General features: G+C 47.9%; 50 protein-coding genes and 1 tRNA gene. 32 read left to right on the top strand and 19 right to left on the bottom strand.

The features are described 5' to 3' along the window. Positions 1 to 160: 160 nt before the first annotated feature. Positions 161 to 1228 carry an outer membrane protein assembly factor BamC gene (gene bamC / locus TW77_RS20140; RefSeq protein WP_046006763.1) on the top strand — a complete coding sequence of 356 codons (1068 nt, stop codon included), beginning with the start codon at positions 161 to 163 and terminating at the stop codon, positions 1226 to 1228. 98 nt (positions 1229 to 1326) lie between these two features. After that, entirely contained in the window at positions 1327 to 2697 is a 1371-nt protein-coding gene (locus tag TW77_RS20135) for a YjiH family protein (RefSeq protein WP_046006794.1), read from the top strand. A gap of 32 nt (positions 2698 to 2729) precedes the next feature. Here TW77_RS20135 and TW77_RS24895 read toward each other — a convergent pair whose 3' ends face one another. After that, on the bottom strand, positions 2730 to 2906 hold the full coding sequence (locus TW77_RS24895) for a DUF2897 family protein (protein WP_082078991.1): 177 nt from the start codon (positions 2904 to 2906) through the stop codon (positions 2730 to 2732). A 380-nt stretch (positions 2907 to 3286) separates the two neighbouring features. Here TW77_RS24895 and TW77_RS20130 point away from each other — a divergent pair, with 380 nt between their 5' ends. Continuing rightward, the gene (locus TW77_RS20130; protein WP_046006762.1) at positions 3287 to 4624 is read left to right on the top strand and encodes an ankyrin repeat domain-containing protein; all 1338 of its coding nucleotides are present in this window, start codon (positions 3287 to 3289) and stop codon (positions 4622 to 4624) included. Positions 4625 to 4669: 45 nt separating this feature from the next. Here the strand turns inward: TW77_RS20130 and TW77_RS20125 are convergent, their stop codons facing one another. Continuing rightward, positions 4670 to 5029 (bottom strand): outer membrane protein assembly factor BamE, encoded by a 360-nt coding sequence (locus TW77_RS20125; protein ID WP_046006761.1) that lies wholly within the window; start codon positions 5027 to 5029, stop codon positions 4670 to 4672. 130 nt (positions 5030 to 5159) lie between these two features. Here TW77_RS20125 and TW77_RS24890 point away from each other — a divergent pair, with 130 nt between their 5' ends. Continuing rightward, positions 5160 to 5468 (top strand): GIY-YIG nuclease family protein, encoded by a 309-nt coding sequence (locus TW77_RS24890; RefSeq protein ID WP_082078990.1) that lies wholly within the window; start codon positions 5160 to 5162, stop codon positions 5466 to 5468. Here the strand turns inward: TW77_RS24890 and TW77_RS20120 are convergent. The 4 genes from TW77_RS20120 to ilvC all read right to left on the bottom strand — a co-directional run bounded on the left by TW77_RS20120 (position 5408) and on the right by ilvC (position 11284). After that, entirely contained in the window at positions 5408 to 6337 is a 930-nt protein-coding gene (locus TW77_RS20120) for a M20/M25/M40 family metallo-hydrolase (protein WP_082078989.1), read from the bottom strand. The genes TW77_RS24890 and TW77_RS20120 overlap by 61 nt on opposite strands. Beyond that, positions 6279 to 7484: a tetratricopeptide repeat protein gene (locus TW77_RS20115; protein WP_052713284.1), complete on the bottom strand. Its 1206-nt coding sequence runs from the start codon at positions 7482 to 7484 to the stop codon at positions 6279 to 6281. The genes TW77_RS20120 and TW77_RS20115 overlap by 59 nt, the downstream gene beginning before the upstream one ends. A 200-nt stretch (positions 7485 to 7684) precedes the next feature. After that, positions 7685 to 9592, bottom strand: coding sequence for a methyl-accepting chemotaxis protein (locus TW77_RS20110; protein ID WP_046006760.1), 1908 nt, complete (start codon positions 9590 to 9592; stop codon positions 7685 to 7687). Positions 9593 to 9811: 219 nt separating this feature from the next. Beyond that, positions 9812 to 11284, bottom strand: a complete 1473-nt coding sequence (gene ilvC, locus TW77_RS20105; protein WP_046006759.1) for a ketol-acid reductoisomerase — start codon at positions 11282 to 11284, stop codon at positions 9812 to 9814. Positions 11285 to 11411: 127 nt separating this feature from the next. On the opposite strand from ilvC, the gene ilvY reads away from it, so the two are divergent. From ilvY to TW77_RS20075, 6 genes are all read left to right on the top strand, one after another. Further along, complete coding sequence (gene ilvY, locus TW77_RS20100) at positions 11412 to 12302, top strand: HTH-type transcriptional activator IlvY (protein WP_046006758.1); 891 nt, start codon at positions 11412 to 11414, stop codon at positions 12300 to 12302. A 61-nt stretch (positions 12303 to 12363) separates the two neighbouring features. Then, positions 12364 to 13074 carry a winged helix-turn-helix domain-containing protein gene (locus TW77_RS20095; protein WP_046006757.1) on the top strand — a complete coding sequence of 237 codons (711 nt, stop codon included), beginning with the start codon at positions 12364 to 12366 and terminating at the stop codon, positions 13072 to 13074. Between the two features lie 321 nt (positions 13075 to 13395). Beyond that, positions 13396 to 15225 carry a DUF4856 domain-containing protein gene (locus TW77_RS20090; RefSeq protein WP_046006756.1) on the top strand — a complete coding sequence of 610 codons (1830 nt, stop codon included), beginning with the start codon at positions 13396 to 13398 and terminating at the stop codon, positions 15223 to 15225. Positions 15226 to 15309: 84 nt separating this feature from the next. After that, the gene (locus tag TW77_RS20085) at positions 15310 to 16584 is read left to right on the top strand and encodes an imelysin family protein (protein ID WP_046006755.1); all 1275 of its coding nucleotides are present in this window, start codon (positions 15310 to 15312) and stop codon (positions 16582 to 16584) included. A 10-nt stretch (positions 16585 to 16594) separates the two neighbouring features. After that, a complete protein-coding gene (locus TW77_RS20080) occupies positions 16595 to 18823 on the top strand; it encodes a TonB-dependent receptor family protein (RefSeq protein WP_240479524.1) in 2229 nt (742 codons plus the stop codon). 108 nt (positions 18824 to 18931) lie between these two features. After that, positions 18932 to 19909: a sterol desaturase family protein gene (locus tag TW77_RS20075; RefSeq protein WP_046006753.1), complete on the top strand. Its 978-nt coding sequence runs from the start codon at positions 18932 to 18934 to the stop codon at positions 19907 to 19909. A gap of 56 nt (positions 19910 to 19965) precedes the next feature. On the opposite strand, the gene TW77_RS20070 is transcribed toward TW77_RS20075, so the two are convergent. Together TW77_RS20070 and TW77_RS20065 are read right to left on the bottom strand one after the other, a co-directional pair. Beyond that, positions 19966 to 20250 carry a hypothetical protein gene (locus TW77_RS20070; protein ID WP_046006752.1) on the bottom strand — a complete coding sequence of 95 codons (285 nt, stop codon included), beginning with the start codon at positions 20248 to 20250 and terminating at the stop codon, positions 19966 to 19968. 284 nt (positions 20251 to 20534) lie between these two features. Next, on the bottom strand, positions 20535 to 22106 hold the full coding sequence (locus TW77_RS20065) for a cation:proton antiporter family protein (RefSeq protein ID WP_046006751.1): 1572 nt from the start codon (positions 22104 to 22106) through the stop codon (positions 20535 to 20537). Positions 22107 to 22320: 214 nt separating this feature from the next. Here TW77_RS20065 and TW77_RS20060 point away from each other — a divergent pair, with 214 nt between their 5' ends. Beyond that, a complete protein-coding gene (locus TW77_RS20060) occupies positions 22321 to 23064 on the top strand; it encodes a sporulation protein (RefSeq protein WP_046006750.1) in 744 nt (247 codons plus the stop codon). Between the two features lie 51 nt (positions 23065 to 23115). Then, positions 23116 to 23550 (top strand): GNAT family N-acetyltransferase, encoded by a 435-nt coding sequence (locus TW77_RS20055; protein ID WP_046006749.1) that lies wholly within the window; start codon positions 23116 to 23118, stop codon positions 23548 to 23550. A 47-nt stretch (positions 23551 to 23597) separates the two neighbouring features. On the opposite strand, the gene tpx is transcribed toward TW77_RS20055, so the two are convergent. Beyond that, the gene (gene tpx / locus TW77_RS20050) at positions 23598 to 24185 is read right to left on the bottom strand and encodes a thiol peroxidase (RefSeq protein WP_046006748.1); all 588 of its coding nucleotides are present in this window, start codon (positions 24183 to 24185) and stop codon (positions 23598 to 23600) included. A gap of 203 nt (positions 24186 to 24388) precedes the next feature. Here tpx and TW77_RS20045 point away from each other — a divergent pair, with 203 nt between their 5' ends. Further along, positions 24389 to 25393 (top strand): response regulator, encoded by a 1005-nt coding sequence (locus tag TW77_RS20045; protein ID WP_046006747.1) that lies wholly within the window; start codon positions 24389 to 24391, stop codon positions 25391 to 25393. 4 nt (positions 25394 to 25397) lie between these two features. Then, a complete protein-coding gene (locus TW77_RS20040; RefSeq protein WP_046006746.1) occupies positions 25398 to 26369 on the top strand; it encodes a sensor domain-containing diguanylate cyclase in 972 nt (323 codons plus the stop codon). A gap of 57 nt (positions 26370 to 26426) precedes the next feature. Here TW77_RS20040 and TW77_RS20035 read toward each other — a convergent pair whose 3' ends face one another. The 4 genes from TW77_RS20035 to TW77_RS20020 all read right to left on the bottom strand — a co-directional run bounded on the left by TW77_RS20035 (position 26427) and on the right by TW77_RS20020 (position 32210). Then, on the bottom strand, positions 26427 to 27938 hold the full coding sequence (locus TW77_RS20035) for a SpoVR family protein (protein ID WP_046006745.1): 1512 nt from the start codon (positions 27936 to 27938) through the stop codon (positions 26427 to 26429). Between the two features lie 14 nt (positions 27939 to 27952). Further along, on the bottom strand, positions 27953 to 29233 hold the full coding sequence (locus TW77_RS20030; protein ID WP_046006744.1) for a YeaH/YhbH family protein: 1281 nt from the start codon (positions 29231 to 29233) through the stop codon (positions 27953 to 27955). 24 nt (positions 29234 to 29257) lie between these two features. After that, the gene (locus TW77_RS20025; RefSeq protein ID WP_046006743.1) at positions 29258 to 31180 is read right to left on the bottom strand and encodes a PrkA family serine protein kinase; all 1923 of its coding nucleotides are present in this window, start codon (positions 31178 to 31180) and stop codon (positions 29258 to 29260) included. Between the two features lie 448 nt (positions 31181 to 31628). Continuing rightward, entirely contained in the window at positions 31629 to 32210 is a 582-nt protein-coding gene (locus TW77_RS20020) for a Fe-Mn family superoxide dismutase (RefSeq protein WP_046006742.1), read from the bottom strand. A 273-nt stretch (positions 32211 to 32483) separates the two neighbouring features. Here TW77_RS20020 and TW77_RS20015 point away from each other — a divergent pair, with 273 nt between their 5' ends. The 3 genes from TW77_RS20015 to TW77_RS20005 all read left to right on the top strand — a co-directional run bounded on the left by TW77_RS20015 (position 32484) and on the right by TW77_RS20005 (position 39243). Next, a complete protein-coding gene (locus TW77_RS20015) occupies positions 32484 to 32831 on the top strand; it encodes a Grx4 family monothiol glutaredoxin (protein WP_046006741.1) in 348 nt (115 codons plus the stop codon). Positions 32832 to 33358: 527 nt separating this feature from the next. Next, entirely contained in the window at positions 33359 to 37819 is a 4461-nt protein-coding gene (gene gltB, locus TW77_RS20010; RefSeq protein WP_046006740.1) for a glutamate synthase large subunit, read from the top strand. An 8-nt stretch (positions 37820 to 37827) separates the two neighbouring features. After that, positions 37828 to 39243 (top strand): FAD-dependent oxidoreductase, encoded by a 1416-nt coding sequence (locus TW77_RS20005; protein WP_046006739.1) that lies wholly within the window; start codon positions 37828 to 37830, stop codon positions 39241 to 39243. 112 nt (positions 39244 to 39355) lie between these two features. Here TW77_RS20005 and recN read toward each other — a convergent pair whose 3' ends face one another. The 3 genes from recN to nadK all read right to left on the bottom strand — a co-directional run bounded on the left by recN (position 39356) and on the right by nadK (position 42646). Beyond that, positions 39356 to 41032 carry a DNA repair protein RecN gene (gene recN / locus TW77_RS20000; protein ID WP_046006738.1) on the bottom strand — a complete coding sequence of 559 codons (1677 nt, stop codon included), beginning with the start codon at positions 41030 to 41032 and terminating at the stop codon, positions 39356 to 39358. A 91-nt stretch (positions 41033 to 41123) separates the two neighbouring features. Continuing rightward, positions 41124 to 41699 (bottom strand): hypothetical protein, encoded by a 576-nt coding sequence (locus TW77_RS19995; protein ID WP_046006737.1) that lies wholly within the window; start codon positions 41697 to 41699, stop codon positions 41124 to 41126. Positions 41700 to 41761: 62 nt separating this feature from the next. Then, on the bottom strand, positions 41762 to 42646 hold the full coding sequence (gene nadK / locus TW77_RS19990) for an NAD(+) kinase (protein ID WP_046006736.1): 885 nt from the start codon (positions 42644 to 42646) through the stop codon (positions 41762 to 41764). A gap of 92 nt (positions 42647 to 42738) precedes the next feature. Between nadK and TW77_RS19985 the strand changes: the two genes are divergently transcribed. From TW77_RS19985 to TW77_RS19975, 3 genes are all read left to right on the top strand, one after another. Then, complete coding sequence (locus TW77_RS19985; protein WP_235411461.1) at positions 42739 to 43683, top strand: HrcA family transcriptional regulator; 945 nt, start codon at positions 42739 to 42741, stop codon at positions 43681 to 43683. A gap of 58 nt (positions 43684 to 43741) precedes the next feature. Then, positions 43742 to 44353, top strand: coding sequence for a nucleotide exchange factor GrpE (grpE, locus tag TW77_RS19980; RefSeq protein WP_046006735.1), 612 nt, complete (start codon positions 43742 to 43744; stop codon positions 44351 to 44353). Between the two features lie 121 nt (positions 44354 to 44474). Next, complete coding sequence (locus TW77_RS19975; protein ID WP_046006734.1) at positions 44475 to 45272, top strand: M48 family metallopeptidase; 798 nt, start codon at positions 44475 to 44477, stop codon at positions 45270 to 45272. Between the two features lie 4 nt (positions 45273 to 45276). Here TW77_RS19975 and TW77_RS19970 read toward each other — a convergent pair whose 3' ends face one another. Then, positions 45277 to 45798 (bottom strand): M48 metallopeptidase family protein, encoded by a 522-nt coding sequence (locus tag TW77_RS19970; protein WP_046006733.1) that lies wholly within the window; start codon positions 45796 to 45798, stop codon positions 45277 to 45279. Between the two features lie 70 nt (positions 45799 to 45868). Between TW77_RS19970 and TW77_RS19965 the strand changes: the two genes are divergently transcribed. Further along, on the top strand, positions 45869 to 46276 hold the full coding sequence (locus tag TW77_RS19965) for a GFA family protein (protein ID WP_046006732.1): 408 nt from the start codon (positions 45869 to 45871) through the stop codon (positions 46274 to 46276). A 35-nt stretch (positions 46277 to 46311) separates the two neighbouring features. Here the strand turns inward: TW77_RS19965 and TW77_RS25275 are convergent, their stop codons facing one another. Both TW77_RS25275 and TW77_RS19960 read right to left on the bottom strand, forming a co-directional pair. Beyond that, positions 46312 to 46476 carry a hypothetical protein gene (locus TW77_RS25275; protein ID WP_156158719.1) on the bottom strand — a complete coding sequence of 55 codons (165 nt, stop codon included), beginning with the start codon at positions 46474 to 46476 and terminating at the stop codon, positions 46312 to 46314. A 67-nt stretch (positions 46477 to 46543) separates the two neighbouring features. Then, positions 46544 to 47392 carry a DUF72 domain-containing protein gene (locus TW77_RS19960; protein WP_046006731.1) on the bottom strand — a complete coding sequence of 283 codons (849 nt, stop codon included), beginning with the start codon at positions 47390 to 47392 and terminating at the stop codon, positions 46544 to 46546. Between the two features lie 178 nt (positions 47393 to 47570). Here TW77_RS19960 and aspS point away from each other — a divergent pair, with 178 nt between their 5' ends. From aspS to TW77_RS19905, 11 genes are all read left to right on the top strand, one after another. After that, positions 47571 to 49346 (top strand): aspartate--tRNA ligase, encoded by a 1776-nt coding sequence (gene aspS, locus TW77_RS19955; RefSeq protein ID WP_046006730.1) that lies wholly within the window; start codon positions 47571 to 47573, stop codon positions 49344 to 49346. A 124-nt stretch (positions 49347 to 49470) separates the two neighbouring features. Continuing rightward, positions 49471 to 49992, top strand: a complete 522-nt coding sequence (gene ruvC, locus TW77_RS19950; protein ID WP_046006729.1) for a crossover junction endodeoxyribonuclease RuvC — start codon at positions 49471 to 49473, stop codon at positions 49990 to 49992. A 2-nt stretch (positions 49993 to 49994) separates the two neighbouring features. Further along, positions 49995 to 50612, top strand: coding sequence for a Holliday junction branch migration protein RuvA (ruvA, locus tag TW77_RS19945; protein ID WP_046006728.1), 618 nt, complete (start codon positions 49995 to 49997; stop codon positions 50610 to 50612). 20 nt (positions 50613 to 50632) lie between these two features. Next, entirely contained in the window at positions 50633 to 51640 is a 1008-nt protein-coding gene (ruvB, locus tag TW77_RS19940) for a Holliday junction branch migration DNA helicase RuvB (protein WP_046006727.1), read from the top strand. A gap of 970 nt (positions 51641 to 52610) precedes the next feature. After that, a complete protein-coding gene (tolQ, locus tag TW77_RS19935) occupies positions 52611 to 53315 on the top strand; it encodes a protein TolQ (RefSeq protein WP_046006726.1) in 705 nt (234 codons plus the stop codon). Next, complete coding sequence (gene tolR, locus TW77_RS19930; RefSeq protein WP_046006725.1) at positions 53302 to 53730, top strand: protein TolR; 429 nt, start codon at positions 53302 to 53304, stop codon at positions 53728 to 53730. Before tolQ ends, tolR begins: the two co-directional genes overlap by 14 nt. Then, on the top strand, positions 53730 to 54671 hold the full coding sequence (gene tolA / locus TW77_RS19925; protein ID WP_046006724.1) for a cell envelope integrity protein TolA: 942 nt from the start codon (positions 53730 to 53732) through the stop codon (positions 54669 to 54671). Before tolR ends, tolA begins: the two co-directional genes overlap by 1 nt. Before the next feature lie 9 nt (positions 54672 to 54680). After that, on the top strand, positions 54681 to 56039 hold the full coding sequence (gene tolB / locus TW77_RS19920) for a Tol-Pal system beta propeller repeat protein TolB (protein ID WP_046006723.1): 1359 nt from the start codon (positions 54681 to 54683) through the stop codon (positions 56037 to 56039). A gap of 41 nt (positions 56040 to 56080) precedes the next feature. Next, the gene (pal, locus tag TW77_RS19915) at positions 56081 to 56614 is read left to right on the top strand and encodes a peptidoglycan-associated lipoprotein Pal (protein ID WP_046006722.1); all 534 of its coding nucleotides are present in this window, start codon (positions 56081 to 56083) and stop codon (positions 56612 to 56614) included. Between the two features lie 15 nt (positions 56615 to 56629). Beyond that, positions 56630 to 57385 carry a tol-pal system protein YbgF gene (gene ybgF, locus TW77_RS19910; protein ID WP_046006721.1) on the top strand — a complete coding sequence of 252 codons (756 nt, stop codon included), beginning with the start codon at positions 56630 to 56632 and terminating at the stop codon, positions 57383 to 57385. Between the two features lie 158 nt (positions 57386 to 57543). Then, a tRNA-Lys gene (locus tag TW77_RS19905) sits at positions 57544 to 57619 on the top strand. Positions 57620 to 57671 lie beyond the last annotated feature (52 nt).

Below are 57671 nucleotides of genomic sequence, written 5' to 3'. Positions count from 1 at the left end.
GGCAAGTAACATAGGGCAAATTTTGCAAGTTGTTTAGGCTCGCCGGACGAAGATAAAAAGTTGTTCCGGCAGTGAACCAAATCGGCAATCCCCACTCATATAATGACGATATTCGTTTACCGTAAATAAATATAACAGGGTTTGCTAAGGAGTTTTATTCGTGCAGTATTGGGTTCCAAAAGCACTGACTTTAGGTGTTTTACTTGGTTTAACGGGATGTAGTGTATTTCCAAATGATGCACATAACAGCAAAAACTACCGCGTTAATGAAGGTATTAACGTGCCTGACGGACTTGAGCAGCCATATCAGGATCCGCAGTATAAGATGACGGTTGCTGTTTATGACAACAACTCGGATAGTGATGCTAAGCTGTACCGACCACCTCAGCAAGTACTGACCCTGGCACAGGGCAGCTGGGCTGAAAGCAAAGACAAAATCGCCAAAGTTTATTTTGATAAAAACGATGGCATCGAAGATTTATCTGCCTTTATCTGGGACTCTCTGGATGGCGTGCTGGTTAATCACAACACGGGGGTTGTTAAGGATGCCCGTCAGCAAGGGACCATAGAAACCGACTGGTACTCATTGATCAGAAAAGATGAGGGCTGGCTGTGGGAAGATATCGTTGAGGTTTCACGTCAACGTTTCGCCTTTACGGTGGAGCAAAAAGAACACCAACGTACCGCGTCTTTGAGTGCCAAGCTGCTAGACTATCAAAGCGATGAACAACCGCTGACAGACACACTGAAACAGCAGTTAGAAGTACGTGCGCTGAATGAAGTGATCGCAGAATTTGACTATCGCTACAGACTACTGGCCGTTGAGCTGCGTAAGCAACAGGGACTATTGTCTTTGCAAGGTGGCTTTGATCAGGATGGAAATGCTGCCATGCTGACGCTGGTCGAAAAGAGCGCTGTGATGGATCGCCTGTCGAACTTTTTGGAGCGGGTCAACTTTACCGTTATTCGCCTGGACAGAGAGCTCGACCAAGTGAAAATACGTTATGAAGCACCGGATCAAAGTGTCTGGGATTCTATCTGGGGCGAGGAAGCCACAGTGTTGCCAGTAGCAGACGGTGATTATATCGTCAAAGTATCTACAACGGACGATGGTCAAACGGCATTGACCTGGTTGGACAGTGAGGAACAGGTGCTGGATGCACAGACTATGGAGCTGTTGTTGCAATCTCTGTTAGAGGTGCTTCGCAGTCGAGGTCTGCAAATATAATATTTTAAATAAATCAAAATATTAAAATAAAAACAATGAGTTGAAGTAACATGAAAAAGAGCCTTACGCTCTTTTTCTTTTTAGTGGGTAATCATATGATGTCAGAATCTACGGGTTCAGCGTCGCCAAACTGGCGCACGCTATTTGCGTTTCTCGTGCCTTCCCTGATCGGGGTGTTTTTATTTATGACGCCTGTGGCAATCGGTGAAGCAATGACCATTCCTATCGCAGTAATGGCCAAAACACTACAGAGCTGGATAGCCCCCTATGCACACGGCATGATAGTAAGCATTGTGTGCATCACCGGGGTGATGAGTGCGTTTGTCGCGCTGACTAAACCCAGACAATTACTGAAGAATCACCTGTTCCGGCACTTATTTGCCGTGAGTCCCATCTGGCTGGTGACTCGCCTGGCAGGTATGCTGTTTATTCTGATGACTTACTTTAAAGTCGGGCCCGAAATGATCCATTCTGCGGATACGGGCACACTGGTGCTGCATGATCTGCTGCCTGTGTTGTTTTCAGTGTTTGTCTTAGCCGGTCTGTTACTACCTTTGCTGCTTAACTTTGGCTTGCTGGAGCTGGTTGGTACCTTGCTGACCAAAGTGATGCGGCCTTTGTTTGGTGTACCTGGTCGAAGTGCCGTGAATTGCGTTGCGTCATGGCTTGGAGACGGAAGCGTGGGGATTCTGATGACCTCTCGCCAGTACGAAGACAAACACTACACACAAAGAGAAGCGGCCATCATTGGCACGACCTTCTCGGCTGTGTCGATCACTTTCTGTCTGGTGGTGATTGGCCAGGTGAAACTCGAGCACTTATTTGCCCCATTTTATTTGACTGTGTGCGCCGCGGGGATTGCCGCCGCCATTATCGTGCCACGTTTGCCTCCGCTTCGCTGGAAAAAAGACTGCTATGTTGATGGCAGCGATGCCAACCCTGGTGCCGAGCTGGTGCCTGAGGGAAAAACACTGTTTGGTCATGCACTGGACGTTGCACTGGCAAAAGCAGAGAAAGCGCCAGGCGTTAAAGGGACATTGAAAGAAGGCGTGCACAATGCGCTGGATATGGTGTTTGCGGTTTTGCCTGTGGTTATGGCGGTCGGTACGTTTGCACTGATCATCGCTGAACATACGCCGGTGTTCCAGTTCCTTGGTAAGCCGTTTGTCCCTTACCTTGAGTTGCTGCAGGTGCCAGAAGCGGCCAAAGCGGCCGAAACCATTATGGTCGGGTTCGCGGATATGTTTATCCCGTCTATTCTGGCGGCCTCAAACATTGAAAGTGATGTTACGCGCTTTATTGTTGCAGCGCTGAGTGTGACGCAGCTGATCTATATGTCAGAAGTGGGTGCATTGCTATTGGGCAGTAAGATCCCAGTTAACTTGTTTGAGCTGTTCTGTATCTTTATCTTACGTACGCTGGTGACACTGCCGGTGATTGCGCTGATGGCACACTGGTTGGTGGGCTAACCAATTGGAGTAGGGCAGGTCTGCAGCCAGCCCTACTTGTCTTCTTTTTCTTCTTGTTCGGTCTTTGACTCAGGCTTGGTTTGTTTATCGAGCTTGCCCTTCACATCAAAGCGCGTCATATACTTTAACAGCATAATATTACTGATGATGAAACCAAGCACCATCACAATAATCAGTATCACGTGCCAGGTTGGTAAGGTATTTTCCATCTTGACTTGCTCCCTATCACAGGGCCTTCATTGGACGTTCACCTCTATTGTATATCTTAAGCCTTAATTATCTCAAGTATAGCGCTCAGCTAGTTGTAGTACAGACAGGTCAGTCTATACACAGAGTACTCAGTTTCTGGTTAAGAGCAGAAAATTATAGGACTCTAGATGAGTAAACCAAGCCATAGTTATACCCTGGCACGCTTGTGTATAACGGCTGTCTATCACCGTTGTGTGTAACTGTATTAGGTAAATGGGTTGAATTCTTGAGATCAGCAGCAGCTTTTTTAAGATGCAATTGGTATCATTCCGCTAATAGCGCTGCGACACTATCAATGGCACTCAGCACGTGATACGACAAAAAGGTGGTTAATTCTTTAATGGAGCATGTTTTAATTTGGCCGGCCCAATATCCTCTGTTACTCAAAGGGTTGGTTGAACATAATGGGGCGTTTATCCTGGATGCACTCGAGGCCTGGCCAGAGTGCGAAACGGTCACAGATCAACAGGGTGTGCGCTCGTCGGTACTTCCGCCCCTGATGTATATTTTGTGGCTTAAACCGCTTGAGCCATTTGAATCTTGCTGCTATCAGCATATTGACGACTATGATGAGGCACATCAGAGTTACTGTGACGAATTGCTGGCACATATTGCCGCTGCAGGGGTAAGCCAGGATGAGCTGATCGCAAAGCTACTCGGGGTGTTTGCCCAGTACGCGGATATAAAGGCGCAGCTGGCTTATCACAGTGAGGTATCCCCCGCGACACTACTACTCAATAAATCTTACACATGTGCCTTACAGGTACTTTTGCAGCATGGTTTAACACTCACAGCACAAGAAGCCTGTGATTTGTGGTGTGCGGCGGATGAAGACACCCAGCAACACATCAGTGGTGTACTTAAAACGGCTTTGCAAGATAGCGTAGCAACCTTACATCTGGCGGTAGAACGCCTGCAAAGTGACGAAGCTTATGTTGGGCTATTGCAGCTTTTGTGCGATGGTGATGAAGTTGAGCGTTTGCTGGATCAGGCCTTGTTGGCCCATGTGATGTCCAAGACAGCCAAGCAATCTGTGGCCCTGAAGCTTATTGAGCAAGGTGCGAGTGGGCAAAGCAAAGACATTGACGGAAAGTCGGCTATGATGTGGCTGGTCGAACAAGGTTTTGTCAGTGCAGTCCAGGCATTAAAAGAGCACCATGAGCAACAACAGTCTCTGGATGATTTAGGGCGCAACCTGATGCATTATGCCGTGCGCTCCAATTCTACTGCGATGCTTGAGTTGGTCGAATCTATGGAAGTTGATCCAAGGCTTGCGGATGTGAATGGAATGACGCCCTATCGGCTGGCAAATCAGGCACAAGCGGTCGCGGCAAAGAAATTTCTGGAAGCGCGAGGGATCATTGAATTATCGTTTGCTGCCAAGTACGAAAAAGTAGCGCGGGTATATAGTTTGTACGCCTTAGTGGCACTTTTGATGCCCGTACAACTGAGCTTCTTTTTTAATGAAGCACACAGTAATAAGTTGTCTGCGACTATTATGATATCAAGCCTGACGCTGTTATTTTTTGCCCTGGCACGCTGGCAAAAGCGCAGTCCGCTTTACCCTCAGGACGCATCTCCCTGGAGCCTGATCGGTGTGAATGTACTTGCATGGTTAAGTATGTCACTGCAATTTTTGTTTAGTATTGTTGTCTTGATTGCGGTGGTGGGAAGCTAAAAAGCAGAGCTTAGGCTCTGCTTTTATGAGTCGGGTGTGGCTTCTTTATTCACTAAGCGGGGTGTTGAATTCTGCCGGCTTATCAAAGTCCCCTGAAATATCATTCAGTGTATCTTCTTTGAAATAAACCACCAACTCCCGGCGTTGCTCTGAGTCTCGGCCCAGATTGAACACATAAGAGTAATGCCAGATTTCGCTGTTAAACGCGTCTTTAGCTACAGGCGTGCCCAATACATATAAAACTTGCTCTTTTGTCATAGCAATTCTGAGCTTATCGACATCGGACTGCTCCAGGAAATTACCCTGAGGCACATTTATCCGGTATACCCAGCTGGAACAGGCAGACAGTAATGTCGTTGCAAGAATAATACTAAGCCAAACAAAAAGGCGCTTTTTTAACTGCATGTATGTGTATCCTTATTTTTGGTTGTATGAATGATACAGAATGGATAAAGAAGGTAAAGTAGAATTATTGGTAAGTTTCGACAGTTCGCCGTTAAAATAGTTCCATCCATTGTAGTGAGTAGTCAAAGCGATGAGTAAAACTGAGCAACCCTGGCACCTGTACATAATAGAAAACCGGTTTGGTCATTGGTATACCGGGATCACCAATGATGTCACGCGTCGTTTCGCGGACCACACCGCTGGCAAAGGGGCCAAAAATTTGCGCGGCAAAGGTCCGCTCAAGCTCGTTTATAGTTTTGCTGTGGGGGATAAGCGCACGGCCGCCCGGTTAGAGTGGCGTTTCAAGCGCTTATCTAAGTCGCGTAAAGTCGCCCTGGTTCAGGGCGCTGCGGATACTGATAACGCAGATATAAAGGCATTAATATGCTCTGAAACCTGAGCGAGCTTAGGCAGGTCGACTTTATCAAACTGATCTTTATGGGTGTGATGGTAGGGATCAGTACCAATGCCAAAATAGGCAAATGGGATCCCGACTTTGTGAAAAGCATAATGGTCGCTTGCCCTGAGCCAGTCTATTCTGGGTGTGTCTAAACGGCGGGCCATATGGGCGGCAGATGTGTAGACGAGTGCACGGATCTGGTTGTCAAATGCCGGTTCGATGGCCTGAGTAAAGGTACTTGCCTGCTTAGAGGCAAGTACATAGAGACGGTTTTTTCTGTTCACCGCGAGCATATCCAGGTTGATGTTCAGTGCAACCTGCTGCGGGTTTAGTGTGGCTGCGAAAAAGTGAGCGCCATACAGGCCTTTTTCTTCTGCATCGGTGGCGACAAAAATGATTTTACGATGTCGCTGATGTGATACCAGGCGCTTTGCAATATCCAGCATGACCACTACGCCTGAGGCATTGTCATTGGCGCCGGGGTAGTAACGAGAGCCTCTGCTGCCGAGGTGGTCGTAATGGGCACTGATCACCAGCGATTTTTCACAGACCTGTACGTTACAGGGTAAGGTGGCGACAACATTATGGCCATATCCCAGCTTGCCCAGGCCCTGACGAAAGCGAAAAGACTGATAATAAGTCTCGAGGCCAGCCTCTGCGAAGCGCGTGTAAATATAACGTGCACTCGCGTTGACCTCGCTATCACCAGAGCCTCTGCCTGCATGTTCGGGGCTGGTCAGAATTTTAAGATCGGTTGCCAGTTGTGTGCTGGCCTGTGTGGCGATTGTTATAAAACATAGCCACAGCAGACTAATTTTTAGCCACAGCACTGAGCCACTCCAGTTTGCTACGGTAACGTTGTTTATCATGGCCAAAGCTGGCGAGGTTTAGCGCCCGGTTAAGAAATGTTCTGCTCAACTCCAGGTCACCCTGCACATAGTAGACTTTAGCGAGGCCAAAATAGCCTTCGTGTATCTTCGCTGATAACTTGTTCGCAGTGCGATAATGTTTCAGTGCCTTGTCATAGTTTTCATTGGCAAAGGCTTCATCCCCCAGTGCAATCTGATAATACGGATTGTCTTTGCGCAGGGCATGAAGTTGCGTTCTTATTTCCTCTGCTTTATCAGGTCGGTCCGTTAATTCATAGAGCAGCGCCAGATTACCGAGCGCGGTTTTGTTCTCATCGTTTATTAATAGTGCTTGCTGATACAGGGACTCGGCCTGCCTGGTGTGATCGTTAATCCGATAGAGGACTGCGAGGTTGCCCCAGGCAGCGGAGTAGAGCGGATCAATGTCTATGGCTGCCCGGAAGTAGCTGTAGGCCATATCCATTTCCTGATTGATCATATGCATCGCACCTTTGTTACTGTAAAACATCGCGGTGATGCGCTCTTTACTGATCTTTGATGTGGCAAATTTCTGTTGTCGGCTGTTAGGGTCAAAGTCAATTACAACACTGATCGGGCGTGTATATAACACCTCGCGACTATCGCTGCTCCTACGGGCCCCGGAATTGGTCTGAGTGACCACCAAATTCACGTGCCCGGTCAGCAGGCTATAACCCTTAGTTTGTGCCCAGTATTCCGGGATATGTACACGCTGAAACTGACCTTTAAGGCCAAGATAGTCCGATAAGCTATACGCGAGGATAGACAGTGACAGGCAATTGGCATTGAGATCATAAAATGCCTCTGCGGCGCTGAGATTGGCACCGCGCATATAGGACAGGCTTGAGTCACCATTTTTGACGAGAAACTGGAGTAACTGTTCCGCCACTTTAATGTTGGAGCCGTTGTGACGGTCCAGATAGTGGTCAAGTGTGGCCCGAATATTGGCGTCCAGCGCAAAAATGTCTTTTTGTGTCTCAACGCTGTGTTGCCTGAATGGCGCATTGTCCAACAGCAACATGTCGACTTGAGGTTCTGTCTTGGTTGATTCACAGCCACTGAGTAACAAGGTAGAGATAGCCAGTAAAGGGCAGAGGTAGCGGCGGGCAAAACGAGCATAGGGCAACATAGGGCGTTCCTAAATCTTACAGCTTTCTTTCAGTGTAGCTATTTTGGCCAGTTAAGGAAGCAAAAATTGTTACAATCCGTTGCAGTAAATGGTGGGCCGGGGATGGCTGAGGGTTTTATGAACAAGGTGGGAGTAGCAAGGTATAAGTATGATTTACTTATAAAAGTAAGCGGCCACATACAAGTGGCCGCTCTTGTGATCTAGAAGCTGGCAACCAGTTTGTCGAGCGCTTTGGCTGAATTAGCCAGCTGCTGAATGGCCTGCTCTGTGTCAAGTTGTTCACTCATAACGGCGTCACTGATCACACTGATCTGTTCAATGCTACGTCCTACATCGGCCACCACGTTACTTTGCTGTTCTGTGGCTGTGGCAATCAAGGTCGTCATATCATTAATTTGATCGGCGGTTTCTGTGATGGTGTTCATCAGCTCCACAGACGTTTGCATATTAGTGACACTCTGTTGCGCTTGATCGGATGATTGTGCAATCTGAGTCACAATGGAATCCGATGCTGCGGTAAGCTCCTGAATGGTCGCCTGAATTTCATCCGTCGACTGAGAAGTCCTGCTTGCCAGTGCTCTGACTTCATCGGCAACCACAGCAAAGCCGCGACCATGTTCACCCGCGCGAGCTGATTCAATGGCAGCATTGAGTGCCAGCAGATTGGTTTGTTCAGAAATCCCTCGGATCACATCTAAAATACTGGCGATGGACTGAGTTTTACTGGCCAAAGTGGCAACCTGATCGGCCATTTGCTGAATATCTAATGCCAGCTGATGTAGCGTTGACTGGCTTTGCTGCACACAGCTGTGGCTGTGTTTGGTGTGCTCGCGGCTCTCGTCGGTGAGCTTGGCGGTATTATTAGCACTGCCGGCAATTTCCTGTACCGTCGCAGCCATCTGGTTTATCGCTGCGGCCACAGAGAGCGTCTGAGACTTCTGCTCATCCAGTGACGATGAGTTCTTTTTCGCCTGTGCAAAGACATGCTCGCTGGCAATACGTATGTCGCTACTTTCTTTGGCAACATTACAAATAGCGGCTTCAATCTTTTCGATGAACTGATTAAAGCCCTGACCCAGCGCCTGTAACTCAGGTTGCTCCGCATCGGGCACCCGGTAATTTAGTTTTGCATCGCCACTGCCCAGCTGGCGGAACACATCTGCCATTTTTAGCAAAGGTGCGCTGAGGCTGCGCGCCATAATCATACTGGCAATACACACAACCGCAACGACAGCCAATGACCAGATCACGATTTGCCATTGCAAAGCAGAAACCTGGGCGAATACTTCCGCCTTTGGAACCTGTGCAATGACCAGCAGATCGGTGCCTGCAATTGGACTGGCGGCCACCAAAGAAGGGGTGCCGTCGGCTTCAAGGTCCAGCACAACGAAATCGCGGCTATTGCGCAGCTGGCTGGCCGCTTGTGTGCCATATAAATCAAGCAGTTTTGTTTTCGCTACTTTATTTGCATCAGGGTGAAGTTGAACAACCCCTTGTGCCTTTTCAACGACGAATACAAAGCCGCTTTGCTCAATGGTCATATTGGCCAGCATGGTTTGCATAGCATCAATACTTTTCGCCAGACCCGCTAAACCAATGCCGTTTGTTTGTTGATGGTTGACGAACATTTTCACATCGCCAGGTGCTTCCTGGTAGATGCTGATTGAGTATTCTTCAGGACTTTGCGTGAACTGGAAAAACCAGCCATCCTGTTGTTGATTGAGCACGCGCAGGAACCCGTTTTGGTTCCAGTATTGTCGTGTCTCTCTGTTTGCCCAGGAGGCGGTAACCAGAGCGTACTGATTTTGCACGCGTGCCAGCTCGCTAAGCAATACCTGCTCATCCAGCTGACCTTTGTTGACCGCATCAAGCAGAAATTGGTTGCTTGAAAGCTGTTTTGCAGCACTCTTTAACTGGCCAATTTGCTGGCTAATCGATTTGTTGATGCTCTCAACCTTGCTGGGCAATTCAGAGCCCAGCATGCGGGTTTCGATCATAGACTTAGCCTGATAGGTTGAAATAAAGCCGATCAGACAAGCGACAACAACAGCGATTAGGCTGCCCAGTAGAGTAATTCGTTGTGTAATTGTTAAACCAGTGTTATGCATTAAACTCACTACTTCTAAATCCCGTGTGCCATAATTTTAGCATGGTCAATAATTAACACCTATAGGTATAAAGTCACTGTCATAACAGTGTCATGTTTTTAATAGTAAAAAAGCCCACTGCATAGCAGGTGGGCCTTGGTTTCTAACAAGCGAACTAAAAAGGCAAAGGAGCGAGGATAGCGAGTAAGAACTTGGGCTATCCTACTAATTTTCAATTGCTTAGATGATTTTCTTCATGGCAGACATATAGCCGCGCAGGGTATTGCCAACCACTTCAACCGGATGATTACGAATAGCGGCATTGACGTTGATCAGTGCCTGGTTATCTACTTCATTAGAGCTGTCCGGCAACCCTTTACCAATGACATCTGTACCGATTTTTTCCATAAATGGCTTAAGTAATGGTAAACAGGCATGGTTGTACAAGTAGCAACCATATTCTGCCGTATCTGAAATGGTGCGGTTCATTTCAAACAGCTTTTTACGTGCTATGGTATTGGCAATCAAAGGTGTTTCATGCAAAGACTCATAGTAGGCGGATTCCTCGATGATGCCCGCAGCGGTCATGGTTTCGAACGCCAGCTCCACACCGGCTTTGACCATGGCAACCATCAAAATGCCATTGTCAAAAAACTCTTGCTCGGCAATCTCTTGCTGGCAGTTGGGCTGTTTTTCAAATGCGGTTTCAGCGGTTTCGCCGCGCCAGCTCAGCAGCTTGGCATCGTCTTCATGCCAGTCTGCCATCATGCCCTGTGAAAACTCGCCACTGATGATGTCATCCATATGCTTGTTGTAGAGCGGGCGCATGATGGTTTTGAGCTCTTCGCTCAATTCAAATGCCTTGATTTTTGCCGGGTTAGACAGGCGGTCCATCATATTGGTGATACCACCGTGTTTGAGCGCTTCGGTGATCACTTCCCAGCCATATTGGATCAGCTTGGAAGCATAACCCGGCTCGATACCTTGCTCGACCATTTTATCAAAGCACAGCAGTGAGCCGGTTTGTAACATGCCGCACAAAATGGTCTGCTCACCCATAAGGTCAGATTTAACTTCGGCGATGAACGAAGAATGAAGTACCCCGGCACGGTGGCCACCTGTACCCGCAGCATAGGCTTTTGCCTGCGCCAGACCATGGCCTTGCGGATCATTTTCGGGGTGTACCGCAATCAGGGTTGGCACGCCAAAACCGCGTTTGTACTCTTCACGCACCTCAGTGCCCGGGCATTTAGGGGCAACCATGATGACGGTGATGTCCTCACGTACCTGCATGCCTTCTTCGACAATATTGAAACCGTGTGAATAGGCCAGTGTCGCACCTTGTTTCATCAGCGGCATCACTGCTTCAACCACCGCCGAGTGCTGTTTATCCGGGGTCAGGTTTAGCACCAGATCAGCCTGCGGGATCAGGGTTTCGTAGGTGCCCACTGCAAAGCCATTGTCGCTGGCATTCACAAATGATTGGCGCTTTTCATCAATGGCAGACTGACGCAGCGCATAGCTCACATCCAGGCCAGAATCACGTAAGTTCAGACCCTGGTTCAGACCCTGAGCGCCACAACCTATGATCACCAGCTTTTTGCCAAGCAGGACGTTAACACCGTCCGCAAATTCTTTAGGGTCCATGAAGTGACACTGGGCCAGCTGGGCCAGTTGCTCGCGCAGCGGCAATGAGTTGAAATAGTTCGCCATGATTTATCCTGTCTGATTGGTCTTAATAAGAGATAGGTTCTAGACTAGTGATAAGTTTAAGTTGCGTAAAATGATATATTTAAACTATTGTATTTCACATTATGAAATACGCTGAGTAACTAATAAGATGGACCACAAACAACTCAAGTACTTTCTGGCGCTCGCAGACACGCTGCATTTTTCTCGCGCCAGTGAGCGCTGCTACATCAGCCCGCCAACGCTAAGCCGTCAGATCAAGCAGCTGGAAGAAGAGGTCGGGGCGCCGCTATTTATCCGTGATAATCGCAGTGTCGCTCTGACACCACAAGGCCAGGCGTTTATTCAGTATGCGCAGGCGACTCTGGCAAGCTGGCGTCAATTTAAAAGCGAGTGCCTGGATGAAGACAAGCCATTGAGCGGCGAGCTGAGCCTGTTTTGCTCTGTCACGGCTTCCTATAGCTTTATTTATGACCTGTTTGCACGTTACCGGCAGGATTTTCCACAGGTTGAGCTGAATCTATTGACCGGCGATCCCGCCAACTCTATTGCCCAGGTGCAAGGAGAAGTGGTTGATGTGGCGGTGGCCGTTCGACCTCGCAACCTGCCACAGGGTCTGGAGTATCTCAGTATTGGCCGCTCAAGGCTGCTGTTTATAGCCCCGACGATGAAATGCCCGTTGAGTGACTTACTGGCGCAGCATCGTGGTGAGCTGCCCTGGCACCAGGTGCCTTTTATTGTGCCAGAACATGGTGTTCTGAAAGAGCGTCTGGATGTATTTTTCAAGAAAAAAGCGCTGCAACCTAAAATCTATGCGCATGTGTCGGGTCATGAAGCCATGGTGGCGCTGACCAGTTTGGGTTTTGGTGTTGCCTATGTCCCTGAAGTGGTGTTAGAGCAAAGCCCTTTTAGAAATCAGGTACAGACACTGGGATTGCAAAGTGAAGAAATAGAAATTGGTCTGGTATGTAAGAAAAAGCGCCTGCAAGACCCGGTGGTCAGTGCTTTATTTCGGGTAGCCGCGCGTTTGTTTGCTGCGTAAAGCGTTTGTTCAGCTAAGTCCACTAGACTAGCCGCATAAATAGTTCGAACGAGGCTTTTTCGTGTCAACGGTATTAATCGCACAAGATGAAAAAGGACACAGCATCGCACCTTTTGAGGCACTGCAACAGCATGGCTTTACCATGCGCTTTATCAATATTCATGAGGCAACCAGTAAAGGGTATCCGGTTCAGCAGGTAGATAGCATAATCATTGGTCAGGCACTGGCAACCAGTGCTCAGTACGACACCATCAACACACTCAAAAACTGCTTCGACGCGCCTTTGATGGTTTCTCTGGACGAGGACAATGAAGACCTGCAAAGTCTCATGCTGGAGCTGGGCGCCGATGATGTTATTCCGAGCATGGCCAAACCCCGATTATGGCGAGCCCGGCTTGATGCTTTAGTGCGCAAGCGTCCATCGCTTTTGACGGTCAGGTCTGACAGCCCAACCGAACTGCACTTTGGTCAGCTATATTTGAATCTGAACGAGCGCAGCGTGTCACTGGCACAGCAACCGGTTAGTTTAACCAGCCATGAGTTTGAGTTGTTGTGGTTGCTGGCTTCGCGTGCGCCTGAGGTCGTCAGTCGTGAAGAAATCTACAAAAAGGTCGTCGGACAGCATTATCAGGCCAATAGCCGCACCGTGGATGTGCGTGTTTCGTGCCTGCGCAGAAAGCTTGGAGATACGGCAGTGGGCGCAGAAAAAATTAAAACGGTTTGGCGCAAAGGTTATCTGTTTGTAAAAGATGCCTGGTTAACCCCTGAGTAAAGCCAAAGATTGGCGAAATTTCCACAACGGATAGTTCCAATTATTCGAACTATCCATTCGCTCTCGATTGTACATAGTCTATTCCTGGCCGCTTATACTCATCCTTTGAAATACAATATAATTCATTTATATCATTTAGTTATGTGAATTGTTCCCTCCTGTAAGCTATATTCTGGCGTATCACAAAGCGGATATTTCTGCGTATTCCTTGATCTAAATCGTGCATTTGACAACGTAAATAGAATTGATTGCTATTTAAAGCGGTGTATACTTAACGCGACTAAGAATAATTTTTAACATTGCTTTATTAAGGAATGCTCAATGATTTTCAAAAAATCTCTGCTAGCTACTTCTATTTTAGTTGCCACTTTAGGTCTGACTGCCTGTGGCGGTTCAAGCTCAAATGACAACAACAATAATAACAACAACGGTCAAACCCCTGACCAAACAACAAATGCAAAACCAACAAGTGTTGAACCGCAAAATTCGAATGGTGAAAAGGTAACAACGGTTAAAGAAAACATGGTTGCGGTGGAGATTGGTAAGCTAGTCGCCACAGACAGTGATGATACAACTCACGAGTTTTCAGCACCATCGGATGATCGATTTGAAATCAAAGAGGGTGGCATTCTGGCGCTTAAAGCTGGACAGTACCTCAACTACGAGCTTGAGCCGCAAGTGACGATGACTGTGTCAGTAGAAGACGGCCAGAATGATCCTGTAACGCTTTCATTCACTCTCAATGTTGAAGATGAAATGGACTACGACTTCATTAGCCGTTTTGAGGAAGGCAAGTCAAGCGTTGCTTACTCAGGTCAGATCGCACGCCATGTGTTGATCAAAGAGCTATTTAACTATATTAAGAGCGACGAGTTTGTGAATAGTGCAAAAGATGCGAACGCAACTGAAGCCACTCTTATAACTGAGCTCAATAAGTTTTATTCAGTTTCTGAAGATGATTACGAAAGTATTTGGGAAAACCGCCCTTTGACTATCGGAGCTGAGCCTGCTGCTGCTCAAAATTCACTGATTGACATTTCGTCTTCTCACAAAAACCTGCAAGGTAAAGTTGCAGGGAATGACCCCGGTGGTCAGGATAAAAAAGGATGGACAGACGAAGGTGATTTTGTTGGCTGGCCGGTAGATACGACTCAGAATGATGCAGAAAAAACACCTATTCCTGACCTGGTTGTTCAGCAGTTATTCGAGCAACTTGCTGAGCGTGCATTTGAGCAGGCGATCGGTCCCAGAGGTGTTGAAATTGAGACAATTTATGTCACGTCTGACGGCGTTGATCTAAGCCAGTTGATCCAGAAGTTTTTGTATGGCGCGGTTGCTTTTTCTCAGGCAGCAGATGACTATCTGGACGCAGACAAAGGGCTTTTGGCTGACAATACAAAACCAGTTGAGAAAGATGGGAGCGTAAAACCTTACACAAACCTGGAGCATCAATGGGATGAAGGATTTGGTTATTTCGGTGCGGCACGTAACTATATGAGTTACGAAGATATCGAAATTGCCGGCAAAGGTGGCCGCGACGGTTTTAGTGCAGGGTACAATGATGCCAATGCCGATGGTAAAATTGACTTTAACTCCGAATATAATTTCGGCAATTCAACCAATGCTGCCAAGCGTGATCTGGGTACGGCAGGTAATACCAACCCGACCGACTTAACCAAAGAAGCATTTGAAGCATTCTACAATGGCCGTCAGTTGATCAACTCAACTGAGGGAGCTTTGGACGTGCAAGCGCTGGAAGTTCACGCCAACAAAGCGCTGCTTGCGTGGGAAAAAGCCATTGCTGCGACGGTTGTTCACTATATCAATGATACTAAGACAGCGTTAGACGACTTGTTAGTAGAATTAAAGGCAGAACAGCTTGACAAAGAAAAAATGCGTGCTGTATTTAATGATCTAGCTAAAAACTGGTCGGAAATGAAAGGCTTTGCACTTAACTTCCAGTTTAACCCGAATTCACCTTTCTACGCGTCAGAGCATGAGGGAGAGTTTGCAAGACTTCATACGCTAATGGGCAATAAGCCTGTAATTGATGCCGACGGCATCACAGATTACAAGCAGTCTCTGGATCAAGCACGTGAGATTCTCGAGCTTGTCTACGAATTTGATGCAGAGAATGTTGCTAACTGGTAAGTTATAACGATTCACCGAACTGTCAAAAGGTTAGCAATGTTTGCTAGCCTTTTGCGTATCTAGACTATTCATTTGAGGCAAATAATGAGAATACACCCCAGACCTATTTTACTGGCAACGGCCATTGGTTTGGCATTAAGCGGATGTGGCGAAAGTACCTCCAGCTCTGCGGGCCCGGGATACAATCAGGGGACGCCGGTGGTAGAGCCAACGACGTTCGATCAGAAAAAGCTGGTCGCTAACCTGGCCGACAATGTGTTTACCCCCACGTTCCAGCAGTTTGCAGACAAAGCCAGCGCACAGCCGGCGATAGTGAAAGCCTATTGCGACCTGGAAAGTGCGTTTGATCCAACCCTGCAAGACGAAGCGGCCAAAGCGGCACGAGATGAAGCCAAGCTTGCTGCGCAAAATGGCTGGAAAGAAGCGATGGTGAGCTGGCAACATGCTGAGCTGATGATAGTCGGTCCATTACTGGCCGATGACAAAGCACTGCGTAAAGATATCTATTCCTGGCCGGATACCAACTACTGTAATGTCGATCAGGATGTGGCTTACTTTGCACAGGGTGACATCAATGGCGTGCCTTACGACATCAGCAAACGCAGCGATAAACGTCGTGGTTTAGATGCCCTTGAGTACCTGTTGTTCAACAATGATTTAAACCATAGCTGTTCAGCTGCCGCCAGTGGCGACATCCTGGCACAGTGGAATACGCTTGATGAGCAGCAACGACGCACAATGCGTTGTCAGTATGCGGTTGCGGTGTCGACTGATCTGAAAGAAACCTCCGAACGCTTGATGTTCGAATGGGCGGGCGACCAAGGCTATGCGGCTAAGCTTAAAAATGCCGGTGAGGCAGGCAGTGAATTTAGCACGGTCACCGAGGCCGTTAACCTGATCTCCGATGCCTTATTCTATATGACGGAAGAGCTGAAAGATTACAAACTGGCAACGCCACTGGGCTTGTTTGCGAACCAATGCGGTACTGAGGTGTGTCCGCAGGCGGTCGAATCACAGTTTGCCAAACACTCTTTAGAGAATATTCAGGCTAACATTGCTGCCTTTGAGCAAATTTTCCTGGGCCAGGGCACAGACAGTGAAGACACTACCGGATTTGATGATTTCCTTGATGAACAGGATGCCAGCCAGACCAAAGAAATCATGTTGCAGGGGATTGCTGATGCTAAAGCTGCGACAGCGGCACTCAATGGCAGCTTGCAGCAAGCCTTGGAAGAGGACACTGCCGGGGTGACAAACACCCATGCTAAGGTCAAAGATGTGACCGATCAGCTTAAGAATGACTTTATCCAAAAACTGGCTCTGGAACTTCCAAAAACATCGGCAGGTGACAATGACTAAAGGGTTCATGATGAAACGATCTGTGTTGGCCATGGCTGTTGCGCTTGCAGCGCCTCAGGTACTGGCAAATGATGATGCAAAAAATGACGACATGGAGCACATTCAGATCCTGAGTCATTACGACAAACTACGTACCGAGGCAGGCTCTGCAACGCTGCTTAGCGAAGAACAGCTGGCTGAATTTGAGTACGACGATATCCACCGTATTTTATCTTCTGTGCCGGGCGTCAATATCCGTGAGGAAGATGGCTATGGTCTGCGTCCTAACATTGGCTTTCGTGGTGTCACTCCGGAGCGGAGTAAGAAAATCACCATTATGGAAGATGGTGTACTGATTGGCCCGGCGCCTTATTCAGCACCCGCAGCCTATTATTTTCCGGTAACAACCCGTATGACGGCCGTTGAAGTATTCAAAGGGCCGGCGGCGATTAAACATGGCCCTCAGTCTGTTGCTGGGGCGCTGAACCTGGTTACGCGTGCTGTACCTGAGTTTTCTGAAGGTGCCATTGACCTGGCAACGGGCAGTGATGGCTACAGCAAAGCACATGCTTACTTCGGTTCAGTAGTTAATAACGTGGGCTTCCTGCTTGAAGGGGTGAATCTGCAAGCGGACGGGTTTAAAGACTTGGATGGCGGTGCAGATACCGGGTTTGAGAAAAATGACTTGCTGGCTAAGTTTAACTACAAACTACAGCAAGGTGAGTTTGAGCACACCTTTGGACTTAAGCTCAGTTATGCGGATGAACTGTCCAACGAAACTTATCTGGGCCTGACTGATGCAGACTTTGATGCCACACCTTATCGTCGTTATGCCGCGTCTCAGCCCGATAACATGGACACCAAGCACACCCAGGTGATGTTTTCTCATCACTTGAAGTTTCAGGATGTAAGCCTGACTTCCCGGGTGTACCGCAATGACTATGAACGTGCCTGGCTCAAGCTTGATGGCTTAACCAACACAGATGCGACTTTATCTGAGATTCTGGCCAATCCTGAAGATGAGCAATATCAACGTCTGTATCAGGTGATCAGTGGCACGGCAGACTCCATTGCTGATAGTGGCCGTCCTAACTATCTGTCGATGGGCACGAATGACCGTGAATACTTCTCGCAAGGGATCCAGGTAGATGGCTCTGCTAAGTTTAAGCTGGCAGGCTTCGACAATACGTTATCTTTCGGTGTACGCTTCCATGAAGATGAGATTGAGCGTAAGCACTTCAAAGAAACCTACGGGATGAGAGACGGCAGCGCCTTTAACCTTGGATTAGATAAGGTCTATACCTCTCAGAATACCGAAAACACCCAAGCCTGGTCTGTCTATCTTGAAGACAAGGTGACAATCGATGCGCTGACGCTGGGTCTGGGCGTGCGTGGCGAGCTGATGGACATGGCCTATCAGAACAATGCGAATGCGGATGACTGGCAGAATAAAACCACGCGGATCTGGCTGCCTGGCATGAGTGGTTTTTATCAGTTATCGGAAGATTCGGGTATTTTATTCGGTGTTCATCAGGGATTCTCTCCGGCATCACCGCAGCAGTCCGTGGATATTGAAATCGAGAAAAGCACCAACTATGAATTCGGTGGGCGCTTTAACGATGGGGTGACCCAGCTTGAAGTTGTTAGCTTCTTTAATGATTACAGCAATCTGAAAGAGAGCTGCGGTCAGTCTAACTGTGGTGCCCTGGAAGTGGGCAGAGAGTTCAACGGCGGTGAAGCACATGTGTACGGACTGGAGGCTCAGTTCAGTCAGCGTTACCCACTGAATCTGCAGATTGATATCCCTTACGGTTTTGTTTACACCTATACCAAAGGTGAATTCAAAAACGATCGGTATACGAACTTTGCACAATGGGGCCATGTGAAAAGCGGCGATGAGCTGCCTTATCTGCCAGAGCACCAGGCCAGCTTTAACATTGGTGTGTCGGCACCTGACTGGCGTGTATCGCTGGCGGTAAAGTATGTGGGCTCTATGTCGGAAGCGGCCGGACGCAGCTGGGATAGCAGTACAGACGCGAATGCGCCAAATGGTAGCTACAACCTGGTACTTGAGGGCAAAGAAGTGTCGGCGATTACAACCGTCGATCTGTCTGCGGTTTATGAGCTGGGTAAATACGGCCAGGTATACGCCAAGGTTGATAACCTGCTGGACGAGACTAAGATCGTCAGTCGTCGTCCTTACGGAGCACGACCGGGCAAACCTCGCCAGTTTACGCTGGGTTATAAGTATTCATTCTAACTTGAATGACCCCATGCCAGATGCACATTCAGCTGTGTATCTGGCATAATTGAGTATACTTACAGGGCCGCTAATCAGTGGCCTTTTTTACAGGAGTCAGTCCACTTTATGGTAGAAACGCTCTGGCAAAGCATATCTTCTTTGCCCGGTTACTTACTGGATGCAAATAAACGCATTTACTGGCTGTATTTACTCAGTGCCGTGGTAATGGCAGGCCTGGTGTACAGCAAGTTGCACGGCCCTCGTTCATTGAAAGGGTTTATGGGCTTTTTGTTTCCTAGCGATGTCTGGCTTTCAGACAGTGCCAAACTGGATTACGGTTTGTTTGTGGTTAACAAGCTGATCAAAGCACTGACCTTTGCGCCCATCGTCCTGACTATGGTGCCAGTGGCGATTGCTGTTTCAGACGCGCTGGAATGGTTATTTGGCGCCCCGTTACATTTGGCCTGGGATGAGTCGGTGGTCATTTTTTTGTTTACACTGATGCTGTTTCTGATCGACGATTTTACCCGCTATCTGTTGCATCTGGCGCTACATAAAATCCCGTTTTTATGGGAATTTCATAAAGTACACCATTCAGCAAAAGTACTGACGCCGTTTACCATCTACCGCTCTCACCCGGTTGAAAGTTACCTGTATGCATGCCGGATGGCGCTGACCCAGGGGATTGTGGTTGGACTGGGCTATTTTGTCTTTGGCACCGCACTGAGTATGTTTGATATTTTGGGGGCGAATGCATTTGTCTTTTTGTTTAACATCTGTGGCTCGAATCTGCGCCATTCACATATTTGGCTAAGCTGGGGAGACAAGGTAGAAAACTGGTTTATCAGCCCGGCACAACATCAGATCCACCACAGTGCCGATCCGGCGCATTTTGACACCAACTTAGGATCAGCACTGGCTATCTGGGACCGGCTGGGGCGTTCACTGATCCGTGCCTCGCAAGTCAAGGACATTGAAATTGGTGTCGGGCGTTACGATGCGGGTCATGATAGCCTGAGCGCAATCTATCTGAAGCCGCTGCGAGAAGCGTGGTTAACTTTATTGCCAAAAAATGCGCGCGGAGAAGTGAAGAGAGAGAAATAGGCTGGCGACGGGCATTGCCAGCCTATAAGGGAGAGTAGGCTCCCGTAAATTGAAACTTAGTGCACCTGATTGGGTGAGGTGCGGTAGAAACCCAGCTCGTTTAATTGCTCAATAATGGTTGGGTCGTCTAATCTCTCAGGCGTTGCCTGATCGCGTAAAAAGTGTTCTTTAGGGACTGCATGCATGTCCAGCATCTTATGAAAAAGTATGTCCCTAATTGTCAACGCTGTCATTCCTGAATCTTGAATAGCGTCCAGCTGCGCTTGCAATTTTGCGAGCGGGCCTGCGTTTACATCATCCACCGCTGCTGGAAAGTAAGAAGCCGATTTATTTTTTAACATGCGTGCCCTCCCGAATAATATCGTCCCCACTCAATGTTCCTGATTGAGGGGTATAAGTATCAGATTTAAATTGAGAAAATAGATTAGTGCAACTAACCTACTGGGGCCAGTGTACTTCGAATTGAGGGGTAATTACCAACGATGATGTAAAGCTTTGTAAATCGTGTAGTTACAAAACAGTCAAAGTTATGTGCCTGATTTTTAGACGTCTAGATGTAACTATATGATGCGGAATTAGAAATAATTCTCAGTACCGCTATTGATACTGAGAATTATTTTTTCGACTATGAAAATAATTTTTCTTTTACGTGTTCTGCGAAGCCGCTACCAGCTTCAAGATAGAAGTTATAGGTTGAATGTACACCCAAATCTTCAAGTTCTTTTTGTTGGTCCGGATAGTTTGCAATGGCGGTGACCTGGCCGGAGAATCCGGATGCCTTTAACTGCTCAAGCGCGTAAATATTCTGCATATGCTTGGGCATAGCCAGCATGACCATATCAACATTGGAGTGGTTAACCCGTTGCCAGAAATCGGGGTCAGTCGCATCTGCCAACAGCACGCGGCGCTCCAGGCTGATATGCTTTTCAACGACCTCAGGCTTGATGTCGACACCTGCAACGGAGCCTGGGTGGGTGGCGTGTATCGTCTCGTAAGCACCGGTACCAATGCGACCCATGCCAAAGATCACTATCCGCGTGTCGGTTAGGTTAACCGGCAGCTCTTCTTCGAGTCGCTTATCGCTTTCGAACTTGATCAGTAATGGTTCCAGTTTGACATAGATTTCATTCGCCTTTTTATTGAGCGGAGTGGCCAAAACAAATGTGACTGAGACTGCCAGTGCAACCACAGCCAGCCAGTCGGCCGTGATCATGCCACTGCTGGCGGCAACCGCACAGACAATCAGACCAAACTCACTGTAGTTTGACAGTGTAAAGGCACTGAGCAGGGAGGTCCGGGCACGCAATCTGAACATGTTGGTATACAGATAATAAATAAACACTTTGACGGGCAATACGACGGCCAGCAGTACCGCAATCAGCACGGCTTCAAGAGAGATATTGGCATTAAGACCGATATTCAGGAAAAAGCCAACCAATAGAATATCTTTGACGTTGAGCAAAGCCTTCGACAGCTCGCCCGCTTTTTTATGCGGCGCAAATATCATTCCGATGATCAGCGCGCCCAGATCGCCTTTCAGGCCCGCGAATTCGAACCCGTGATAGCCGAGCACCAGTGCAAAGAAAAAGCCAAATAACGGTAACAGTTCACCGTGCTTGGAGCGGTTCAATACCCAGAATAAAAGTGGCCGTAATAAGGGCAAGCCGACCAGCAGGGCAAGTGCCCACACGTTCGGTGACTTACCTGTACTGATAGCCAGGAAAATGACCGCAAAAATATCCTGCATAACCAGGATCCCGATGGAAATTTTACCATGCAGGCTGGCCATTTCTCCGCGCTCTTCCAGTACTTTGACCGCAAATACCGTGCTGGAAAAACTAAATGCAAAGCCAACCAGGCAGGCACTTTGCCACGACAGGTCGACAAACAAAGGCAAACCAAATGCGCCTAACATCAGTAATAAAGAGGCAAAAAAGGCAATACTGGTGACTAAGTGCAGGCTCGCAGGTGCCCACACCTGAGGTTTAATCAGGTTGGATACTTTTAGTTTTAAACCAATACTGAATAACAGCAGCGTCACACCTAAGTCAGCCAGCTGAGTGAGCAAGTCGGTACTGCTGTGCCCCAACAGGTTGAGCACAAAGCCCGCCAATAAAAAGCCAATCAGTGGCGGGAGTTTGAGTTGATAAACAGAAAAGCCACAGGCGAAGGCAACGGCAAAGTACAGTAATTCCATAGTGATTCAGTCAAGTCGAAGGTGTTAGCAGTGTAACAAAACAAACTGATTTATAAATGAAAAATTAGCGACCTGAGTGACTAACAAGTGTCATAAAGTGGATGTTTTGTAGTTTATCGTCAACTATTTAACTGATTACCATAAATTTTCGCTGACAAAGCTGAAAAAATGTGGTTAAGATGCGGATAAGGGGACATCCTCGAGAGGAGATAAGATGTTTAAAAAGCTCTTGGCATCCGTAGGTATTGGTGCCGCGAAAGTAGATACAATTTTAGAAACAGAACACCTGCATCCTGGCCAGAAATTCCAGGCGCAGATCGTGGTTCTGGGTGGCGATGTAGAGCAAGAGATCAGTGGCTTAGAGTTAGCACTGATGACGAAAGTGAAGGTCGAGGGCGAAAATGGCGAATACTACGCAAGTCAGGTCATCGAAAAGTGGCGTGTTGGCAGTCAGTTCACCATAGCTCCCGGCGAGAAAAAAGTGATCCCATTTGAAGCCCGGTTGCATTCTGAAACACCGATCACGGAAATTAATGCGCCGTATAACCACAGCTATGTGTGGCTGGAAACCGGCTTAGATATTGACCTGGCGTTAGATCCAAGCGATAAGGATCTGCTCCACATATATCCCAATGAAGCGGTTAAGAATTGCTTACTGGCCATGGAGAAACTTGGCTTTAGGATGGTTAAAGCAGACGTTGAGCGTGGTTATTTGAAAGCGTCGAATTTTCAGTCAGTCTCTGGCTGTTATCAGGAAATTGAGTATCGTCCTGCCAGTACATCTTTGTTTGGTCTACAAGAAGTTGAATTGTCATTTGTCCCGGAAGCACACCGTACTCATGTGCTGATTGAGCTCGACAGAGCTTTTCGTGGCGATGGTTATGTCGACCTGACCATTGAGCATGACCACGTCAACCTGTCTCAGTTGTGCGACCAGCTTGAAAGGCTATTCGCCTGATTTATTACTACGCCTCGTCAGAGGCGTACCTTACCCACAGTGATAAACCCCATGCAAGTTAAAACTTTTTATCAGTTGTCACATGACGAGCTCTTCGCTATTTTTCAGACCCGGATTGCCGTGTTTGTGGTTGAACAAGCCTGTGCTTACCAGGAAGTGGATGAAGTCGATAAGGCGCCAGACACCCTCCATGTTTTTTCAATGTACGAAGGTGCGCTTCAGGCCTACGCCCGCTGTTATCAACCTGATGCTGCTTACTGTGCTATTGGACGGGTACTGGTGTCAGCGGAGAGTCGGGGGAAAGGGGTTGCGCAAACCCTGATGGCCCGTGCGATAGGAACCTGTCGTAGCCACTACGGACAGCTGCCAATCAGGGTTGCCGCGCAAACTTATCTTACTCAGTTTTATCAGTCTTTTGGCTTTGAGCCATGTGGTGAGGCGTATCTGGAAGATGGCATAGAACACATAGACATGATCTTGCCTTAGTGTGTTGGTGCAAAGCCGCACACAGTGGCTTTGCACCTATATGTTCATTAGAGCTGTTTAAGAGCGTCGATGGCACCCTGGTAGTCTGGCTCGCTGGCCAGGTTGCTAACAAGTTGCTTGTATACCACTTTGTGATCTTTATCTAAGATCAGAACCGCTCTGCTTAACAGCCCCATATCTTTGATATACAGTCCATATTTAGCGCCGAAATCGCGCCATACTGAATCTGATAGTGTATCAATCTGGTCAATGTTTTCTGTTTTACAAAAGCGCTTTTGGGCAAATGGCAGGTCGGCGCTGATTGTCAGCATCGCAACACCGGCAAACTCTTTGGCCACTTTTTCGTTAAAGTACTTAGTTTGCAAGCTGCAGATCCCGGTATCCAGGCTTGGTACCACGCTGATCATGACCGGCTTACCCTGATAGTTCGCTAAAGTAACAGGTACAAAATTGCCATCGACCACTTTGAAATCAGGGGCCGTGTCACCTACTCGAATGCCCTGACCCAGCAGGGTTACAGGCTTACCCTGAGCACTGACTTTGCCAGCGTCAACCTGGTTTTCTGGCAGTTCGCTGGCCTGTGATGGATTAGCCAGCGTCAATAACGAGGCTGCAAGCAAGGATATGATTCGCATAACGTATTCCCTTTTTAATTTTTTGCAATTCCCGTCAGTGTATTATACTGGAATTATATAACCAACCTTTGCAGTAAATTGGATTGTAAATCGGCCACGCTTTGATTAACATGTAGTTCCTGTAAATGCTGCTATGTCATAACTATAATTAGAAATTTTTCGACTCCTTACAACAAGTTAGTCGATAAGCGAAGAGAGCTTTTATGTCAACACCTGTCCTGATATGCGATGATTCTAAATTGGCTCGCCGGCAACTGGCGCGGTCATTGCCGGACGACTGGGATATTAAAGTGGAATTTGCTGAGCATGGCCTGGATTGCATTGAAAAGATAAAAGCGGTCTCTCCCGAGATTCTGTTTTTAGACCTAAACATGCCTCACATGGATGGATATGAGGTTTTGCAAGCAATAAACGAACAAGGATTGAATGTTTTGACAGTCGTCGTCTCTGGAGATATCCAGCCAAATGCGCACCAAAGAGTCATAGAGCTGGGTGCGATTGATTTTATTCGAAAGCCATGTGATGCGGCGAAACTCGAAGAGATAATCACGCATCATGGCATCAAAGACAAAGCCATTCGGGCTAACCTGGTACATAAACTCGGCGAGCAGCTTGAGCCTGAGATCCGTGATATTTATCAGGAAATCACCAATGTCGCTATGGGGCAGGCGGGCGACTTGCTTGCCCGGTTGCTGAATGTTTTCGTAGAATTACCCATCCCCAATGTAAACGTACTGGAAGTCAATGAACTACATATGGCACTGCAAGCCATCGACGCCAGCGCAACCACATCGGGCGTATGCCAGGGCTTTATTGGTGGCGGAGTGTCGGGCGAGGCGCTGCTGTTGCTCAACGACTCAAGTTTTAAAGAAATTGCCTCTTTGATGAGCTACCAGGGGGAGCTGAACCAAAAAGTTGAGCTTGAACTGCTGATGGACATTAGCAACATTTTGATAGGTGCCATACTGACAGGTCTGTCAAAACAGCTGGATATGCCATTTAGTCAGGGCCATCCGGTGGTACTGGGTCAGCACTGCGAAGTCTCTGAACTGGTAAAAGCAAACAAAGCGCGTTGGCAACGTACCTTAGCCATTGAAATTAGTTACGGAATCGAAAATCACGACATCAACTGCGATTTAATGTTGTTGTTTACCGAAGACTCACTTAAAACACTCAAATATAAAGTTGAGTACCTGTTAGAAGATTAGAATTATGCCTGCATCTGATTTTGACATGAATGAGATCCATTGGTTAATGGATATGTTTAACACAGTGGATGTTGGCCTGGTCGTGCTGGACAGGAACTATCGAGTGTGTGTTTGGAACGGGTTTATGGAGAACCACTCAGGGTTATTACCAAGCGCTGTGAAAGACAAAGATGTCTTTGATTTATTCCCCAGCATTGATGAAGCCTGGTTTAAAAGTAAATCTGAGCCTGTTTTTGTGCTGAAGAATCGCTCGTTTACTATCTGGGAGCAACAGCCCTACATTTTCCGCTTTAAGAATTATCGGCCGATAACGGGCAAAGCGGATTATATGTATCAGAACGCGACTTTTATTCCACTGACAACGGTGACCGGTGAAGTGGCGCACATCTGTGTGATCATATACGACGTTACCGACGAAGCCATGAACAAGCTCGAGCTTGAAAAGGTCAATAAAACGCTTGAGAAAATGAGCCGTACAGACAGCCTGACTAAGCTGGCCAATCGGGGATACTGGGAGCAAAGCTTAAGAACGGAGTTTAAACGCTTACAGCGCAGTCATGGAAGCAGTAGTTTGCTGATGTTTGACATAGACTTCTTCAAGCGCATCAATGATGCCTATGGCCATAGCGGCGGCGATGAAGCCATCCGCCATATCTCAGATTTACTACAAAAGACACTCCGTGAGACAGACGTGGCAGGGCGCTATGGTGGTGAAGAATTTGCGGTCACCCTGGTCGACACGGATGCTGAGGGCGCAAAAGTGTTTGCAGAAAGACTGCGCAGCCTGATCGAAAACTCAGTTATTTATTATGATGACAAAGAGATAAAGCTCACCGTGAGCCTGGGGATTGCTTGTTGCGACGATAATTTCGAAAAATACGAGCAATGGATAGAGGCTGCGGATATTGCACTGTATCACTCGAAGGAAAATGGCCGTAATGTTGTCACAGTATACGATCCGTCCATGGCGCATTAGTCTTAACTGATACATCACTTGCAGAAGCTAAAAAGCCCTTGTTACAAGGGCTTTTTGCTATAGTGAGTCTTCTTTATTCTCCTGAGGGCACTGTCCCAGCGTTGCAACTGTACCATCGTCCTGGAGCTCCTCCAGCTTAACCGGGAAGCCCCATAATCGATACAAGTGTTTGAGCACTTCTTTTTTTGAATCGGCAAGGGGGACCTTGTTGTGCGGTACATATCTCAGGGTAAGTGAGCGGTCACCTCTGATATCCACATTGTAGACCTGAATATTGGGCTCATGATTACTCAGGTTATAATGTGCCGACAAACTATTCCTGACTTTCTGATAGCCGGATTCATCGTGGATCGCACCGACTTCCAGGTGCGGAGACTTTTCCTCATCAATGATTGTAAAGAGCTTAAAATCACGCATGATCTTCGGCGATAAAAACTGGCTTACAAAACTCTCATCTTTAAAGTTCTCCATGGCAAAGTGCAGGGTATCCAGCCAGTCTTTACCAGCAAATTCAGGAAACCAGTATTTGTCTTCTTCGGTGGGGTTTTCACAGATACGGCGAATATCCACCATCATATTGAAGCCCAGTGCGTAGGGGTTAATGCCTGAATAGAACTTGCTGTTGTATGGGGGTTGGTAAACGACATTGGTATGGCTTTGTAAAAACTCCAGCATAAATGCATCGCTTAACTTACCTTCGTCATAGAGGTGATTCAGAATTGTATAGTGCCAAAATGTTGCCCATCCCTCGTTCATCACCTGGGTTTGTCGCTGGGGGTAAAAATACTGAGATACTTTGCGCACAATACGGATGATTTCACGTTGCCAGGACTCCAGCAGGGGGGCGTTTTTCTCTATAAAATAAAGAATATTTTCCTGAGGTTCAGTCGGGAACTTAATGTCTTCTCGTTCGTCCTGTTGTTTGCCCTTTGGAATGGTCCGCCAAAGTTCGTTAACCTGAGATTGCAAGTAGTCCTCGCGTTCTTTCTGGCGCTTTTGTTCTTCATACATGGAGATCTGCTGCGGACGTTTGTAACGATCAACACCATAGTTCATCAGCGCATGGCAAGAATCCAGCAGGTTCTCAACCTCGTCTATGCCATACTTTTGCTCACATTTAGCGACATAGTTCTTAGCAAAGACCAGGTAATCGATAATCGAAGAGGCATCGGTCCAGGCTTTGAACAGGTAATTGCCTTTAAAAAACGAATTATGGCCATAACATGCGTGCGCCATCACCAACGCCTGCATAGGCATGGTATTTTCTTCCATTAAATAGGCAATACAGGGATCTGAGTTAATCACAATTTCATACGCCAGCCCCATTTGACCACGTTTGTAGGTTTGCTCAGTCTGAATGAACTTTTTGCCATAAGACCAGTGCGCATAGCCAATGGGCATACCTACGCTGGAGTATGCATCCATCATTTGCTCGGCGGTGATCACTTCAATCTGATTCGGATAGGTATCCAGTCTGTAATGGGCCGCAACGCGGGCAATTTCAGCCTGATAATCTTCAAGCAGGTCGAATGTCCAATCCGGGCCATCATTAAGCGGGTTATATGTCATAGGCACTCCCCCTGTTAAGCTGCGTTTTGTTGTCGGTTTTTCTTAAACAACTCTCTGAATATCGGATAGATATCTTCGACCGACCGAATATGCTGCATAGCAAAGTTATCAAAGGTGTCTGCAATACCTTGGTATTCGCGCCACAAGCTCTGATGCGCACGAGTGGTGATCTCGATATAGGCGTAGTAACGCACCACTTTCAATAGTTTGTTCGTTAATATGTCTGTGCAGTGTGGTGAATCATCCGCCCAGTTATCACCATCTGACGCTTGCGCAGCATAGATATTCCAGTCTCCCTGAGCATAACGGTCGGCAATGATCTCATCCATTAATTTCAATGCACTCGACACTATGGTGCCACCTGTTTCCTGAGAGTAGAAAAACTCCTGCTCGTCGACCTCTTTGGCCTGGGTGTGGTGTCGTATATAAACAACCTCAATGTCTTTGTAGGTGCGTGTTAAGAACTGATACAGCAAAATATAGAAGCGCTTCGCCATATCTTTAGTTGCTTGATCCATAGAGCCAGACACATCCATCAGGCAAAACATGACTGCCTTGCTGGTGGGGTGAGGACGTTTTTCGTAATTTCTGAAGCGCAAGTCGTAATTATCTATAAAGGGCACTGCATCTATCTTACGCTTGAGATCAGCTATTTCCTGTTCAAGTTGCTGTATTTGCGTTTGCTTGGGTACAGGTTCTTGTAACAGGAGTGCCAGGCTTTCTTCCAACTCTTTAAGCTGCTTTCGTTTACTGGCTGTCATGGCAATTCGCCGCGCAACTGAGCCTTTTAAAGAGCGCACTATGTCCAGGTTACTGGGCATACCGTCATTACAAAAGCCGGCGCGATGCGTTTTCATTTGGACCAGCTTATCGAGTTGGCTCTTTTGCAGGTTTGGTAGCTCAAGATCCTCAAATAAGAGATCAAGGTATTCATCTTTTGAAATAGAAAAGACAAAATCATCCTGACCTTCACCTTGGTCACTTGCGTTGCCTTCTCCGGCACCACCGCCCTGGCCAGAAGGCGGGCGTTGTATTTTATCACCCGTCGTGAACTGATCGTTACCCGGGTGAATATGTTCGCGATTTCCGCCTTTGCCTTGATGAAAAGTCGGCTCACTGATATCCCGTTGCGGTATCGATATGCTCTCTCCGCTGGATATATCAGTGACGCTTCTTTTGTTAATGGCGTCAGAAACGGCTTCCTTGATCTGTTTCTTGTAGCGTCTGATAAAGCGCTGACGATTCAGCGTACTTTTATTCTTGCCATTCAGTCGACGATCGATGAAATGTGCCATAGAAACACCCTCCAACCGCTAATGTTATTGAGATTTTCTCACCCGCAGATACCACTCAGACAGTAAGCGGACTTGTTTTTGGGTGTAGCCTTTTTCCATCATTCGATTAACAAAGTCTTCGTGTTTTTTCTGATCTTCAGCCGAAGTCTTCGCATTGAAAGAAATAACGGGCAGTAGCTCCTCAGTGTTAGAGAACATTTTTTTCTCGATCACGGTTCTGAGCTTTTCATAGCTGGTCCAGACTGGGTTTGCACCATTATGATGAGCACGGGCTCTCAATACAAAGTTGACGATTTCATTACGAAAATCTTTGGGGTTCGAAATGCCCGCAGGTTTTTCTATCTTTTCGAGTTCTGCGTTGAGCGCTGCTCTGTCGAATAGCTGACCTGTATCTGGATCTCGGTATTCCTGATCCTGGATCCAGAAATCGGCATAGGTGACATAGCGGTCGAAGATGTTTTGGCCATACTCTGAATAGGACTCCAGGTATGCGGTTTGCAGTTCTTTACCGATAAACTCAACATACTGCGGGATCAAGTAGCCCTTGAGGTGACTCAGGTAGCGCTCCTGAACCTCGGCACTGAATTGCTCGCGCTCGATTTGCTGCTCCAGCACATAGAACAAATGCACCGGGTTTGCTGCAACTTCGGCATGGTCAAAGTTGAACACGCGTGAGAGGATCTTAAAGGCAAACCGGGTCGACAGACCTGTCATGCCCTCATCGACACCTGCGTAATCTCGATACTCCTGATACGACTTAGCTTTTGGATCTGTGTCTTTGAGACTTTCACCATCATAGACACGCATTTTCGAATAAATGCTGGAGTTTTCCGGCTCCTTAATACGTGACAGAGTTGAAAACTTCGCCAATGTCTCGAGCGTGCCCGGCGCACAGGGGGCCGATCTAAGCTCGCTGTTTTCAATAAGTTTTTTGTAGATTTTTACTTCTTCAGACACGCGCAAACAGTAGGGCACCTTAACAATAAAGACCCGATCCAAAAACGCTTCATTGTTTTTGTTATTTTTAAACGACTGCCATTCCGACTCGTTAGAGTGAGCCAGAATAATGCCATTGAAGGGCAATGCCGAGATCCCCTCGGTACCGTTATAATTCCCTTCCTGTGTGGCAGTTAACAGTGGGTGCAGCACCTTGATGGGTGCCTTGAACATTTCAACGAACTCCATTAACCCCTGGTTAGCCAGGCACAGCGCACCTGAGTAGGAGTAGGCATCCGGATCGTTCTGGGCGTAATGCTCAAGCTTGCGAATGTCAACTTTACCAACCAGCGCCGAGATATCCTGGTTGTTTTCGTCGCCTGGCTCAGTCTTGGCTATGGCCGTTTGATCCAGGATAGAAGGGTAGCGTTTGACCACTCTGAATTTAGAAATGTCGCCATTATATTCGTGAAGGCGTTTGGTTGCCCACGGCGACATCACCGTTTTCAGGTAACGGCTATTAATGCCGTATTCTTTATCCAGCAACTCTCCGTCTTCGAGCGGGTTAAACAGGCTAAGCGGGTGGTCGTTCACTGGCGAGTCTTTGATGGCATATATAGGGACCTGTTGCATCAGGTATTTGAGTTTTTCTGCAATCGATGACTTACCACCACCTACAGGACCCAACAAGTAGAGCACTTGTTTGTACTCTTCGAGACCTTGTGCAGCATGCTTTAGATAAGACACGATTTGCTCTATGGCGTCTTCCATGCCGTAAAACTCATGAAATGCCGGATAACGCGCGATCACCCGGTTCGAAAAAAGACGGCTGAGTCGTGCATCTGTCGAAGTATCGACCATTTCGGGTTCACCAATTGCCATTAGCAGGCGCTCCGGCGCGCTCGCATAGGCAGCTTTGTCTTCTTTACATATATCCAAATATTCCGCGATGGTGAACTCTTCTTCTTGGGACGCTTCGTATCTGGACTGGTAATGCTCAAATATGCTCATAATGAACTCCAATAACCTGTTGATGATGCGGTCTCTTAATGCAAGGCTACTTAAAGCTTAGTCGGGATATTCAAAAATTGCCTAAAAATTCCAGTAATTTAATGTCTGTTGAACACAGTGCAATGGTATAAGAATTAGATACCGAATGAGAGTTACGGCACTTTATTCTAATACTTGGGCAGAAATGGCCAAATTAGGCTACTAAAGCGGTGAACTTAGTGCCAAATAGGTGCTTTACAGGGGAGATTTTGGCGTTTGCAGATTGATAAAAATTGGCAAAAAAATGATGGTCACATATGTATGTTTTACTGTGGTGTTCGCAGTTCACCTTCTAGAAACACAGGAAAAGCTGAGTTGATATCAGGCATGTCAGCGGAAGGAAGTCAGCTAGGGTAAAAAGGCAACAAAAAAGGCGCTACAACAGAGCGCCTTTTTGGATTATCTGATATTAAGCAAGGTTTTCGTTTGCAAAATCCCAGTTAACCAGTGCCCAGAAACCTTTCAGGTAATCTGGACGAACGTTGCGGTAATCGATGTAGTAAGCGTGTTCCCACAGGTCTACAGTGATGATTGGCGTTACGCCTTCTTCAGTAAGCGGAGTCGCTGCGTTAGACGTGTTTACGATGTCTAAAGAGCCGTCTGCAAGCTGTACCAACCAAGTCCAGCTAGAACCGAAGTTGTTTACTGCTTTATCGTTGAACGCTTCCTGGAATGCAGCAAATGAGCCCCATTTTGCGTTGATCAGCTCTGCTACTTTGCCAGTAGGCTCGCCACCACCATTTGGTGCCAGGCTGTGCCAGTAGAAAGTGTGGTTCCAGATCTGGGCTGCATTGTTGAATACGCCGCCTTCAGAGTTACATACGATTTCTTCTAAAGATTTGTTCTCAAGGTCTGTGCCCTGGATAAGGCCGTTCAGTTTTACAACGTATGTGTTGTGGTGTTTACCGTGGTGGAACTCAAGTGTTTCCTGAGAAATATGCGGCTCAAGCGCGTTGATAGCATAAGGAAGTGACGGTAGTTCAAAAGCCATGTTAATCTCCATTTCGTTGTTAAATTGCCAAAACAATAGAAGCAATCTCTATCTTAGCTTACATTTCTATACGATTTGACGGCATATAGTGATACTATAATTCCTGAGTATTTTACTCAAGTTTTGGCAAACAGCAATGGCAATAGCCAAGACTTGTAGAATGAATGGCTCAGATTGCATTCATTTTGTACCGCCAGGCTGATCTATTGACAACGGCTGCGTAGCAAAGTGAGTGATATGATGAGTTATGCTATCGTCATTTTGAGGTAAATAATGGAAACCATTGAAAAGATTAAACAGCAAATCGCAGAGAATCCGATCATCCTATACATGAAGGGATCGCCCAAGCTACCTAACTGCGGTTTTTCTTCGCAGGCATCTCAAGCGCTCATGGCGTGTGGCGAGCAGTTTGCTTACGTCGATATTTTGCTTAACCCGGACATTCGTGCTGAGCTGCCTCATTATGCTAACTGGCCGACTTTTCCGCAGTTGTGGGTTGAGGGTGAGCTGATCGGTGGATGTGACATTATCATCGAGATGTTCCAAAAGGGTGAGTTGCAGCCACTAATTGCTGAAACTGCCGCGAAATATAAAGAAGACGACGCTGAAAAAGCGGAGTAAACCTGATATCGCAGATATTCGAGGCATGTGAGCATTGCATCACATGCCTTTTTTTGTATCTATAGAATTTACCAGACAGCCTACCTTTATAGCCTTCAGACGTTTTTTACCATTGATATCTCTCTATAGCTTCACGCCATATTTTTAGTTTTGCAACACCGAGTTTACGCGTACGTCAAGCGCGTGTGCGGCAGAAAATAAGGAATTGCCAAATTCACGAGGTGAATAATGAATATTTATTCATTGCTTGTCTGGCCGTTACGTTTACGTAAACTTCCTATTTTCTATATTGTTACTCGTGGTTTTTTGATTTGATACCGGTGTCATTTTGTGGTTTTCTACCTTTAATTGATATTTTTAGAAATGAGAAGAATTGTTTTAAGTACCTTTTTTATGAGAAATATTCATGTGTGTGAATAACTATTCTTTATTGTATTGACTCGAATACTAATCAAGGCTAGCTTTGATTATCTGCCAGTAATTCGTCTGACATTACCTGCTGGCAGTTGTAGCAAGGGGAGGAGTCCATGTTATATGACTCGGCATTAGAAAAAGAAAACTGTGGCTTTGGTTTGATAGCACATACGCAAGGTCAAGCAAGTCACAAGCTGATCCGCACGGCAATTACTGGCCTGGACAGAATGCAGCACCGCGGGGGCATTGCTGCGGATGGAAAAACCGGAGATGGCTGTGGCTTATTGCTGCAAAAGCCAGACAGCTTTTTCAGGGCGGTGGCGGCCGAAAACGACTGGCATCTTGGTAAAAACTATGCAGTTGGTATGGTTTTTCTTAACCAGGACTCGGCACTTGCCACGCAAGCCCGTGATATCATCAACGAAGAATTAGAAAAAGAAACATTAAGCTTAGTGGGCTGGCGCAGTGTACCTACCGATCCGAGCATGCTTGGTCCTATAGCAACAGAGCAATTACCCCTGTTTGAACAGGTCTTTGTATCTGCACCGGAAGGATGGCGACCAAAAGATCTTGAACGTCGGTTGTACATTGCGCGCCGCCGTATCGAAAAACGTCTGAGCTCAGATCCTGACTTTTACATTGCCAGTTTGTCGGGCCTGGTTACCATTTACAAAGGCCTGATGATGCCGGCCGATCTGCCAAATTTTTATCTGGATCTGGCGGATATCCGCATGACCAGTGCGATTTGCGTTTTTCACCAGCGTTTTTCTACCAATACTCAACCTCGCTGGCCATTAGCGCAGCCATTTCGTTATCTGGCGCACAACGGCGAGATAAACACCATCACCGGCAACCGACAGTGGGCTAAGGCACGGGCTTATAAGTTTGCCTCGCCTTTGCTGCCTGACTTACAAAGTGCAGCCCCATTTGTAAACGAAAGTGGGTCGGATTCATCCAGCCTCGACAACATGCTGGAGTTATTTCTGGCAGGTGGCATGGATATCTTTCGGGCGATGCGTATGCTGGTGCCGCCTGCGTGGCAGAAAAACCGCGCTATGGATGATGAACTCAGAGCGTTTTACGATTTTAACTCTATGCATATGGAGCCCTGGGATGGTCCGGCGGGCATAGTAATGTCTGATGGCCGGTTTGCGGCTTGTAATCTAGATCGAAATGGCCTGCGTCCGGCGCGTTACGTGATAACGCAGGATGGTTTTATTACCCTGGCTTCCGAGGTGGGGATCTGGGACTATGAGCCGGATGAAGTTATTGAAAAGGGACGTGTCGGACCAGGTGAGTTGCTGGTGGTGGATACATTGCATGGCAAAATCTGGCAATCCGACGAGATTGACGAGGACTTAAAAGCACGTCATCCATACAAAACCTGGCTGGAACAAAATGTTAAGCGCTTAACCCCCTTCGAAGCGTTGGATGAAGCCGATGCCGGGCAACGCGATTTTGAGAGCGACACTTTGCTGACTTATCAAAAGTTATTCGCGTATAGCAACGAAGAAATTGAGCAAGTGATCCGGGTGATGGGCCAGAATGGTCAGGAGGCCACAGGTTCTATGGGTGATGACACTCCGTTTGCTGTGTTATCAGAGGGGATCCGCTCACTCTATGATTACTTTAGACAAAAATTTGCTCAGGTAACCAACCCGCCCATCGACCCACTGCGTGAGAATCACGTGATGTCACTTGCCACCTGTATTGGTCGCGAGCAAAACGTTTTTAACGAAACGACCGGTCATGCTAAGCGCTTGCAGTTTGATTCGCCAGTTCTGACTTATTCCGATATTCAGCAGCTGTTAGCGGCAGACGATGACCACTACAGCGTATGTCGTATTTCATTGAACTACGATCCGAATACGGAAAGCCTCAAAGCGGCGATTGAGCGGATCTGTGATGAAGCACAGGAAAAAGCAGCGTCTGGTTGTGTCATGCTACTGTTAAGTGACCGATATATCAGCCAGGACACCATGCCAGTGCCAGCTGCAATGGCGGTTGGTGCCGTGCAGCAACGGCTGGTTAATACCAATTTACGCTGCGATTCCAATGTTATAGTTGAAACCGGCAGTGCGCGGGATCCACATCAGTTTGCCGTGCTACTTGGCTTTGGCGCTACCGCGATTTACCCCTATCTGGCCTATGAGACTTTGGTTGCGCTGTGCGACAGCAAAGTCATCGACAAAACTTATCGAGAGGTGACGCTGGCCTATCGCAATGCCATCAACAAAGGTCTTTACAAGATCATGTCTAAGATGGGGATCAGTACGATAGCGTCTTATCGTTGCTCTATGTTGTTTGAGGCCGTGGGTCTGTCAGACGAAATTGTTGAATTGTGTTTTAAAGGCGTTAGCAGTCGTATTCAGGGAGCTGGATTTGCTGAGTTCGAGGCTGATGGTGCGCAGTTACATAAGCTGGCGTACAGCAAGCGTAAATTGCTGTCTCACGGCGGTTTACTGAAGTTTGTCCATGGCGGAGAGTATCATGCTTATAACCCGGATGTGGTGCAGTCCCTGCAAGTTGCGGTGCGCTCGGGCAAGTATGAGGACTACCAGAAATATGCCACTCTGGTAAACAATCGTCCAGTTACCAATTTGCGAGATCTTTTGAAGCTCAACACACAAGGACCCGCAATTGACCTGGACGAGGTGGAGCCTGCTACAGAGCTGTATAAACGCTTTGATTCAGCGGCAATGAGTATTGGTGCTTTATCGCCGGAAGCCCATGAAGCGCTGGCGATTGCCATGAACCGTCTCGGTGGCTGCTCCAATTCAGGTGAAGGCGGAGAAGACAAATTACGTTTTGGTACGGAGAAAAACTCGCGGATTAAACAGGTGGCGTCGGGTCGTTTTGGCGTAACTCCCCACTATCTGCAAAGTGCAGATGTGATCCAGATAAAAGTTGCACAGGGTGCTAAGCCCGGCGAGGGCGGTCAGTTGCCAGGTGAAAAGGTGACCCCTTATATCGCCAAACTCAGATATTCGGTGCCGGGCGTAACGCTCATTTCACCCCCGCCACACCATGATATCTACTCCATTGAAGACTTGGCACAGCTGATCTTCGACCTTAAGCAGGTTAATCCCAAGGCGATGATCTCCGTTAAGCTGGTCTCAGAACCGGGTGTTGGTACCATTGCCACGGGGGTGGCAAAGGCCTACGCAGACTTAATCACTATTGCAGGTTACGACGGAGGCACAGGCGCCAGTCCGCTCACATCCGTTAAATATGCGGGCAGCCCCTGGGAGCTTGGCCTAGCCGAAACCCAGCAGGCGCTGGTTGAAAATGGCCTGCGTCATCGCATTCGTTTGCAAACGGATGGGGGCCTGAAAACTGGCCTGGACATCATCAAAGCGGCTATTTTGGGTGCCGAAAGCTTTGGCTTTGGTACAGGCCCTATGGTTGCACTTGGCTGTAAATATCTGCGGATCTGTCATCTGAATAACTGTGCTACGGGTGTTGCTACGCAGGATGAGACTCTGCGACAGAAGCACTACCATGGCTTGCCGGAAATGGCGATGAACTATTTCCGTTTTATTGCCCAGGAAGCGCGCGAAATTATGGCGTCTATGGGTATCAGTAAACTGACGGATTTAATTGGCCGAACGGATTTACTTGAGGTACTAGATGGCACAACGGCAAGACAGCAAAAGCTTGATCTTCAACCTTTGCTGGCAAAACCGGCGAACCCGTCGGGCGAAACGCTCTATTGCAGTGCGCCGAACACGTCGCACTATCAGGGTCAACTCAATGAGAGCCTGCTTGAAAAAGCGAAACAGGCGATAGATGACAAAACAGGTACTTCTTTGGTGAGTCGGATCAAAAATACCGACCGCTCTGTGGGTGCTATGTTGTCTGGCTATATTGCCTCTCGTCATGGTAACCAGGGCATGGCCGCAGATCCTGTGGTGATCGAACTGCATGGCACTGCCGGGCAGGCGTTTGGAGTGTGGAATGCCGGTGGCCTTGAAATGACACTGGTGGGTGATGCCAACGATTATGTCGGTAAAGGCATGGCGGGCGGAAAGCTGGTGCTGCGCCCACCGGTAGGCTCGAGTTTTCAGACTCATCAGGCCACCATTGCGGGTAATACCTGTTTGTACGGGGCGACCGGCGGCAAGTTGTATGCCGCAGGGCGCGCTGGTGAGCGCTTCGCAGTGCGCAACTCAGGCGTGCAGGCCACCGTTGAGGGGTTAGGTGATAACGGCTGTGAATATATGACAGGTGGTGTGGTTTGTGTGTTGGGTCAGGTAGGGGTTAACTTTGGCGCCGGTATGACAGGAGGTTTTGCCTACGTACTCGACGAAGCCGGTGATTTCGAAAAACGGTATAACCCTGAGTTGGTTGAAGTACTGCCCCTGGATGGGCTCGATACCATGCAGGAGCATTTACGTGGTCTGATAGCTGAACACCTGGAGCATACTGCATCGTGCCGGGCAGAGCAGATCCTGGCTAACTTTGAATTGTATGTGCCTATGTTCAGGCTGATAAAACCAAAATCAAGCGATGTTAAGAGCTTGCTGGGACATCGCGCACGCAGCAGTGCTGAATTACGTGTACAGGCACAATAGGGGGAAGTATGAGCGAAAATGTCTATCAATTTATCGATGTTCAGCGCATCGACCCGAGAAAGAAGCCAATTACAACACGCAAAAGCTCTTTCGTCGAAATTTATGAGCCCTTTTCAAAGCAGCAGGTGAGCTCTCAGGCCGATCGCTGCCTGGATTGCGGCAACCCCTATTGCGAGTGGAAGTGTCCGGTGCACAATTATATTCCGCAGTGGCTAAAGCTGATCCGTACGGGCAGGATCCTGGAAGCTGCGGAGTTGTCGCACCGGACCAATAGCCTGCCTGAAGTGTGTGGCCGGGTTTGTCCGCAAGACCGTTTGTGTGAAGGGTCCTGTACGCTCAATGATGAATTTGGTGCCGTAACCATAGGCAATATTGAGAAATACATCACAGATACAGCGTTTGCCCAGGGCTGGAAGCCCGATATGTCTTATGTCACCTGGACTGATAAAAAGGTCGCGATTATTGGCGCGGGCCCTGCCGGGCTAGGTTGTGCGGATATTTTGGTGCGTAACGGTGTAAAGCCCGTGGTGTTTGATCGAAACCCAGAGATCGGCGGTTTGCTGACATTTGGTATTCCATCATTCAAGTTAGAAAAGTCCGTGATGGAAAAACGCCGCGAGATCTTCACGGAAATGGGGGTAGAGTTCCGCCTTAATACGGAGATAGGCACTGACATCAGTATGGACGATTTACTGTCTCAGTACGATGCAGTTTTTATCGGTGTGGGCACTTATCAGTATATGCGGGCTGGTCTGGAGAATGAGGATGCGGAGCACGTCTATGATGCCCTGCCGTTCCTGATCGGTAACACCAACCGGGTCATGGGTTACGACGAGAGTAAGCAGGCATATATCGATATGGCCGACAAGCGCGTTGTGGTACTCGGTGGCGGTGATACCGCAATGGACTGCGTGCGAACATCCGTGCGTCAGGGGGCAAAATCGGTAACCTGTGCGTATCGTCGGGATGAAGCCAATATGCCGGGGTCGCGCCGGGAAGTTAAGAATGCAAAAGAAGAGGGCGTTAAATTTAGCTTTAACGTTCAGCCTAAGGGCATTGAACTTGACCATAATGGTCAGGTTTCAGGCGTTCGTATGGTGCGGACTGAACTCGGTGAGCCTGATGAAAATGGCCGCAGGCGCGCGCAAGAAGTCGCAGGCTCTGAACACGTGATTGAAGCGGATGCCGTGATCATGGCGTTTGGCTTTAAACCGCATAACCTCGACTGGCTGGCAGCGTATGATGTCGCAATCAACGAGTGGGGTGGTATTGTAGCTCCAGAAAAAGGCGCATTTACACACCAAACCAGTAATGAAAAAATCTTTGCAGGTGGCGATGCCGTGCGTGGTTCTGACTTAGTGGTGACCGCAATTTTCGAAGGTCGTAACGCCGCGGAAGGGATCATGGATTATCTTGGGGTATAAAGCGGTGAAACTGCACTAAGCTTTGGGTTGCCTCAAAACAAGCCTATCGTGAACCAGTTGCACTGGCCGGTAGGCTTGTTTGTTGTTACCTAAGCGGCTCTAGTTTTACGCGTTATACCCCTTGTACCTCGAGCAGCTCCTTTGCACTGGCGCGTGTGGTGCTGCTGACTTTATCGCCGCCAAGCAAACGGGCGATTTCATCGATACGTTGTTCCTGAACTAGCGGGAGCATCGACGTAAAGGTTTCACCGTCTTCAACGCGCTTGGACACAAAGAATTGATGATGGCCACTACAGGCAACCTGAGGCAGGTGGGTTACACAGATCACCTGAGTTGAGTTACCTAGCTGGCGCAGCTGTTTACCCACCTGAGATGCCGTCGGGCCTGAGATACCAACATCTACTTCATCGAAGATCAGGGTCGGCGTAGTGACCCGGTTCGCAATAATCACCTGGATCGCCAGGCTGATCCGTGACAGCTCACCACCAGAGGCCACTTTGGCCAGGGCTTGCAGAGGCTGGCCGGGGTTGGTTGAAACCAGAAAGTCAATTTGGTCCATGCCCAGTTCATTGGGGCGTCTGTCTTCATGTTGACTGAGTTGAATCGCAAACTGGCCGTTTTCCATTGACAGTTCATGCATGCTTTCACTGATCAGTTCATTTAAGGTCAGCGCTGCTTGCGCACGGCTTTCGCTGAGCTGAGCCGCGGAGATTTGATAGGCGTGCAGGGCCTCTGCTATTTCGTGCTGCAGATCTTCTATACGCTCGTTGTTAGAGCAAATGGATGCCAGCTCTTCATGTAATTGCTGGTGGTGCTGATGTAGTAATTCGGGGCTGATCTGGTGCTTGCGCGACAACGCCATGGCCTGAGCCAGTCTGTCTTCGACGCTCTGCAGGCGCTCTGGATCTTGCTCAATATTTTCCCCGTAGGCACGCAGCTCACGACAGCCTTCTTCGAGCTGCACCGCGGCCTCACCTAATAGTTGGCTGATCGCTTGTAATTTAGGGTCGTAGTTACTCAATTCAATGAAGGTTTGTACGCTATGCTGAAGCTGGCCTAAAACGGTTTGATCATCTTGCTCAGACAAACACATTAACTCGCGCTGGCAGCTTTCGGCCAGCGTCTGGCTATGGCTCAGGCGTGTATGCTCAGTTTCAATCTGCTCATATTCGCCTTCTTCCAGGGCAAACTCATCCAGCTCCTGGACCTGATATTCGAGCAGTTGTTTTTTGGCTGCCTGAGCTTGCTGTTGCTTAATGAGCTCGGCATGTTCTTTCTGCAAGGTATGATAGTGCTGGTACTGAGCACGTACAGCGTGCAGCAGGTTATCGTGTCCGGCGTAAGCATCCAGCAATCTAAGCTGATGTTCAGGCTTGAGCAGTAACTGGTGGGCATGCTGGCCATGAATGGCTATCAGGCGCTGGCCTAACTCCTTAAGCTGGGCTGCGGTTACAGAGTTACCGTTGATGAAACTCTTACTGCGGCCATTTTGCATAACAACACGACGTAAAATACAGTTTTGCTCTTCATCATCGAGCATCAGGTCGCTGAGAAACTGCTGCGCGTAGGGGAGCTGCCTGATATCAAACTGAGCCGTGATCTCTGCTTTGGTTGCTCCCGGGCGAATGCTGGCAACATCCGCGCGCTCGCCCAGACACAGAGAAAGTGCATCGATTGCAATAGATTTACCCGCACCGGTTTCACCGGTGATGGCAGTCATACCTGAACGCCAGTCAATGGTTAATTCGTTAACAATGGCAAAGTTTTTAATTTGCAGACTGATAAGCATGCTGTATATCCAAACAGTACAATTACTGTTAATCTATACAGCATTTCTTGGAAATGCAACTTGAAATTGCGTTTTGTGGTGCGCGGCCTGTTTAAAGTGCCGCGGCTTTTTGTTGTTGCACAGAAGGGTCGTTATTTTCTGTTTGAGCTGTGGCGTCTTCCTCGCTCTGCTCTGCTTCTTGCGTGTCGGTTTGTACTGGTGTGTCCGGCGTCTGGATCCGCGAGATCAGGGCAGGCAAAATTTCATTGTAAAACGCCTTATTATAGGCAATACCGGCTGAAGGCAGCTCACTGACGAACATAAACAGCTGGTCGGCTAGTAGCTCCATATTGCCATTTTCACGGCATTTATTCAGCTCATTACCAACCGTGGCAAGTAAGTGATCAGTAACACGTTCCAGTGCTTCCAGATTTTCATCATTATGCGCCTGGACAACAAAAAAGTTGCCGACAATGGCGTTAAATTGCGGTGCATGCTTGGGTCTGATCAGCTTGTAACTCACAAATTCACTTATTTTACTTTTAAAGTGACTGCTGATCTCTTTGAGGCGCTCATTGAACACCCGCTTTTCGGCTTCGCGTGCTTTTTTGCGGTTATTCTCAATCACCACATAGACCCCTAAAATGGTGATCAATAAGGTGATAGATACGAAAACAACGTAGCTCATGTTGGTTTACTTTTCCCTAAAATAGAAAACAAATTTCACTTATTCTGCTGAACTTGTGGCGCTTAGTAAAGCCTGCTGCCCCAATTTAATTTCTGTCTCAGAACATTGTAGTAGGAATAGCTCTCGGGGTGGATCAAACGGAGCTTTTTTTCTGCTTTTTTAATGACCACTTCATCTCCGGGAAGCAGTGCAAGTACCACATGACTGTCACAACTGACCTGTAAGCTGGCGGTGTTTTCCGGGCTGAGTTTGAGTTTGACCTGTTTACTGGCATCGACCACGAGCGGTCTGCTGGACAGCGTATGTGGGAACATGGGAACCAAAGCCATGGCGTTGAGCTCCGGTGTTAAAATAGGACCGCCACCGGACAATGAGTATGCAGTAGAGCCCGTAGGGGTGGTGACTATCAGGCCATCTGAGCGTTGCGAAAAGACAAATTGATCGTCAATAAAGGCTTCAAACTCAATCATGTGAGCAACTTTATCGGCATGCAGTACGGCTTCATTGACCGCCAGATTGGCACTTTTCAATTCGGCATGACGAAAGACTTCGACTTCCAGTAAAAAGCGCTGCTCGGCAACAAATTTACCACTCAACACTTGTTCCAGTTCGGCTTCAAAGTCGTCCGGATCGAGATCGGTTAAAAATCCCAGATTTCCGCGATTGACGCCAATTACGGCGACATCAAACCTGGCCAGCACCCGGGCTGCACCCAGCATGTTGCCATCGCCGCCAACGACGACGGCCAGGTCGCAGCGCTCGCCCAGCGCAACCACATCGAGTATGTGTGAGTCGGGCAGTTCTGCGATTTGTTTGCCAACTCGCTGCTCCACAAAAACTTCATAGCCAAGTGCTTGCAAAAAAGTGTACAGGCGTTGTAATGTCAGGGCAGCGCCATCATGGTTTGGTTTTCCAATCAGGCCGATGGTTTTAAATGGTGCGCTCATTCGGTGAGTTTCCTTGGCAAATTATCTGTCGCCAAGATTATCTTAAAATGAATTCGCTTGAAACTCGCAAATTTAACCTTATTTATGATGTTATGAAACTTAGTGCACGTGATAAACAAGTCTTCTCTGCTGTAATGAGTCTTTACTGTAATGGTGAAGGGCATCCTGTGGCATCGAGTAAGATAGCAAAATTAAAAGGTATGGCGGTGTGCTCTGCCACAGTCCGTAATGCCATGGCACGCCTGGAAAACCAGGGGTTACTATTTTCGCCGCATACGTCGGCCGGGCGTGTCCCATCTGATCAGGGGATCAAATACTGGTTACAGGAATATTTTGGACTGGAAGAGATTGCCCCTTATTGGGAGCCAGAGCGTGAACAGCTCACGGGCTTTGCCCATACCTTGAGCCAAAAGTATCAGGTGTGCTGTATTGTTGGTTTGCCGCAAGTAAGCGAGCAGACCATATTTCGGGTAGAGGTGTTAGACTTTGACCGTAAGCACTGGCTGGTATTGCTGATTGACCGCACGGGCCAGTCTAACAACATTCTTATCAATAAGCCTGAGTCTAATTCTGATCCGGTACGCTATCAGTTCGCAGCCTGGATGAACACGGTGTTTAGTCAGCAAACGCTTAAAGAAGGGTTACACCGAATGCGAGCCATGGCGAAAAGCGCGATGGCCGATTGCCGTGGCTCCCTGATGCAGTGGAGCCGCGAGTTAAGCTTACAGCTGGGCACCGATAACAGCATTGTGGTCGGAGAACGTTATTTGTATAACCGCCTCGAAGGACACAATGAACTCAATCTGGGCGTGAGCTTTTTACATCAGGTAGAAGACAGACTGGCACTGAAGAACGGCCTGTCGGTATTATTGGGCAGTGAGCTGAGTTATCTGAATCTGGAACGATTTGTGGTGTTGAGTGTGCCTTATTTTACGGCCAGCGAATATCAGAGTCGTTTTTGTGTGATTTGTCCGGCGGATGCGCCGATTGAGGCAATAATCAGCGAATTTACACAAATCCCAAAAAAAGAAGCTTGAATAACGAATTTGAATCCCCATAATTACGGCAGTTGTAAAGAATCGGAGAGAATTTTTCATGTCTGAGCAGACAAAAGCCCAAGAGCAGGAACAAGAGTTAGTGCAAGAAGACGTACAGGAAAACGCGGCAGAGCAAGCTGAACAAGCGCAAGAGAGTGCACAAACTGAGCAAGCTGAGTTGAGCCCAGAAGAAGAGATTGCAGGTCTGTATGCAGAACTGGAAGCGGCTAAGCAAACAATTGAAGGTCAAAAAGACAGTGTGATCCGTGCTGCTGCTGACGCCGAGAACGTGCGTCGTCGTGCCGCACAGGACGTAGAAAAAGCACAGAAGTTCGCGCTGGAAAAGTTTTCAAATGAGTTGTTACCTGTGGTTGATAACCTGGAGCGTGCAATTGAGTTTGCCGACAAAGAAAACGAAGCGACAAAATCCATTATTGAAGGCATTGAAATGACACTGAAATCATTCAATGACGCACTGGCTAAGTTCGGTGTTGAAGCGGTTAGCCCTCAGGGTGAGGCATTCAACCCTGAACTGCACCAGGCGATGTCGATGCAGCCTAGCAACGATGTATCTCCAAACACTGTACTGGCCGTTATGCAAAAAGGGTACACCCTGAATGGCCGTTTACTGCGCCCTGCGATGGTGATGGTATCTAAGGCAGCAGACTAGTCCAGAGTAATAACATATTGATTTTAAAGCCCGCACCAGCGGGCTTTTTTATTGGTGATTTGCATAGACTCAGGTCTCCTTTTAAAATAGTAGATAACTTAGTTTCAGCAGGTACAGGGTGATGAATAAAAAAATAGTGGCAGCGGTTGCCATTGCCGTGACGCTTATGGGATGTAAAACGTCCCCGACCGGGCGCACGCAGATAGCGCTTTACTCAGAGCAACAAATGGATGAAATGGGCGTAGCCAGTTTTGAGCAAATGAAGCAGGAACAGACGATTGAAAAAAGCGCAAAAACCAATCGTTATGTACAGTGTATTGCAGATGCACTGATAGCTCAGCTACCGGCGCAGTATGCGCAGCAGCAATGGGAAGTGGTGGTCTTCAAGGAGCCCAGTGCCAATGCGTTTGCTTTGCCCGGAGGCAAGATTGGCGTACACACCGGACTTTTGAATGTTGCCAAAGATCAGCACCAACTGGCAGCCGTAATGGGCCACGAAGTGGGTCATGTTATCGCTCAGCATGCCAATGAGCGTGTCTCACAAAACAGCTTATTGCAAATTGGCTTGCAGGCAGGCAACGTGGCGCTGGAAATGGGCAATGTGCAATACCGTAATGCCATAATGCAGGGGCTGGGCTTGGGCGCACAATATGGCATTACATTGCCTTTTAGCCGCAGCCATGAGAGTGAGGCGGATGTGATTGGCCTGGAGCTGATGGCCAAAGCCGGGTTTAATCCGCAGGGGGCGGTTGAGCTTTGGCAGAATATGAACAAGGCGGGAGGAGAGCGCCCGGCGGAGTTTTTATCAACGCACCCCTCACCCGAAAACCGCATTGCCTTATTACAAAGCAAAATGGCACAAGCCAATTCACAGGCTGCGGATGCCAAGCGTCAGGGTCGTAACCCCGCCTGTAAATAAGCCACTATTGCTGGGCGCCGCTGTGATAAAAGTTTGCGCCCAGTCTGTCGAGCACAATAAATAGTCTGAGATCCAGCTCCAGTTGGTGGTAATCCGGTTCCATATGACAGCAAAGCTGATAAAACGCTTTGTTATGATCCAGCTCTTTGAAGTGAGCCAGCTCGTGTACAACCAGTGCCCTTAATACCGCCTCCGGGGCATATTTCAGCTGCTGGGACAGGGCAATTTCATAGCGGGTTTTGACTTTTCTGCCATGCTGTTTACGTGTCTGGCTGTGATGTCCCAGCGTACCTGTCATCAGATCCCGGCCTTTTGCGTAGCTGACTTTATGCAAACGAGGCACGTTCTTCAGGTATTTATTCTTATAATCATGACAATAATCATAGAGCGCCTGGGTGCTCTGACACTGATGGCCGTGTGGGTATTTTCCCCTGAAATACGCGGCAAGCTTGTCGCCTTCCAAAAGGGTTTTGATTTGTGCTTGTAAGCTTGACGGATAGTGCGCAAAGTACTGCAAATAATTCATATCGATGGTAGTAATCCGGGGACGAACATTCTAAGCTAATGGCTCAAGATCATAGCAGGAAAAGAGATAGATGTATCAGGCGAGTTGTTTATGTGGGGCCGTTAAACTGGAACTTCGTGGTGCCATTACGAGTATCATTCATTGCCACTGTTCCTTATGTCGTAAGTCGTCTGGCACCGCTTATGCCACCAACGGATTTGTCAGTCGTGATGAATTAAAAGTGATTGCCGGGGAGGAACATATCCGTCACTACGCGTTTAAACCTGGCAGGCTGCGTCACTTCTGTGGGATTTGTGCGTCTCCTTTATACAGCTCCAATCAGGATAACCCTGAAAAACTCAGGCTTCGACTCGGAATTCTCGACTCTGATATAGCGGAGCGGCCAATGTCACACAACTATGTAACGTCTAAAGCGAACTGGGAAGATCTGGATGCCGACTTACCTCGCTATGAAGGTAAAGAGCCGGGTCGGAAATAATAAGCAGGGCCGTTTCAGGCCCTGCGGCTAAGTGTTTAGTTATCTGTCATCGCACAGCAATCAGATGCGCGTGAGTTACCACCGCTTTTCTGCAGCTCTGCTCTGCCTGCACCACCGACAGCTCGGGTTGCTTTGGCTGGGAGTGCAGACTGGTCGTCAGAAAGTTGTTTTACAGGTTTTTTATTGAGTTTTAAACGCATGGTATTTTCCTTATTGTTGTTTTATTCACCTTTTAACATCCTGTAAAACCAGATATTTGTCAAGCGCTTAAATTAACGCCTGTTGCTGTGGTTGGCGCTCTGCCGGAAATGGCTCGAGTACTTGATGGGCAACGCCCAGATCCTGAATAAACTGCCTGGCCAGCAGAGGTGCATCATAATTATCGGCGGTGTGAAAGAACACATACGGGGTACGCCCCTCATTTAACCAGTCACGAATTTTGTTGAGCCAGGGGGCATAAAAAGCGCGGTTTGCAGCCAAATCTGAACACCCGACAAAACGCAGCATGGGCGCCTGAGCCGTTGCAATCACATTAACGGGCACGCGCGGTTTCTTTTGCTGGGCATCAATAATGGCCGGGGTACTGGGCGATTCACTAAACAAAGGCCGAGTATCCATAATGATGCGATTTACACCGGTCTGCATCAGCAGCTGATTAAAACGCTTTTCAGCGTCGCCTTTGGCAAAAAATGCTCTGTGCCTGACTTCGATACCCAGGGTCAACTCCTCAGGTAATTGTGCGATAAAATCGGCTATCCGGCCAAGATATTGCGGGCTACAGCTGGCAGGCAGTTGCAGCAGCACCATCCCAAGTTGTGAAAATAATGGCGAAAACAGCTCGAGCCATTGCCTGAGTTCTTGCTGACAATGAGTCAATGCCAGCTCATGAGAGATCTGTTTGGGTATTTTAAAGGTAAAGCGAAAGTCTTCTGGCACCGCATTTGACCAGGTGGCGATGGTGTCTGGTTTTGGGCTGGCATAGAAGCTGGTATTGCCCTCAACACTGTTAAAGATCTGCGTATATTCGCTTAACATATCCGCGGCTTTGCAGTCGCTGCTGAAAAACCGACCTTTCCAGTGTGCAGAGCTCCACTGAGGACACCCCAAATACAGCATGAAATTTGCTCCCTGATTGACTTAAAGAAGAGTCTAACAAAGTCCAGATGGAGAAAAAATCGTAACAGCGAAAGAATCCCGGTTTTGTGGGATGACAAAGCGTGGCAATTTTATATAATTGGCGATTAAATTTATCATTCATTATGCCCTTTAGAGTTAGTAGGCAAATAGGATTATTATGCGCTCAATATACTGCGGAAAATTAAACAAGGACCATGTAGGTCAGGAAGTGGAGCTATGTGGTTGGATCAACAAACGTCGTGATCTGGGTGGTTTGATCTTCATTGATCTGCGAGATCGCGAAGGTTTGGTCCAGGTCGTGTTTGATCCTGAAGTAGAAGGCCTGATGGATGTTGCAAACACTTTACGTCAAGAGTTTTGTGTTCAGGTTACAGGTACTGTTCGTGCGCGCCCAGAGAGCCAAATCAATCAGGACATGGCCACTGGTGAGGTTGAGATCCTGGGCACTGGCCTGACTATCATCAACCGTGCAGAACCTTTGCCTCTGGACTTTAACCAGGAAAACTCAGAAGAGCGTCGCCTGACTTACCGTTATCTTGACCTGCGTCGTCTGGAAATGAGTGACCGCATTAAATTGCGCGCGAAAGCTTCGAGCTTTGTACGTCGCTTCTTAGACAGCAATGATTTCCTGGACATCGAAACGCCGGTACTGACAAAAGCAACACCAGAAGGTGCACGCGACTATCTGGTACCAAGCCGAGTGCATAAAGGCAGCTTCTACGCGTTGCCACAGTCGCCTCAGCTGTTTAAACAGTTGCTAATGATGTCTGGCTTTGACCGTTACTACCAGATTGTTAAATGTTTCCGTGATGAAGACTTACGTGCTGATCGCCAGCCTGAATTCACTCAAATCGATTTAGAAACCTCGTTCATGACATCCGCACAGGTGCGTGATATCACTGAGCGTTTGATCTGTGAAATGTGGCAAGAACTGCTTGACGTTGATCTGGGCCAGTTCCCGGTCATGAGCTACGAGGAAGCCATGCGTCGTTACGGTTCAGACAAGCCGGACTTACGTAACCCGCTAGAACTGATCGACGTTGCCGACTTGGTTAAGGACGTCGAATTCAAAGTACTGGCAGGTCCTGCAAACGATGAAAAAGGCCGCGTGGCGGTGTTGACTGTACCGGGTGGTGCGTCACTATCTCGTAAGCAAATTGATGAGTACACCAAGTTTGTTGGCATCTATGGTGCAAAAGGTCTGGCCTGGATGAAGGTCAACGATCTGGACGCTGGCCTTGAAGGTATTCAGTCGCCAATTGCTAAGTTCCTGAACGAAGAAGTGATCAAAGGTATTCTTGAACGCACTAACGCACAGACCGGCGACATCATTTTGTTCGGTGCTGACAAGCGCAACGTGGTTAACGAAGCAATGGGTGCACTGCGTCTGAAAGTAGGTCTGGACCTTGAGCTGACCAACCTGGGTCAGTGGGCACCACTGTGGGTTGTTGACTTCCCAATGTTTGAGGAAGACGACGAAGGTAACCTGCATGCAGTTCACCACCCATTCACGGCACCTAAAGACATTTCAGCGGCAGAGCTGGAAGCTAATCCGGCAGGCGCTATTTCAGATGCGTACGACATGGTACTGAACGGCTATGAAGTTGGTGGTGGCTCAGTGCGGATCCACAACAACGATATGCAGCAGGCGGCTTTCCGTATTCTGGGTATTGATGAGCAAGAGCAACAAGATAAGTTCGGCTTCCTGCTGGACGCACTGAAGTACGGTACGCCTCCACACGCAGGTCTGGCGTTTGGCCTTGACCGCCTGGTGATGTTGCTGTGTGGCACAGACAACATCCGTGATGTGATTGCGTTCCCGAAAACGACTCAGGCATCGTGTCTGATGACCAATGCGCCGAGCGTTGCTAACCCGGATGCACTGAAAGAGCTTGCAGTCACCGTCACTGCACAGCAAAAAGACGCTGAATAACGACAGCTAAAGGAATAAAAAAAGCGGCGATTATGCCGCTTTTTTTTATTCTGTAAACCCAAGGTAACTGGAAATTCATACAGTATTTTGGCATGATAGCGAAAAAACAACGAGAGTATGCGCCTTGGCAGTAATTTTAGGCATAGATCCAGGCTCCAGGCTGACCGGGTATGGTGTAGTTCAGCGCCAGGGGAGTCAGTTTCAGTATCTGGGCAGTGGCTGTATCCGACTTGGTGATAAGCCATTTCCACAACGACTGCAGATGATTTATCAGGGCGTTAGCCAGATCATCGAGCAGTTTAATCCACAGGGGTTTGCCATTGAGCAAGTCTTTATGGCACATAATCCAGATTCCGCTTTAAAACTAGGTCAGGCACGGGGGGCTGCCATCGTCGCTGCCACCATGAAAGAGATTGAGGTATTTGAATATTCGGCCCGGCAGGTTAAACAAGCCGTGGTTGGTACCGGCGGGGCGAATAAGTCGCAGGTTCAGGAAATGGTCAAACGGCTATTAAAGCTTCCTGGCACTCCCCAGGCCGATGCTGCTGATGCGCTGGCCATCGCCATCTGTCATGCACATTCAGAGCAAAATCTGATCAAGCTGGCTGGCAATGCGAAAAAAACCGTACGAGGAAGATTGAGGTAATTATGATAGGCAGACTCAAAGGTCTTTTAGTAGAAAAACAGCCACCTGAGATCCTGTTAGAGGTGAGTGGCGTCGGCTATGAAGTGCAAATGCCGATGACGTGTTTTTATGAATTGCCGCAGACGGGTAATGAAGCAACCATCTATACTCATTTTGTGGTGCGTGAGGATGCGCAATTATTATTTGGCTTTAACCACAAAACTGAGCGGGCGTTGTTTCGTGAGTTGATCAAGGCCAATGGTGTTGGCCCCAAGCTGGCACTGGCAATTTTGTCGGGTATGTCGGCGGAACAGTTTGTTCATTGTGTCAATCAGGGCGATGCGTCTACTTTGGTGAAAATTCCCGGGGTAGGCAAGAAAACCGCTGAGCGTTTGGTGCTTGAGATGAAAGACAAACTGAAAAACTTTGGCCATGATCTGCTGACCCCGTTCAGCGATAGTGCAGTGTTAGCGCCTCAGGAAGATCCCACGGTGGCGAATACGCCTGAAGATGATGCGCTGGCAGCACTACTTGCGCTAGGCTATAAACCCGCACAAGCACAAAAAGCCTTGAAAGCGGTGAGCAAACCAGGCATGGATACTGAGGGGCTGATCAAAGAAGCCCTGAGATCTATGATGTAAGAAAGGCTGATTAAGTAATTATGATTGAAGCAGACAGACTCATTGAGCCGGAAGTGCAGGGCAGTGAAGAGGCCGTAGACAGAGCAATACGGCCTAAACTACTGTCGGACTATACCGGCCAGCAGCATGTAAAGCAGCAGATGGAAATCTTCATCGAAGCGGCGCGCAGCCGTGAAGAAGCACTGGACCACCTGCTGATATTCGGCCCGCCGGGGTTAGGTAAAACAACACTGGCCAATATTGTTGCCAATGAGCTGGGTGTGAATATTAAAACCACTTCAGGCCCGGTGCTTGAAAAAGCCGGCGACCTGGCCGCTATGCTGACCAATCTGGAGCAGGGCGATGTGTTGTTTATTGATGAAATACATCGCCTGAGTCCCCAGGTTGAAGAGATCCTCTACCCTGCGATGGAAGATTACCAGCTCGATATTATGATAGGTGAAGGGCCGGCAGCCCGCTCAATTAAGCTGGACTTGCCACCTTTTACGCTGGTGGGGGCAACAACCCGAGCAGGATCACTGACTTCACCGCTGAGAGATCGTTTCGGCATTGTACAACGTCTTGAGTTTTATTCTGTGGCTGAGCTGGCATCGATTGTGTCGCGCTCTGCGCATTTCTTGAATCTTGAGATCAGTGACGCCGGCTCGGTTGAAGTGGCCAAACGTGCGCGTGGTACACCGCGTATTGCGAACCGTTTGCTAAGACGCGTCCGGGACTTCGCTCAGGTAAAAGGAGATGGCAGTGTCGATGAAGTGATTGCCAGTCAGGCGCTGGATATGGTCGACGTTGACAAATGTGGCTTTGATTACATGGATCGTAAGTACTTACTTGCAATTATTGAGAAGTTTACCGGGGGACCGGTGGGCCTGGATAACCTGGCTGCCGCGATTGGTGAAGAGCGTGAGACCATAGAAGATGTAATAGAACCTTATCTGATCCAGCAGGGCTTTATCCAGCGTACTCCCAGAGGGCGAATTGTTTCAGATCGGGCCTATCTGCATTTCGACCTAACGAAACCAAACGACTGATTGACCAGACTTTTCTAAATCCTACCTGGCTGCCAAGAAGCACATCATGTGTTTCTTGGGTCTTTCATCCTGCTGAACCATTACACACTCATTTGTCTGCTCTATGTTAGGCGATGTCTGATTAAATTGTGCGAACGAGACGAGAAATTGCGGGCAAAAAAAAGCCCGCACAGTGTGCGGGCGAAAACAACAAGTTGAAGGAAGTAATCCAGGGAACTGATGAGTCCGTTAAGGTTTTATCCAAAAGTTTCTCATCATGACTGCAGAATAAATCAGAATTCTGCTGCCTTAGTAACTGTGCATTTGCATTGAGAGATGCTGCTCGCTCAGTACGGGGAGTATAATAAGCCCACTGACGCATTTTATCAAACTAGAAAAATTACAGTTTTGCTATAAAAAAAACTAATGAGATGGGTTTTTTAAGTCAGGTATTGTACAAATCGTGAACTTAAGATGTTCTGCAAGTGCATGTAAAATAACGAATTGCCTTTATTATACTCAATTTGTGAATATTAGATTATTTGTTGTTAATTGGTATTACCAATCGTATTTTGAGGGTTTATTCTCAGATAGTGAATAAAACAACACTTTTATGCAGCTTGCATAAATAAATAAACACAGAGGGGAGTCGGCAGCTCCGACCACTTAAATTTTCTTTCACAATCACACGCCGGGCGTTGTAATTCAGGGCAGTTTAACTTTGGCACTGGTATTTTTTGCCGATGGTGACGTCCAATGCCAGTGGTGTTTGGTGTGAAGTGCAACCGGGTTGACGTCTGTCTATCCGGGCAAGAATACGAGTCAAGGTAACGAATGTGCGAATTATCGGCATTTAAGTGAATTTTACGGCATTGAGATTGTAAGCCCTTATTAGTGTGGTTAAACTACTTGCAATTTTTGCTGGCTTACAGTCAATACGGTGAAGGCTGCCTTGGCCGAGAACACAATTATTTTCTAGGAGTATAACAACGTGGAATCGGGACTTAATTTCATAGATCTCATTTTAGAAGCCAGTATCCTCGTGCAACTTGTGATGTTGACACTGGTCGGTATGTCAGTTGCATCATGGGCCATTATTTTTCAGCGCCGCAGTATCCTGGCGCAGTCTTTGGCTGATGCGAAGAAGTTTGAACAAAAGTTCTGGTCAGGCATGGACCTGGGCAAGTTATATAATGAAATTACAGCAAGAGCAGGCAGCTCGAGCGGACTTGAAGCTTTGTTTGTATCCGGGTTTAAAGAGTTCGCCCGCCATAAAAAGCAAAACACCGGATCGGCCAGCATGATCATTGAAGGCACGCATCGTTCTATGCGTGTTGCGTTGTCCCGTGAAGTTGAGAAAGTAGAGTCCGGACTGTCGTTCCTGGCAACTGTGGGGTCTATCAGCCCTTATATTGGTCTGTTTGGTACCGTCTGGGGGATCATGAACGCCTTTATCGCGCTGGGTGAAGTTAAGCAGGCAACACTACAGATGGTTGCGCCTGGTATCGCAGAAGCCTTGATAGCAACAGCCATGGGTCTGTTTGCGGCGATCCCGGCGGTCATGGCCTATAACCGTTTTGCAAAGAATGTAGAAAAGCTCGAGTCAAACTACATCAACTTTATGGAAGAGTTTGCCAATATTTTGCATCGTCAGGCTGCCAGCTTAACTGAGGCTAAGCAAAATGTATCAGCATAAGAGACGACGCCCGGTCGCAGAGATCAATGTGGTGCCATACATTGATGTTATGCTGGTGCTGCTAATTATCTTTATGGCTACGGCGCCACTGATCACGCATGGTGTGAAAGTGGATTTACCACAGATGGAAGAGTCTGATCTGGTCGATACCAAAGACGCCCCGCCCATTATCGCCAGTATAGATGCTGAAGGTCGCTATTATGTTTCTGTAGGAACCGATCCGGAAGCGCCCATGGACGCGGTAGAAGTAGCTGCTGTGATCAAGCTTAAATTGCAACAAAACCCGGATACGCCGGTGATGATCAAAGGCTCCGGTCGTGTGTCTTATCAGGAAGTCCTGCTGCTTATGGATTTTTTGAAAAATGCCGGTGTGCCGTCTGTTGGGTTAATGACAAAATCGTTTGAGGACAGTTAATGGATGCTTTAACCAGCGGAATATTTAAGTCGTTTTTACTGCATTTCGCTATAGCCGGGCTACTCTTCGCAACGGCTAATTTTCAGTTTTCCAGCCCCAGTGTGATGGAAGTTCAGCTCAACCCGGCGGTTAGCGAGATTGAAGAAGTCAAAGCGGTTTCAGCCATTTCGGTCGATCAGCAAGCAGTAGAGCAGAAAATTGCTCAGTTACGTGAAAAAGAAGCGCAACAAAAGCGTGCTGAAGAGCAAAGGATCCGTGATTTAGAGCGTCGTGCGGCGCAGGCCCGAAAAGACCGTGAAGCCGAAGCCAGGAGGATCAAGAAGCTGGAACAACAGCGCCTTGCCAAGCTGGAAGAAAAACGCAAGGCCGAAGCGCAGGCCAAACGTGCTCAGGAAATTCAAAACAAAGAACGCCAGCAGGCTGAAAAAGCGCGTCAGGAAGCATTGGCCGCTGAGCAGGCTGCCAAAGCCGCTGCCGAGAAGCGTAAAACGGAAGAAGACAGGCTGAGGCAGGCGGAAGCAAAACGTAAGCAACAAGAAGAAGAGGCAAAACGTAAGGCGCAGGCAGCTGAAGAAGCACGTCAAAAAGCCCTGCAAGAGCAACTCCTTCAGGAACAACTGGCGCAGGAGCAAGCCGCACGAGCCAAAGTTCGCCAGCAACAAGTGCTGACTGAAGTGGACAAATATAAGGCGCTGATCATGCAGCGGATCCAGTCTAACCTGTTAATCGATGAAAAGATGAAAGGTAAGCAGTGTCGGCTGAATATTCGTCTTGGCTTTAATGGCCTGGTGACACAAGCGGAGTCGCTTGGTGGTGATAAGCTGGTATGTGAAGCCGCTTTACGTGCAGTAAGAATGGCAGATACCTTACCGGTTTCTGAAAATAAAGATGTTTTCGAACAGCTTAAGAATATTAACCTGACGATTAAACCAACTCTATAAAGGAAGACCATGTACAACCATTTAAGAAATTTACTCTTGGTTCTGGCTTTCGCTGCGCAAGGGGTCGCCTACGCAGCACTGGAGATCGTAATTACAGAAGGGGTCGACAGTGCCCGACCAATTGCGATTGCTCCGTTTAAATACATAGGTAATGGCGAGGCACCTGCCGAGCTGAGTTCAGTGATTGCCGCTGACTTGATCCGCAGCGGTAAGTTCAAACCGGTGGCAGAGGAACAAATGCCTCAGCTGCCGACCACCGATGAAGAAGTGGATTACGATGCTTGGGTTGAGCTGGGTGTAGAAGCAGTCGTCGTTGGAACCATTACTCAGCAACCTGCAAATCGCTATCTGGTAAAATATGAGCTGATCGATGTGATCCGCGCTCAAATTACTGGTGGTGAAACTCGTATGATGACCAATGGCAAATTGATGAAAAGCCAGGATCATGTTCTTGAGGCGCGCCAAAGTGTGATTGATGCACAGAGCTTTCGCTATTATGCGCACCAGATCAGCGACGTTGTCTATGAAGCCCTGACGGGTGAAAAAGGCGCATTTCGTACTAAGATTGCGTATGTGATCGTGCGAGAAGAGCAGGATAAACCTTATCAGCTGGTTGTTGCAGACTATGACGGCTACAATGAACAAGTACTGCTTCGCTCTAAAGAGCCTTTGATGTCTCCGGCCTGGTCTCCTGATGGCAACAAGCTGGCGTATGTCACATTTGAGAATCGTCAGTCGCAGATCTATATTCAGGACATCTACACCGGTAAACGTGAGATATTAACCAGCTACCCTGGCATCAATGGCGCACCGCAGTTTTCACCGGATGGCACCAAAATGCTGATCGTCTTGTCGAAGGATAAAGGTGGTGCAACTGAAGTGTATTTAATTGACCTGGCTACGCGCAAAGAAAGACGTCTGACTAAGCACCGTAGTATAGATACTGAGCCAACCTGGCACCCAAATGGTAAAGAAATAGTCTATACCTCTGAAAGGGGTGGTAATGCCCAGATTTATAAGTTAAATTTAGATACAGGAAGATCACGGCGTGTAACGTTCGACGGCGATATGAATTTAGCCGGGTCAATCACGCCAGATGGCAAGCAACTGGTAATGGTAAATCGTACATTAGGCCGCTACCATATTGCCAAGAAAGAATTGGATTCTGGGCTGTTTCAGGTATTAACGCGCACCAGACTCGATGAATCACCGAGTATTGCGCCGAACGGCTCTATGATTATTTATAGTACCTTGCATAATAATAAGCAGGTACTGGCGTTGGTGTCGATGGATGGCCGCTTTAAGGCCCGCCTGCCGGTATTAGACGGACAGGTTAAGGCACCAGCTTGGTCGCCATTTTTACAGTAATTTTGCTGGTAAGACTTATAAAAGATATAGGAATATACTCGATGCAACTTAACAAAACTCTCAAGGCCCTTTTGGTCGCGTTGCCTGTGATGACGCTGGCTGCATGTAGCTCTTCATCGGGCACTGATGCAGGCGCTGGCAGCGAAACAAACGCAGCAACTGCGGACAATGGCAGCAACGTTGATGTGAACACAGCGACACGTCAGAAAACAGCTGAAGAGCTACTGAAAGAAAAGTATGAAGCGTTGCGTCAAGAGCAAATCGTATACTTCGATTTCGACAAGTCTACTGTTCGCAGCGAGTTCGTAGAGCTTCTGCAAGCACACGCTGATTTCCTGGTTAAAAACCCAAGCGTTAAAGTATTGATTGAAGGTCACGCTGATGAGCGTGGTACGCCTGAGTACAACATCGCACTGGGTGAAAGCCGTGGTAAAGCGGTTGCTAAGTACCTGCAGAGCCTGGGCGTGTCTGATAGCCAAATGTCTGTTGTGAGCTATGGTGAAGAAAAGCCAATGGACAAAGCACGCACTGAAGAAGCCTTTGCTAAGAACCGCCGCGCGGTACTGGTATACTAATCGTAAAGAGATGCTATGAAGCCGAATACTTTTTTGGCAGCCATCATCTTAGTCAGCGGGAGCTCCCAATTGTGGGCAGCTCCCGCTGCTGTATCTGATGCTGCTGGTTCTAACCAAACTATTGAACAACGTCTGTCTGTGCTTGAGAACCTGATGCGCAACCGCAATCTGATCCAGGCTGAGCTGCAAACGCAACTTGATCAACTTCAGGATGAAGTAAGCCAGATCCGTGGTGTAACGGAAGAGCAAAGTTATAAGCTCGAAAAAGTGTTGCAGCGCCAGCGTGAGCTTTATCAGGAAATAGAGACGCGAGTTACCCAGGTCTATGAACAAAGCAAGCAGTTACAACCTGCTGTAACACCTGACAGCGCGACTGCGCAGGCTATAAGCACAGACTTGTCGGAAAATGAAGCGTATGACAGAGCCGTTGCGCTGATCATGAAAGACAAGCGCTACGATGCCGCTATTCCAGAATTTGAAGGCTTCCTCAAGCAGTTTCCAAATTCTGTCTATATTCCTAACGCGCATTACTGGCTGGGTCAGCTACAGTCGATAAAAAATCAGGACGATCAGGCTATGGTGCACTTTCGCACTGTGGTTGACCAATTCGCTGATTCAAACAAACGACCAGATGCGATGTTAAAGCTGGGCACCTTGCTTCAGAAAACCGGACAATCTGCACAAGCGAAGACCTTGTTTGAAAATCTAATCAAAGAATACCCCAGCACAACGGCAGCAAAACTGGCAACGGAGCGGCTGAGTAAAATCTAAATGGCGGATATTTTCTCAGAGTGATTTAAAATTAGGCGCTTAGACGCGAAATTTGAAAAAAACAGGCGATTTCGGTTGCACAAGATTTTTAAATAAGTATTATAAGCGCCCGCAGCAGCCGATAGTGTTACACACTTCTTGCAGCGAAACAATTTAGTGGGTCATTAGCTCAGTTGGTAGAGCAGTGGACTTTTAATCCATTGGTCGATGGTTCGAGTCCATCATGACCCACCATTCAAATTTGGTGTAATACTTAAGTAACTTCGAGCGGGTCATTAGCTCAGTT

Origin of the sequence: Pseudoalteromonas rubra (assembly GCF_000967655.1) — a bacterium.
Lineage (GTDB): Bacteria > Pseudomonadota > Gammaproteobacteria > Enterobacterales > Alteromonadaceae > Pseudoalteromonas > Pseudoalteromonas rubra_A.
This window is presented reverse-complemented; position numbering and strand designations above follow the sequence as displayed.

What these genes read in the sequence shown, in the direction of transcription:
- TW77_RS19975 (WP_046006734.1), top strand. Translation starts at nt 44,475, where the DNA reads ATGAATAAAAAAATAGTGGCAGCGGTTGCCATTGCCGTGACGCTTATG.
- ilvC (WP_046006759.1), bottom strand. Translation starts at nt 11,284, where the DNA reads ATGGCGAACTATTTCAACTCATTGCCGCTGCGCGAGCAACTGGCCCAG.
- ilvY (WP_046006758.1), top strand. Translation starts at nt 11,412, where the DNA reads ATGGACCACAAACAACTCAAGTACTTTCTGGCGCTCGCAGACACGCTG.
- TW77_RS19970 (WP_046006733.1), bottom strand. Translation starts at nt 45,798, where the DNA reads ATGAATTATTTGCAGTACTTTGCGCACTATCCGTCAAGCTTACAAGCA.
- tolR (WP_046006725.1), top strand. Translation starts at nt 53,302, where the DNA reads ATGTATCAGCATAAGAGACGACGCCCGGTCGCAGAGATCAATGTGGTG.
- TW77_RS20005 (WP_046006739.1), top strand. Translation starts at nt 37,828, where the DNA reads ATGAGCGAAAATGTCTATCAATTTATCGATGTTCAGCGCATCGACCCG.
- ruvB (WP_046006727.1), top strand. Translation starts at nt 50,633, where the DNA reads ATGATTGAAGCAGACAGACTCATTGAGCCGGAAGTGCAGGGCAGTGAA.
- TW77_RS20065 (WP_046006751.1), bottom strand. Translation starts at nt 22,106, where the DNA reads ATGGAATTACTGTACTTTGCCGTTGCCTTCGCCTGTGGCTTTTCTGTT.
- TW77_RS20020 (WP_046006742.1), bottom strand. Translation starts at nt 32,210, where the DNA reads ATGGCTTTTGAACTACCGTCACTTCCTTATGCTATCAACGCGCTTGAG.
- TW77_RS25275 (WP_156158719.1), bottom strand. Translation starts at nt 46,476, where the DNA reads ATGCGTTTAAAACTCAATAAAAAACCTGTAAAACAACTTTCTGACGAC.
- aspS (WP_046006730.1), top strand. Translation starts at nt 47,571, where the DNA reads ATGCGCTCAATATACTGCGGAAAATTAAACAAGGACCATGTAGGTCAG.
- TW77_RS20060 (WP_046006750.1), top strand. Translation starts at nt 22,321, where the DNA reads ATGTTTAAAAAGCTCTTGGCATCCGTAGGTATTGGTGCCGCGAAAGTA.
- TW77_RS20055 (WP_046006749.1), top strand. Translation starts at nt 23,116, where the DNA reads ATGCAAGTTAAAACTTTTTATCAGTTGTCACATGACGAGCTCTTCGCT.
- tolB (WP_046006723.1), top strand. Translation starts at nt 54,681, where the DNA reads ATGTACAACCATTTAAGAAATTTACTCTTGGTTCTGGCTTTCGCTGCG.
- TW77_RS20070 (WP_046006752.1), bottom strand. Translation starts at nt 20,250, where the DNA reads ATGTTAAAAAATAAATCGGCTTCTTACTTTCCAGCAGCGGTGGATGAT.
- ruvA (WP_046006728.1), top strand. Translation starts at nt 49,995, where the DNA reads ATGATAGGCAGACTCAAAGGTCTTTTAGTAGAAAAACAGCCACCTGAG.
- tpx (WP_046006748.1), bottom strand. Translation starts at nt 24,185, where the DNA reads ATGCGAATCATATCCTTGCTTGCAGCCTCGTTATTGACGCTGGCTAAT.
- TW77_RS20090 (WP_046006756.1), top strand. Translation starts at nt 13,396, where the DNA reads ATGATTTTCAAAAAATCTCTGCTAGCTACTTCTATTTTAGTTGCCACT.
- TW77_RS19995 (WP_046006737.1), bottom strand. Translation starts at nt 41,699, where the DNA reads ATGAGCTACGTTGTTTTCGTATCTATCACCTTATTGATCACCATTTTA.
- TW77_RS20115 (WP_052713284.1), bottom strand. Translation starts at nt 7,484, where the DNA reads ATGTTGCCCTATGCTCGTTTTGCCCGCCGCTACCTCTGCCCTTTACTG.
- TW77_RS20035 (WP_046006745.1), bottom strand. Translation starts at nt 27,938, where the DNA reads ATGACATATAACCCGCTTAATGATGGCCCGGATTGGACATTCGACCTG.
- TW77_RS20045 (WP_046006747.1), top strand. Translation starts at nt 24,389, where the DNA reads ATGTCAACACCTGTCCTGATATGCGATGATTCTAAATTGGCTCGCCGG.
- TW77_RS24895 (WP_082078991.1), bottom strand. Translation starts at nt 2,906, where the DNA reads ATGGAAAATACCTTACCAACCTGGCACGTGATACTGATTATTGTGATG.
- TW77_RS20015 (WP_046006741.1), top strand. Translation starts at nt 32,484, where the DNA reads ATGGAAACCATTGAAAAGATTAAACAGCAAATCGCAGAGAATCCGATC.
- gltB (WP_046006740.1), top strand. Translation starts at nt 33,359, where the DNA reads ATGTTATATGACTCGGCATTAGAAAAAGAAAACTGTGGCTTTGGTTTG.
- TW77_RS20120 (WP_082078989.1), bottom strand. Translation starts at nt 6,337, where the DNA reads ATGATAAACAACGTTACCGTAGCAAACTGGAGTGGCTCAGTGCTGTGG.
- TW77_RS19965 (WP_046006732.1), top strand. Translation starts at nt 45,869, where the DNA reads ATGTATCAGGCGAGTTGTTTATGTGGGGCCGTTAAACTGGAACTTCGT.
- TW77_RS20125 (WP_046006761.1), bottom strand. Translation starts at nt 5,029, where the DNA reads ATGCAGTTAAAAAAGCGCCTTTTTGTTTGGCTTAGTATTATTCTTGCA.
- TW77_RS20080 (WP_240479524.1), top strand. Translation starts at nt 16,595, where the DNA reads ATGAAACGATCTGTGTTGGCCATGGCTGTTGCGCTTGCAGCGCCTCAG.
- grpE (WP_046006735.1), top strand. Translation starts at nt 43,742, where the DNA reads ATGTCTGAGCAGACAAAAGCCCAAGAGCAGGAACAAGAGTTAGTGCAA.
- TW77_RS19985 (WP_235411461.1), top strand. Translation starts at nt 42,739, where the DNA reads ATGAAACTTAGTGCACGTGATAAACAAGTCTTCTCTGCTGTAATGAGT.
- TW77_RS20040 (WP_046006746.1), top strand. Translation starts at nt 25,398, where the DNA reads ATGCCTGCATCTGATTTTGACATGAATGAGATCCATTGGTTAATGGAT.
- TW77_RS19960 (WP_046006731.1), bottom strand. Translation starts at nt 47,392, where the DNA reads ATGCTGTATTTGGGGTGTCCTCAGTGGAGCTCTGCACACTGGAAAGGT.
- TW77_RS20110 (WP_046006760.1), bottom strand. Translation starts at nt 9,592, where the DNA reads ATGCATAACACTGGTTTAACAATTACACAACGAATTACTCTACTGGGC.
- recN (WP_046006738.1), bottom strand. Translation starts at nt 41,032, where the DNA reads ATGCTTATCAGTCTGCAAATTAAAAACTTTGCCATTGTTAACGAATTA.
- pal (WP_046006722.1), top strand. Translation starts at nt 56,081, where the DNA reads ATGCAACTTAACAAAACTCTCAAGGCCCTTTTGGTCGCGTTGCCTGTG.
- ybgF (WP_046006721.1), top strand. Translation starts at nt 56,630, where the DNA reads ATGAAGCCGAATACTTTTTTGGCAGCCATCATCTTAGTCAGCGGGAGC.
- TW77_RS20075 (WP_046006753.1), top strand. Translation starts at nt 18,932, where the DNA reads ATGGTAGAAACGCTCTGGCAAAGCATATCTTCTTTGCCCGGTTACTTA.
- nadK (WP_046006736.1), bottom strand. Translation starts at nt 42,646, where the DNA reads ATGAGCGCACCATTTAAAACCATCGGCCTGATTGGAAAACCAAACCAT.
- TW77_RS20030 (WP_046006744.1), bottom strand. Translation starts at nt 29,233, where the DNA reads ATGGCACATTTCATCGATCGTCGACTGAATGGCAAGAATAAAAGTACG.
- TW77_RS20130 (WP_046006762.1), top strand. Translation starts at nt 3,287, where the DNA reads ATGGAGCATGTTTTAATTTGGCCGGCCCAATATCCTCTGTTACTCAAA.
- TW77_RS20135 (WP_046006794.1), top strand. Translation starts at nt 1,327, where the DNA reads ATGTCAGAATCTACGGGTTCAGCGTCGCCAAACTGGCGCACGCTATTT.
- TW77_RS24890 (WP_082078990.1), top strand. Translation starts at nt 5,160, where the DNA reads ATGAGTAAAACTGAGCAACCCTGGCACCTGTACATAATAGAAAACCGG.
- tolA (WP_046006724.1), top strand. Translation starts at nt 53,730, where the DNA reads ATGGATGCTTTAACCAGCGGAATATTTAAGTCGTTTTTACTGCATTTC.
- TW77_RS20085 (WP_046006755.1), top strand. Translation starts at nt 15,310, where the DNA reads ATGAGAATACACCCCAGACCTATTTTACTGGCAACGGCCATTGGTTTG.
- TW77_RS20025 (WP_046006743.1), bottom strand. Translation starts at nt 31,180, where the DNA reads ATGAGCATATTTGAGCATTACCAGTCCAGATACGAAGCGTCCCAAGAA.